The following is a 57,671-nucleotide window of genomic DNA, read 5'->3' on the forward strand; positions in this document are numbered from 1 at the left end:
CGCCGAATTTTTTCGACAGAACTGTTGCAATCGCTGCTGTCAGTGTAGTTTTACCGTGATCAACGTGGCCAATTGTACCGACGTTGACGTGCGGCTTGGTGCGCTCGAACTTACCTTTTGCCATTTTATTCTTCCTTCAAAAAGAACGATTTATCAACAATAGAAAACCTACCCCGGCATGGGGCAGGCCTTTGATTCTTTATTACTTAGCTTTGGATGTGACGATAGCGTCAATCACGTTCTTAGGCGCTTCAGAGTAGTGCTTGAATTCCATGGAATACGTTGCACGACCTTGTGTAGCAGAACGCAGGGATGTGGAATAACCAAACATCTCAGACAAAGGCACTTCAGCTTTGATGATCTTGCCACCGCCGCCAGCGATTTCGTCCATACCTTGAACCATACCGCGACGTGAAGACAGATCACCCATGACTGTACCAGCATAGTCTTCAGGTGTTTCTACTTCAACAGCCATCATTGGTTCCAGAATAACTGGGCTTGCTTTACGGCAGCCATCTTTGAACGCCATCGAACCCGCCATACGGAAGGCGTTTTCGTTGGAGTCAACGTCATGGTAGGAACCGAAGAACAATGTGACTTTAACGTCAACCACTGGGTAGCCAGCCAATACACCGGAAGTCAGTGTTTCGCGAACACCTTTTTCAACTGCAGGGATGTATTCGCGTGGAACTGTACCGCCTTTGATCGCGTCAACGAATTCAAAGCCTTTACCTGGTTCTTGCGGTTCGATCTTCAGAACAACGTGACCATACTGACCACGACCACCGGATTGCTTAACGAATTTACCTTCGATTTCTTCGCAAGTTTTGCGGATAGTTTCGCGGTAAGCAACTTGTGGTTTACCCACTGTCGCTTCAACGTTGAATTCACGCTTCATACGGTCAACGATAATATCCAGATGCAACTCGCCCATACCGGCGATAATTGTTTGACCAGATTCTTCGTCAGTACGTACGCGGAAAGATGGATCTTCAGCGGCCAGACGGTTCAATGCCAGACCCATTTTTTCCTGGTCAGCTTTGGTTTTTGGCTCAACTGCCTGAGAAATAACTGGCTCTGGGAATATCATGCGTTCCAGAACAACGATTGCTTTTTCGTCACACAGCGTATCACCAGTCGTTGTGTCTTTCAGACCAACCACAGCAGCGATATCACCCGCCATCATTTCTTTGATTTCTTCACGTTGATTCGCATGCATTTGAACCAGACGGCCGATACGCTCTTTTTTCTCTTTAACAGAGTTGTAAACGCTGTCGCCAGAATTCAAAGTACCGGAATAGCAACGGATAAAGCACAGTTGACCAACAAATGGATCAGTTGCGATTTTGAATGCCAGCGCAGAGAATTTCTCTGTATCTTCGGCTTTACGGACAACTGGTTCGTCATCTTCGTTCAGACCTGGAACTGGTGGGATGTCCAATGGGGATGGCAGGTATTCAACAACCGCATCCAGCATCGCCTGAACACCCTTGTTCTTAAATGCAGTACCGCACATCATAGGAACGATTTCAGAAGCGATAGTACGTTGACGCAAAGCAGCTTTGATTTCTTCTTCAGTCAAATCACCTTCTTCAAGGTATTTGTTCATCAGCTCTTCACTGGCTTCAGCAGCTGCTTCAACCATGTTTTCACGCCATTTTTGTGCGTCAGCCAACAGGTTTTCAGGGATATCACGGTATTCAAATTTCATACCTTGAGATGCTGCATCCCAAATGATCGCTTTCATCTTGACCAAATCGATAACGCCTTCGAACAGGTCTTCAGCACCGATAGGTACTTGCAGAGGCACTGGATTGGCTTTCAAACGTGCACGCATTTGATCGTACACTTTGAAGAAGTTCGCGCCAGTACGGTCCATCTTGTTGACGAATGCCAAACGTGGGACTTTGTACTTGTTAGCCTGACGCCATACGGTTTCAGACTGAGGCTGAACACCACCTACTGCACAGTAAACCATGCAGGCGCCATCCAGAACACGCATGGAACGCTCAACTTCAATCGTGAAGTCAACGTGGCCTGGTGTATCGATGATGTTGATGTGATGCTCAGGGAAGTTGTTCGCCATGCCCTTCCAGAAGCATGTCGTCGCAGCGGAAGTAATGGTAATACCACGTTCCTGCTCTTGCTCCATCCAGTCCATGGTGGCGGCGCCATCATGCACTTCACCAATTTTGTGGTTTACACCGGTGTAGAACAGTACGCGTTCAGTTGTCGTCGTTTTACCGGCATCAATGTGAGCAGAGATACCGATATTGCGGTAGCGCTCAATGGGGGTCTTACGGGCCATAGCTAATCCTAAATCTTTTAATGGACAAAACCGAGCGCAATTTTTCGTAAAAATCGCGCCCGGCCTGATTCAAAATACTTGCCAGAGCCGTTGCACTAAAGACATACAACAGCTCCTTACTCTTACTCTTAGAAGCGGAAGTGAGAGAAGGCCTTGTTGGCTTCAGCCATACGATGGACTTCATCACGTTTCTTCATTGCGCCGCCGCGGCCTTCTGCGGCTTCAAGCAATTCACCACCCAAACGTTGTGGCATGGATTTTTCGCTACGCTTGTTAGCGGCTTCACGCAACCAACGCATAGACAAAGCCAGACGACGAACTGGGCGCACTTCTACAGGCACCTGGTAGTTCGCGCCACCAACACGGCGGGATTTAACCTCAACCAGTGGCTTGGCGTTGCTGATTGCCAGCGCAAACACTTCCAAAGGATCTTTACCAGATTTTTGCTGGATGTGATCGAATGCGCCGTAGATGATGCCTTCAGCAACAGATTTCTTGCCGGACAACATCAATACGTTTACAAATTTTGCTACTTCTACATTACCGAATTTTGGATCCGGCAGTACGTCCCGTTTCGGGACCTCACGACGACGTGGCATTTCAATTCCTTTCAATCTTCAGTTGAGCACAAAGCAACATTTTGCTTCACGCTCGCGACAGGCCATCATAACCGGTCACTTACTCGGCTTATTTCCAAACCGACACTGATCCGTCATAGTTTACGGAGATTAAATTACGAGATAATTACTTCTTAACTGCCTTAGCACGCTTAGCACCATATTTGGAGCGAGCTTGCTTACGGTCTTTAACGCCTTGAGTATCCAAAGCACCGCGAACCATATGGTAACGAACACCTGGCAAATCCTTTACACGACCACCGCGCAGCAATACCACGCTATGTTCTTGCAAGTTATGGCCTTCACCGCCAATGTACGAAATCACTTCGAAACCATTAGTCAGGCGAACTTTGGCAACTTTACGCAAAGCCGAGTTAGGCTTTTTTGGAGTTGTCGTATAAACGCGGGTGCAAACGCCACGTTTTTGCGGGCTGTTTTCCAGCGCCGGCGATTTGCTTTTAACACGCGCAGAAACACGTGGTTGGCGAATCAGTTGATTGATGGTTGGCATCGTTTTTAATCCAACAAAATACAACGTTAAACACAAACCCGGAAACGGTTGCCCGGGAACTTAAAATCATTTTTCGACCTGAATCCTCAGACCAACCCGACTCAGCCACCTGCTTTTGCCTGCTTTTTAAGCATTGCCTGCCTGATAAAACCGGGCAAAACAAGAATGGCAAATGCAAACCCAAAATCGAGAACTCGCAATTTTATGTCGCTTCGCACAAGCGTGTCAACGCTTTTTATTTCTACAATTCAAGCGCTTAGCTGATTCTGGGTATGGGCAAGCGGCCTTTCAGGGTAGAAAATTTCGGCAAGAAATCAAGGTTTACCGGGCACTGAGGTGGCCTTAATAGCTTGGCGGAGGTGAATGAAAAGCAAAATATGCTTAAATCCAACGTTCGACGGGCGAATATGAAGTCAATATGACGTCAATACAAAGTAAATCATTTACTATTTACGCCCTTAAACTGCTGCTTCACGCAAGATCAGGGTTTCATTATTCACACCCCAGGCTTGCTTCATGTTGCCGCCAACCCTGTTGCAAGTACAAAAACACAATGCCCTCCCTGTTTCGCCCAGCCTCGCTGTATTTACTGCTCAGTTACCTGCTGATTTCGAGCTTGCCGTTCTTCCCGTTGCTGCAAGGGCAGCCTGTGGAGCAGCCTTATCATTTGCTGGGGATGGAGCTGGTGTCCTGGCTGGGTTTCTGGGCCTTGCTGAAAAAACCGCGCTGGTTTCACTACTTGTTGCTTCCTGCCTTTTTTGCTGTACCTGTGGAAGTCTACCTGCGCTTGTATTTTGGACAAGGCATCTCTACCCATCATCTTGGCATCATGGTGGAAACCAGCCCTAAAGAAGCGATGGAGTTCCTGGGCAATAAAGTCTGGCTGCTGTTATTACTGGTGATTGCAGTAACGGCTTGGTGGTGGAGCCTGCTACGCGTTGCCAAAAACCATCGTCACTGGGACTGGACACACCGCTCACGCTGGGCAGTATTACTGTTGTTTGTCATCGGCATTACCACCTGGACTTATGGTGAGCAGATAGGTGTTGCCAAAGCGCCACCATCTGCCAGTGCCGGCAAGCCTAGCGGCAACACGGCATCAGCGTCAGGCGCAGTTTCAAGTGCAAGCTCTGCCTCGACGGAAGATGAAGAAAAAGACGAAGATGAAGAGGAGGAAGCGAGTGCTTCTGCGTTGGCTTCAGAATCAGCCTCTGCGCCTGCCGCTGATGCAGGCACACTGGCTCGCTGGCACGTCAGTCTCAAAAAGAACCTGCCACCGCTACCGCACTGGGCCAAAATTCCTTATAACGAAGAAATTTATATACGCAGCTGGCCATTTGGCCTGGCCTTGCGCGGCAATGATTTTTGGGTAGAACGGGATTACCTGGCCAAGTTGTCGGAAAAAAGCCGCGCCTTCCGTTTCCAGGCACATCTGGATGGCAACCCGGCAACACCGCAAACCATCATCATGGTAATAGGTGAGTCTTCGCGTTTTGACCGCTGGAGCCTGAATGGCTATGAGCGCGACACCAATCCCCTGCTGAAGAAAGAAAGTAATCTGGTCAGCTTTAGTGACGTTGTCACTGCCGTCTCTGCGACCCGCTTGTCGGTGCCCATCATCGTGTCGCGCAAACCGGCAGCGCAAAGTCTAAAGGCAGGGTTTTCAGAAAAATCATTTTTAACCGCCTTCAAGGAAGCTGGCTTCAAGACGTACTGGCTATCAAATCAAATGAGCTTTGGCCAGTTTGATACACCAACCTCGGTGTTCGCCAAGGAAGCCGATGTCACCCAGTTTTTAAACCTCGGTGGCTTTACCAATAGCTCCAATCTTGACCAGGTCTTGCTGGAACCGATGGCAAACGCCATGCGCGATGCGGCGCCCAAGAAACTGATCGTCTTGCATACGCTGGGCAATCACTGGAACTATAGCCACCGCCATCCCCAATCTTTTGATAACTGGAAACCATCGCTGTACGGCATCACCAACCCTGCTTATACCGACTTAAAAAACAAGCAAGCCTTGAATAATAGCTATGACAACTCCATCTTGTATACTGACTGGATGCTGTCGGAAGTCATACAGAAGTTAAAAACCAGTTCGCAGGTAACGTCGTTGCTGTATGTCTCTGACCACGGGCAAACCCTATATGACGGCAGTTGCAACCTGGCTTTTCATGGTCACAATACTGATTATGAATTCCATGTCCCAGCATTCATGTGGTATTCAGACGCTTATCAGGAACATTTCCCTGACAAGATAGTGCAATTGCGTTTGCACCAGAAAGCCAGGCTGTCGACAGAAAACATTTTTCACAGCCTGCTGGATATGGCGAATATTCGCTATCCGGACGAAAAACTGGAGTGGAGCATACTCAGCAAGCAGTTGAAGACGCATACCCGCTATGTCGATAGTTACGGCTGGACAAATTATGACAATGCCACTTTGAAAGGTGATTGCCGCGAAGTCATGGATAAAAAGACCCCTTTGGTACAAGAAAAATAGACTATTGGTATAAATAGCTGATACGCACTGATTGCCAGGGAGCATTCATTGCAGCAAATGTACTTTCTCACTTACACTTGCAAAATATATGCCTCATGAGATAGCGCCCACCCTGCAATTCAGTCACCAGCAACAGCCCACCGCTATCGTCGCAGGTGCCTGGCTGGTTCATGCATTATCGACTCGGGCCACCATGCATGCGATATCCACGCAATTAAACCAGGCAGCGAGACAAACCGGGCTGCACTGGGATTTAACACAAGTCAGCACGCTTGATCATATAGGTGCGCAATTGCTGTGGCGTGCCTGGGGCAAGCAAAGACCAAAGCATGTCAGTATCCTGCCCGCCCACGAAGGCCTGTTTAAGCGATTGGAAGAAGTCAGCAAAATTCCGGTACCACCTCCGGCCAAACCAAGGCTGACACGCACCATGCAACTGGGTGCAAAAATGCTGGGCTTGATCCAGCATCTATATAGTTTTACTGCCCTGCTCGGCCAGCTCATGCTGGATTTATTCCGTCTTGTGCGCCATCCCATCAAAGCACCGTGGAAAGAATTGTCGTCCAATGTGTATCACACCGGTGCACAGGCACTAGGCATTACTGCCCTGGTCGGTATATTGATAGGCGTGGTGCTTTCTTATCTGTCGGCCCAGCAATTGCGCACCTTTGGTGGCGATCTGTATATCGTCAATATCCTAGGCATGAGTATCATCCGCGAACTGGGCCCCATGCTGGCCGCGATTCTGGTGGCAGGGCGATCTGGTTCTGCCATTACCGCGCAGTTGGGGGTCATGCGGGTGACGGAAGAACTGGATGCCATGCGTGTCATGGGCATACCGCACGGTTTTCGCCTGATCATGCCCAAAGTCCTGGCGCTGGCGATTGCCATGCCCTTACTGGTGATCTGGACGGATATCATGGCATTGATAGGTGGCATGATATCAGCGCAAGCTCTGCTGGGCATGTCACCTGAATTTTTCATCTACAAATTACCGGAAGTCGTACCACTGATCAATTTCTGGATAGGCCTGTCTAAAGGTGTGACCTTTGGCATATTGATTGCCCTGATTGCCTGTCATTATGGCTTGCGCATAGAACCGAATACTGAAAGCCTGGGGCGCGGCACCACCAGTTCTGTGGTTGTCGCAATTACGGTAGTCATCATTGCCGATGCCATCTACGCCATTATCTTCAGCAAGGCGGGTTATTGATGGCAAGCGAAAATATGATCGAAATCCGCGATTTGCGCACACAGTTTGGCCGTGCAGTCGTGCATGACCAACTGCAACTGGATGTCAAACGGGGTGAAATACTGTCCATCGTTGGCGGCTCAGGCTCTGGCAAGACTGTGTTGATGCGGCAGATGCTGGGGCTGGAAACACCCACGCGCGGCAGCATCAAGGTATTTGGTGAAGACTTGCATGACCCGCAGGCAAGTCATCTGGACTATCTGCGCAAGCGTTCTGGCATGTTGTTCCAGCATGGCGCGCTGTATTCTGCCCTGAGCGTATTCGATAATGTGGCCCAGCCCATGCGTGAGCTGGGTACCCTGCCAGAAGACCTGATCACTGACCTGGTTTATCTGAAGCTGCACATGGTCGATATTGCCTTTGAACATGCACACAAGATGCCCGCAGATCTGTCCGGCGGCATGATCAAGCGCATCGCCCTGGCACGCGCACTGGCACTGGACCCGGAGTTATTATTTCTGGATGAACCGACAGCGGGACTGGACCCCGACCGTTCAGACAGCTTCGTCGACCTGATATTATCGCTGCACCAGCAATTGCGCCTGACCGTGATTATGGTGACGCATGATCTGGACAGTCTGTTTGCGCTTTCGAGCCGCATTGCCGTGCTGGCAGAAAAACATGTCGTTACCATAGGTACACCCAGAGAAGTGCTGGCTTACCAACATCCATTTATCCACAGTTTCTTCCTTGGTGGACGCGGCCTGCGCGCCATTGAAGCACTGCCATCCCAAACGCCTCAGGAAATATAAGCTATGGAAAACAGATCTCATGCGCTCATGGCAGGTTTCTTCACCATCGCCCTGCTGACACTGACTACCGTGCTGGCCATCTGGCTGGGCCGGGACAAAATCAAGCGTGTCCCTTATGACGTGGTGACCTCAAATGCTGTATCCGGTCTGAACCTGCAAGCTGCGGTACGTTATAAAGGTATCAAGGTGGGCAATGTTACAGACATCGACTTTGATGACAAAAATCCGGGGCAAATTATCTTGCGGCTGGAGATCGTACCGGATGCGCCCGTCACCAGTTCAACCTATGCCACGCTCGGTTATCAGGGTGTTACCGGCATCGCCTTTATACAACTTGATGATAGCGGCACATCGAAACAATTGCTGGTCGCCAGCACCAATCCGGATGCTGTGCCGCGCATCCCCATGCGCCCTGGCATGATGCAAAACCTGGAACAACGTGGCCAGGTCATCCTCGGGCAGGCTGAAGAATTGACCCGTCGCCTCAATACCATGCTCGATCCGGCAAACCAAAAATCACTGATGACAGCGATACAAAATTTTGGCCAGGCATCTGCTGCCTGGAAAGCGCTGCCAGCAAAATTTGAACCCACCCTGGCGCGCCTGCCTGAAATGGCAGACCAGGCAAAAATGACAATGGTGGAAATACGCACCCTGTCAGGCAATGTCAGCAAACTCAGTAATAATCTGAATCAGCTCACCAGCAGCATACAGGCCGAGGATGGCCCGCTCGCGCGCTTCAACCTGGTGATGGACAATGTCAGCAACAGCCTGATCCTGGACACCCTGCCTAAGGTACAAGGTGCCGCCAGTGAAGCCAAAACCAGTTTGCGCTCTTTTGGCCGTCTCTCAGATTCACTCAAGGAAAGGCCGCAAAGCCTTTTGTTTGGTAACCCCTTGCCCGCACCTGGGCCAGGTGAGCCTGGCTTTGTCGCTCCCAAGTAAAGGAATTCGCATGATCTATCCTGTTTTTTTTCGCAGCCTTGGCAATATGAAAAATACTGGCGTAGCCGCATTTTTATTGATGCTGTTGTCAGCCTGCAGCAGCACGCCTGTTACGCAACAGTTGCAGCAATACGATTTTGGACCACTGACGACAACTGCATCTGCGCTGCCAACTCAGGGCAGGTTGCAGATCAGCATAGCGGATATCGCCGTTCCCCCTGCGCTGGACAGCAATGCCATGTTATACAGATTACAGTATGACAATGTGCAGCAACTCAAGGCTTACTCCATGCATCGGTGGAGTATGCCACCAGCACAATTACTGGCACAAAGACTCAAGGCTGGCCTGGTCGCACAAGGGGTGGATGTGCTGGCCAATACGGATGGTGCAAATTTGCCGCTGCTGCGTCTGGAAGTTGATGAGTTTTCGCAAATATTCAGCGCAGTCAGCCAGAGCAATGCACAAATCAGCCTGCGTGCCTCTGTCATCAAAGGGCATAAGCTGATTGCTCAAAAAAGCTTCCAGCAAAAAGTAGCTGCGACGACAGGCGATGCACCTGGTGGAGCAAGCGCCATGCGTGAAGCAGCGGATGCTACTATTACTGAAATACAAAGCTGGGTCATGAGCTTGCCATTGAAATAAGCTGATTGAACGAGTCGATAATCGATAGTCGATATTTGAAACTACCGCATGCAGCCAGATCACAGCACAGCGATTCCAGAAGCGCCGCCTGATGAACCCCTGAGTGAACAACCAGGTCGTGAGTCAAGGGGTGCATCAAGTGAAGCACTCAGCCCCGTGCAACCCGGCACTCAGCCAGGTATTTTGCGCAGCTCCCCCTTTGCCCGGGTAAGCCTGGTCGCCTATCTGTTTTTGATTGTCTATGCGAGCTGGTATCCGTTTACCGGCTGGCAAACCAATAGCTGGGCTGCGCTGCCAGAACTCATACAGCAATGGCCTCGTTACTGGGGTGGCTTTGATGCCATCATCAATATCGTGGGTTATATCCCTTTTGGCATGCTCATCGTATTTGCACTTTACCCTCTGGTCAGGCGCTGGTGGGCGGCTCTGCTGGCAAGCCTGTGCGGCGCACTGGTCTCGGCCACTGCAGAGACAGTGCAAATTTTTTTGCCCAGCCGGGTTACCTCATTACTGGATTTTTTGACGAATACCTCAGGCGCCATGCTTGGCGCGATACTGGGTGCTCTGCTGACGCCACTAATACTGGAAAAAGGCCGACTGCAATTATTGCGCAAGCAATGGACACAAAAGGAATCCAGCCGTGAAATCCTGGCGCTGGGCCTGTGGTCCATGGCACAGATTTATCCCCAGGCCTATCTGTTTGGCCTCGGCCAGGTCTTGCCCGTGATTTCGCAAACCCTGAGCGAAATGATGGACATGGATATCGATATCGGCGCTTTCCTGCTGCAAGGTTTCGAATTCAGCGCCGAAGAATACCTGTTGTCAGAGACCATTATCACCGCCTGCAGTTGTACCGGTGCCCTGCTGATCTGCCTGAGTCTGCTGAACCGTCACGCACCCAAAACCATCTTGTCAGTCTTGTTGCTCGGTGCAGCATTGACCATCAAGGCACTGGCTAGCGCCCTGTTGTTCAAGCCGGAATATGCATTTGCCTGGCTGACACCAGGTGCGCGTGGTGGTTTGCTGATCAGCATCATCATGCTGTACGGTTTTTCTTTTGCACCATCCCATGTACAAAAGCGCCTTGCCTTGCTGATGCTGACGATATCGCTGATCGTCATCAACCTGGTTTCGGACAATCCCTACTTTGCGGCGACGATGCAAACCTGGGTACAGGGCAAGTTTTTGAACTTCAATGGGGCGGCGCAATTCCTGTCTTTGTTCTGGCCGTTTCTGGCTATCTGGGCGCTATTACGCAAGCCACGCCCGGTGGTAAAAGTCACCTGACTTCACAATTGCAGTATCATAGCGGACAACAAGCGCCATCACCCGGTGGCGGTATCAACCGCAGGCTGGATATCTTATGTCTGAAGAACTTTATTTTCAAAAGCACGTCTTTTTTTGCCTGAATCAACGCGAAGATGGTCGCCCCTGCTGTGCAGACCGTGGAGCGCAAGCCGCCCAGGAACATGCCAAACGCCGCGTCAAACAACTGAACATGAGTGGCCAGGGCAAAATCCGCATCAATAAAGCTGGTTGCCTTGACCGTTGCGAAGAAGGCCCGGTAATGGTGGTTTATCCTCAAGGCACCTGGTACACCTTCGTTGATCAATCCGACATTGATGAAATCATTGATGTCGACCTGATAGGCGGCGGTGTCGTCGAACGCCTGAGGGTCTGATCATCATGAATGCGCAGACCGAACATTTTTCACTCCAGGGCGCGGCTGGCAATTTGCAATGCGCGCTGGACTTGCCTGATCCTGAAACACACGCGGCACCTGTAGGACTGGCACTGGTGGCACACCCGCATCCGCTATATGGCGGCACCATGGACAACAAAGTCGCGCAAACCCTGGCGCGTGCCTTTACTGCGCTGGGTTATGTCGCAGTACGCATGAACTTTCGCGGGGTTGACCAGTCCCAAGGTATTTATGATGCCGGGATAGGTGAAACTGACGATATGGAATTATTGCTCAACAGCATGCGTGCACGTTTCCCGGATTTACCACTGGCTTTGGCCGGGTTTTCATTCGGCACCTTTGTACAGGCCCGCCTACAACAACGTTTGCAAGAAAACGGCAAACCGGCTGAACGCCTGGCACTGGTTGGTGCGGCAGCTGGCAAATGGGATATGCCGGCGATACCTGCCAATACCATCCTGATCCACGGCGAACTGGATGAAACTATTCCCCTCTCCGCCGTGCTGGACTGGCTACGCCCACAAGATATACCGGTCACCGTGATACCTGGCGCAGACCATTTCTTCCATCGCCGCCTGCACCATATCAAGCAACTTATCATCAGCATGTGGGATAAAGCCTGATGATGTCCTTGAAATGTCCATGAAATATCCATTACCAGCCCCACTCTTGACACCATACGGCTCCTGGGTCTGGTGAGCACTTGATCATTCGTTTTTTGTCACCCTTTGTTTTACTAGCTTATCAATGAAAAAATTCCTCGCCTCAATTGCCGTCTCGCTGCTGACCATCACAGCCGCAGTCGCACAAACCCTGCCTTCACCTACCATTGCTTCCAAAGCCTGGCTCTTGCTGGATGCCACCAGCAACCAGGTCATTGCCGCACAAGAACCAACCATGAGCGTAGAGCCAGCCTCGCTGACCAAGATCATGACTGCTTATCTGGTGTTCTCTGCCCTCAAGGACAAGAAGCTGGACCTGAACCAGAGCATCAATGTCTCTACCCGTGCCTGGAAGGTCGATGGCAGCAGTTCCAAGATGTTCATCGAACCCAACAAACCAGTCACCATCAATGAATTACTGTATGGCCTGATCGTGCAATCCGGCAATGATGCGGCCGTTGCCCTGGCAGAAGCCGTCGCCGGTAGCGAAGAAGCCTTTGTCGTGCAAATGAACCGCGAAGCTGATCGCATGGGACTCAAAGCCACGCGCTTTGCCAATCCGCATGGTTTGCCCAGCAAGGACAATTACTCAACCGCACAGGACTTGTCCAACCTGGCGGCACGCCTGATCATTGATCATCCCGAGTTCTACAAGACTTATTACTCCACCAAGAGCTATACCTACAACAAGATCACCCAGCCTAACCGCAACCGCCTGCTGTTGCTCGACCCTACGGTTGATGGCATGAAAACCGGCCATACCTCGGCTGGTGGCTATAGCCTGATTTCTTCTGCCAACCGTCCGAATGGCACAGGCCAGCGCCGCCTGATCTCAGTGGTCATCGGTGCCGACAGCGACTCGGTACGTGCGCAAGAAAGCCTGAAATTGCTGAACTGGGGTTACCTGAACTTTGAAACCCTGAAGCTGTATGACAAGGGCCAGGCGATTGCCACGCCAGAAGTATGGAAAGGCACGCAGCCCCAGGTCAAGATAGGTTTTGACCGTGAGCTGTATATCACTTTGCCAAAAGGCTCTGCCGCTAAACTGAAACCGGCACTGGAACGCAAAGACCCGCTGGTCGCACCGATTGCATTAAACAGCAAAGTCGGCGTCATGAAAGTCATGCTTGATGGCAAGGCAGTTGCCGAAGTACCGGTGATTGCTCTGGAACAAGTCAACCAGGCCAGCATTTTTGGCCGTGCCTGGGATTCGATACGCCTGATGTTCAAGTAAATATTGAGGCGCTTAGCCAGGGTTGATGCCCGCACATCAACCCTGGCTATGGCTGTATGCCGTATTTGCATAAGCCGCTGCTGTTTTCCATGTAAGAATGAGTTTTCTCACTTTTTTTCTGCACAGACATGATGAATGAACCCCTGGTCTATCTGAATGGCGAAATGACGCCGCTGTCCGAAGCCAAAATCCCAGTACTGGACCGCGGCTTTATCTTTGGTGACGGCATCTATGAAGTCATCCCTGTATATGGTCGTAAGATGTTCCGTGCAGACCAGCATCTGGCCCGCCTGTTCCGCAGCCTGGCAGCCATAGGCATCACCAATCCGCACAGCAAGGAGGAATGGCAGGCCCTGATCGCCAGGGTCATGGCCGCGCATGAAGCAGATGACCAGATGGTCTATCTGCAAGTCACCCGTGGTGTTGCCAAGCGTGCCCATGCGTTCCCCAAGGATGAAGTCACGCCGACCGTCTTCATCATGACCAACCCCATTGTCTTGCCGACTGCGGCGGCACGGGAAAACGGCGTCGCCTGCGTCTCCATGGAAGACAAGCGCTGGCTGCGTTGCGAAATAAAATCCATCTCGCTGCTGGGCAATGTACTGGCAGCCCAGCATGCAGCCGAAAACGGCGTGGCCGAGAGCATACAATTCCGCGATGGCTACCTGACCGAAGCATCGGCCTCAAATGTCTGGATAGTCAAAGACGGTGTCCTCATGGGTCCGCCGAAAGATAACCTGATACTTGAAGGCATACGCTACGGCCTCATCGAAGAACTGTGCGCTACCAACAATATCAAGCTGGAAGCCCGCCGCATCACACGCGAAGAAGTGTTTGCAGCAGAAGAAGTCATGCTCTCATCTGCGACCAAGGAAGTGCTGGCGGTAGTGAAGCTGGATGATGCGGTGATAGGCGATGGCAAACCCGGCCCGGTTTATCATCAGTTATATGCGGCTTATCAGGTGGACAAGGAGGCTTAAATATCATGCCGAGAATTTAATTAATTTCGTAGGTTGGGCTACGCTTCATCAGCCCAACACTCGGCTTTTAATAACGTATACGTTTGCCGAGGTTGAGTGTTGGGCTGGTAAACCGTAGCCCAACCTACGCTACGAATGAAATTTCATTCCGCCTTTGCCTGCCCCAACAAACTAAACCCATGCGTCCAATGCTGACGCTGGAATGCATAGCTGATCCATAACATCGCCAGCGGCTCAATCAAACGTGCTGCCGTAATGTCACCCATGTCTATCGCGCCACGCCAGCCAAAATCACGCAGGATGGCTGCCACCTCCTGCTTGGCCCCTGCATCATTCCCGGCAATAAACATATCCGGCTGACCATCTGAAAATTGTGGCTGCACCATATGCGTAAACACGATGGTATTAAAAGCCTTGACCACCCGCGCTTGTGGCAATAGTCTTTGCACCAGCTCACCCGCAGAATCACTGAAGCCTACTGCCAGCTTTGGGGAGCCTGTCGCAAAATCCAGTAATGGATTGACCGCATCAATGACGGTTTTTCCAGCAAAGTTGTCAGGGCCAGCCAGCGCCAGGCTTTCAGATAAGCCATCCCATGGCAAAGCCAGGAAAACCAGGTCGGCGGCCCTGGCAGCATCTGCATAACTACTGGCCTTTGCTGTTGGCACTGCTGCCAGCGCTCCCCTGTTTTTATCGCTGTCGGGATTACGGGTACCAAAGATCACTTGATAACCCAGGCTGGCAAAGCCTTTGGCGATGGCAACGCCGACGATACCATTACCCAGTACTGCCACTGTTTTTGAAATTGTCTGCATTTTCTTACTCCCATGTATGTGTTGATGGGACTGATTGTGATCTCATTGATTAATGTTGATAAGCCAGCTATTCTTATTTTCACTCACAACTTCAAGTTACGAATATGAAGCTCGATGCATCTCAACGTGTGCCAGCGATGCTGTCTTTCATACAGGCAGCAGACCGTGGCAGCTTTGCGGCAGCCGCCAGGGCATTGCATATTTCAGCAGCGGCAGTCAGCAAGAACGTGGCAGGGCTGGAGCAAACCCTGGGCGTGCGTTTGATGAACCGCAGCACCCGTTCGCTGCAATTGACAGGTGAAGGCCAGACTTTTCTGGAAAACGCGCGTGCAGCGATTGATGCACTTGATCATGCAGTGGACAGCGTCAGTCGCCAGTATGCAGAGGTGGTAGGCCAGGTCAGGATATCGACCGGCAATGCCTTTGGCCAGCATTACCTCATGCCCTTGCTACCCAAATTGCAGCAACGCCATCCCGGCTTACGGCTGGCAATCGATTTTGATGACCACTGCATAGACCTGGTACGTGATGGCTATGACCTGGCTTTGCGTGGGGGCATGATAGAAGATTCCAGCATCATTTCACGTACAGTCTGCCCTCTGTACACCGTTCTGGCGGCTGCGCCCTCTTACCTGGAGCAATATGGCGTGCCTCAGCAGATCAGTGACCTCGACCAGCACAAGCAAGTAGCCGTGCGTTTTTTGAATGGCAAAATGACGACCTGGAACCTGAAGCTAAGGCAAGGTGAGATCAACCGTCCTTACCCGCGTGAACCTGCTCTGATGGTGTCAGCACCTGAATCTGCAGTGCAAGCGGCTGTCATGGGTCTGGGCATTGCCCAGGTAGCAGTCCATCACGCATGGCGTTATTTACGCGATAACAAGCTCAAGATTGTGCTGGGTACTTTTCATGAAGAGGGCAACAGGCAGATGGTATTGCAGTATCCACACCGCGCACTGATTGCACCGCGCGTCAAGGCAACGGTGGATTTTTTACTGGAAGAGCTGGCGCAGACCGAGTCTCTGCATGTTCCCCTGGCATCTCTGACCAGCTTTTATGCCTGAACCCACGCGAGGTTGAAAGCAGCAAGCAATGGTATTGGAATTCAGTCGCAAGACCCCATATACTGACATTAAGTTATTTTGAGATTTGGAAACATTATGGAAATGAGACCCATCCCCCCCGAAGAAAGTCTGATTGAATATCCTAGTGAATTTCCCATCAAGGTCATGGGACCTATGCATGACGAGTTCACCCAGACCATGGTGGAAGTTGTGACTTCGTTTGACCCGACCTTTCATGCGGGCAAGGTAGAAATGCGCCCGTCCAGCAAAGGTGCCTACATCTCGGTGACGGTGACAGTATTGGCAACCAGCCGTGAGCAGCTGGACAATCTGTACCGTGCGCTGTCGTCGCACCCTATGGTTAAATTCGTATTGTGAGTCGTAAATAGTCATACCTTGAAGCTTTACCTGATAGCCATGGCCGTTCAGGTAAAGCATTCAGTCAAATTGTGAGCTCAAAGCCGAGTTCAATGGCCCCGCCATATTCATCAGTTTTTTTTCTTCAGCAATTTCCGCCAGCAACCATTCTCTGAAAGCCTTGACCTGCGGCTTGGCCAGTGCATCTGGCGGATACACCAGGTAGTAAGCAACCTCACAAGGAATGTCAATATTGAACAGGCGCTGTAACAGCCCTGCCTTGATATCTGGCTGCACGATGATATGCCGCCCCAGAGCTATACCCTGCCCATCTACCGCCGCACGCGCCAGCATTGATGAATCCTGGAAAACCAGCCCCCCCGTAGGCTCGTCATTATCCAGACCAGCGGCTTTGAACCACGGTTGCCATGGCTCGCCATCGCAGCGCAATAACTGCATGCTGGCCAGCTCTGCCGGTGTCTGCGGTAATTGTCCACCATGAAAATATGGGCTGGCGACCGGGTAATAATAATCGCCCATCAATAATTCACTGATCATGCCGGGATAATTGCCAAGCCCAAAGCGTATTCCTATATCGATTGATTCCATATTGTAGTCAGACAAATGGCTACTCGATTGCAGGCTGACTTCCAGATCAGGGTATTGCTCAATGAACCGCCCCAGTCGTGGTGATAACCAGCGCGCCGCAAACGATGGCAAAGCGGTGATACCCAGGCGCTTTTGCTTATTGCGTTTTTTTAGCAAATCAGCGGCATCACCCAGCTCCATCAAGGCTTTTCTGATGGTGGCAGCAAACTGCTCGCCATCTGCCGTAATGCTGATTCGTTTGCCATGGCGGATGAATAAGGGCACACCCAATTCCTCTTCCAGCGCCCTTACCTGATGGCTGATCGCCCCATGGGTCAGGTGGATTTCTTGCGCCGCTCTGGAAAAATTCTGGTGGCGCGCCGCTGCTTCAAAGGCGCGCAGGGCAGCTAAATTGGGAAGTCGACGAAAATCCATATCATGTGAGAATAATTAGCAAGACATTCAAAAATTACTCGTTTTATTTTCTGGTGATGCAAGACTACAATGCTTTCATCGCAGTGCAACAAAGTGAAATTTCTCTCTCTGTTTAGTAATGCATTGCCACTTTAGCAGTAAATTATCAGGAGTAAGGAAATGACAAATAATTTCGCAAACCCATCATACATGATCGCCGCCGGTGGCACATTGTCTGGCTCAGCTGAACACGCCCGCAAGATTGAAGTGGCATGCGGCCGCGTCTGGTTGACAGTTGCTGGTCAGGTAGATGATTACTGGCTCAGCACTGGCGAATCCATGGTCATACCAGCCAATCAATTCGTCGTAATCGAAGCTGAAAATCAAGCCAGCCTGATCGAATTGTCCGCTGTATCAAACGTGATCACCGTGAAAACCATGGCAGACACCAGCTATCTGCAAAAACTGACACGTAAATTGAGCCAGGCATTTGCTTGAATACTAAAAGCGGCACCGGGGTGAATATGGCACAGACTGCACTGATCTTGATTGACGTACAACAAGGCTTTGATCATCCCAAGTGGGGGCAGCGCAATAATCCGGCGGCCGAGCAATATATGGCCGCCCTGCTGCAACACTGGCGTGAGCAAGAGCAGCCTGTAGTCCATGTACGCCATCAGTCACAAGAACCGGATTCGCCTTTGCGTGCCGGGCAAGAGGGTTTTGAATTCAAAGCCCTGGCACGTCCATTGCCAGGTGAAACTCTCTTCACCAAGAAAGTGAACAGCGGTTTCATCGGCACTGAGCTTGAAGCCTGGCTGCAAGCGAAGGGAATCAAGCAACTCGTCATTGCTGGTTTGACTACAGACCACTGCGTATCAACCACCACCCGCATGGCGGGCAACCTCGGCTTTAGCGTGCAGCTGGTGGCCGATGCCTGCGCCACCTTTGACCGGCCCGGTGTGAATGGTGAATTGATCGCGGCAGAAGAAATCCACCGCATCCACCTGGCCAGCCTGCACAATGAATTTTGCGTCGTCAAGAATACTTCTGACGTGATTGCAGCACATACCAAGTAAGGCCTCTAGAAATCCAACTGGCAAGTCAGGGGATTAAACTCCTATAATGTCCATTCCAACAAATTCAGGAATGGACATGGGCGAGCCAGTAGAAGTGCATATCGTTCACGCATTTACCCAACAGAACGAAGGCGGCAATCCGGCAGGAGTTGTCTTGAATGCCGACACTTACACCTCCCAGCAAAAACTGCAGATCGCCCGCGCCGTAGGTTTATCTGAAACTGCCTTCGTCTCCAGCTCAGACTGCGCCACCTACAAACTGGAATTTTTCACCCCGAACCGCCAGATTGCCCACTGCGGCCACGCCACAGTCGCCACATTTTCACTTTTGCGCGAATTAGGCAAAGTCGGCGACGGCATGTGCAGCAAGCAAACCATAGACGGTAACCGCGACATCCTCATCAAGGGTGAACTCGCCTTCATGCAACAAAGCACGCCGCGTTATCAAAGCATTTCTGCCGATGACAGCAACGGCGCCGGCTATGCCGGCCTATATGCCCGCATCTTGCAAAGCATGGGCCTGACAGAGCATGACCTGCTGCGTGACCGCCTGCCCACCATCGTCAATACCGGCAATGCCTTCCTCGCCATCCCCATCATAGGCCGCGAATGCCTGGCAAATATCCAGCCCGACCATGAAGAAATCGGCAACATCAGCGAAGAACTCGACCTCGTCGGCTTCTACCCCTTCACCCTCGATGTGCAAAATACTGGCCATGCCGCCAGCACCCGCATGTTCGCCCCACGCTACGGCATAGGCGAAGAAGCCGCCACCGGTACCGCCGCAGGACCCCTGGCCTGCTTGCTCTATACCCAATACAACATCCCCGGCCCCACCTTGCACATAGAACAAGGTGTACTCATGGAACCCGCCTCCCCCAGCCTGATCAAGGTTGAGCTGGACATACAGCAAGGGCAAATACCCAGCCTCATGGTAGGTGGCAGAGCCAGGGTAGAGAAGACCATGGCGGTCAGGTTTTGATAGGGCAGGCCACAATGTGTTGTAGGTTGGGCTACGCCTTACCAGCCCAACACTCAGCCTATCAATGACGTATTCGTTTATTAAAGGTCCAGTGTTGGGCTGGTAAAACGTAGCCCAACCTACGTCATGTCCCCACCCACGATTCTTTCCACCGCCATAAACTCATCACTTAATCATCTAACATATCATTTACACAAGCAAAGACCCCGCCCCGACAAAATGTTACACTAGCAGCCTATGCAAGCTGCCCTCTCCCCCAACGTCACACCCCGCATCATCCATCGCGGTATTGAGCCCTATCAGCTCACTTTCGACGCCATGCGCGCTTTCACTGATGCCCGCGACGAGCATACCCAAAATGAATTCTGGATCGTGGAGCACCCACCCGTGTATACCCTGGGCCTGGGCGCTGACCTGTCACATGTGCTGGCCGCCCATGACATCCCGGTAGTGCAGACTGACCGTGGCGGTGAAGTGACCTACCACGGCCCTGGCCAAGTCGTGATCTACCTGTTAATAGACTTGCGCCGCAGCCATCCCAAAGCCCGTTTATTCGCCCGCGAATTCGTCAACAAGATAGAACAGGCAGTCATCAACACCCTGGCAGCGTATAATCTTGCTGGTGAACGCAAAGAAGGCGCGCCCGGCATCTATGTCAGCAACGGCCAGTGGCAAGGCGCCAAAGTCGCCGCCCTGGGCTTGAAAGTGCGCGGCAACGGCTGCACCTATCATGGCCTATCACTGAATGTAGATATGGATTTGACACCGTTTTCCTGGATTAACCCCTGTGGCTATGCTGGTCTTGCCACCGTGGACATGAAAACCCTGGGCGTGACCATGCCGCTAGCCCAAGTCCAGAACGCGCTCGCACAAAATTTGCAAGATCTTTTGACTGTCCCCTGATTTTTCGACATCGCTTCATACCATGACAACCGAAAACACACCCGTCGCCACCGCCGCTTACGATCCCACCGAGAAACAAAAAGGGGCAAGCAAGACTGCGCGCATCCCCATCAAGATCATCCCGATGGAAAGATTGCCCAAGCCAGACTGGATACGCGTCAAGGCCGGTTCACCGACCACCCGCTTTTATGAAATCAAGGACATCCTGCGCGCCAACAAGCTGGTGACAGTCTGCGAAGAAGCATCCTGCCCCAACATAGGCGAATGCTTTGGCAAAGGCACGGCCACCTTCATGATCATGGGCGACAAATGCACCCGCCGCTGCCCATTCTGCGACGTCGGTCATGGCCGCCCAGACCCACTCGATGTTGATGAGCCAGCCAATCTGGCAAAAACCATTGCTGCGCTGAAGCTCAGCTATGTCGTCATCACCTCCGTGGATCGCGACGATTTGCGCGATGGCGGAGCAGCCCACTTTGCCGAATGCATTACCCGCGTCCGTGAATTATCCCCAATGACACGCATAGAAATCCTGACACCGGATTTCCGTGGCCGCATGGACCGCGCGCTCGAAATTTTGAACATGGCACCACCAGATGTCATGAACCACAACCTCGAAACCGCGCCACGTTTGTACAAGGAAGCGCGCCCGGGTTCTGACTATGAATATTCCCTGAACCTGCTGAAACGCTTCAAGGAACAACACCCGAACACCCCAACCAAATCCGGCATCATGGTGGGCCTCGGTGAAACCGATGAAGAAGTCCTGCAAGTCATGCGCGACATGCGCGCCCACAACGTCGACATGCTGACCATAGGCCAATACCTGGCCCCAAGTGGTCACCACTTGCCAGTGCGCCGCTATGTCCACCCAGACGTCTTCAAGATGTATGAAGAAGAAGCCTACAAAATGGGCTTCGCCCATGCCGCCGTTGGCGCCATGGTGAGGTCAAGTTACCATGCAGATCAGCAGGCGCATGGGGTGGGGACGGATGTTAGAAATCAGTAATTGGCGAGACAAATCAGATACTGACGAGATAAGTCAATAATGTAACAGTCCAAATTTTTACAATAACATTATAGATATCAATAACTTACCACCTATTTCAGCCTTTCCAAAGGATGAAAGAATTTGGCGAATTGACTGGTTCGGGGAAGTAATCTTCCCGAACCGCTTACTTCGCCGAACACAGCCTTCTGTCCTTGTTCACCTTTCAAGAGTTCAAGACGACCGTTTTCCCGACGATCTGACAATCCAGCTTTCCCCTCAATCAACCTCACCTGCCAGGTTTCAAAAGAAAGTCTGGATTTCCGTTGGCACCCTGCCACGTTTAAGGATCGGTGATCTTTGGCTGAATGGCCGACTGATAGTGCAACCCGACTATGAGCTGGAAGAATTCCAAGACATTGAAATTAACAGGGAATCAGCGCACCTGATCAAGGCTGGATTAAATCTCAATGATCAGGGTTTTTTACTGCCGCTGTCTGAGCATCCGTGGCACATGAATTGCACTCAGTCCTATTGCGTGATGGCCAATCTTTCAGGCAATCGGCGAATGATCATTCCCTGCATGGAATTGATCCGATTTTATTTCGGCTCATCCAGCAATCTGATCACAGCATTGTTCCTGCCACCGCTGAATCGAACATCCCTCTATATCAAAGCCTCACTGAACAAAATTAACGGGCGCTTATCATTGCAACTTGCGGAACACATATCTGGGGCATCCGCAGCAGATATCGGACGCTTGCACTTGGACACCACAGCTTGGCAAGCGGCACTCCTGATAGGAGCCTCCATGCTTACCAGTTCGGTCACGCGACAATCGATCTATCCCCAAGGCTTATTTCCTTTTGAAGGAACAACGACATTGATCGCAGCTGGCAAATGGCTTTCATTTGCAGACAAGGCGCGTGCGACATTCATTGTCTACAGCTTGCGCTCCTGTTCTCACGCATTTCCATTCAAATCACTACGCTACGAGAAGTACAAGACGAGTACCAGCAACGGTGAGATTGGCAGACCAGGCTCTGGCAGCACCAAAGAGCGTTCCCTCAAATCTGCGAAGGAAGCACAAACTCAAAGTCTCGAAGAACGCGACGGATCAAATAGCTTGGCAAGTAAGACAAAATCTATCCGCATGGAGCCACGCTTTCCGGACCTCACGAAGAAATCCATCTGGAAGGATAAATCGCTTGTCAATAATGACAGCACCGGCAATAAGTATGCTGGCGCAGCGCCTCCTGTTCAAGCGGCTGCAGTTGGTCAACCAGGGTCAGAACAAAGAATTCGATCAGTGGATTTTTCTGTGCTCATCAATAGAGATCCATCGCAACGCTGGCCAGTCCCCAACTTTTTAAAACCAGTGATTATGCAGCTCTCTGAGTTGAATCAGCTAAACATCGAACTGTTGACGGAAAGCGAAGAAGACGGCTGGACAGTACCTATCCTCATGCTGTGTGATGAAGATGGTGTTATCGACTCAAAATTATTTATTGAAAATGGCACAAACACGTCACGTCCTCTCCGGGTCGCTGTCTTCGCCATCAAAAATCAGAATGAGCACATTAGCTTAGCAATTGTTGAGTCTACTCCATTGTACATAAAGCTCTACGCAACGAATGGCAAAAACGTTGAAGAAATATTTGAAACTTTATCCTGCGTGGCAAATGACTATCTTGCCCGTCCTGAGTTAGAGGAAACCAATATTGCTGATCTTGTTAATTGGATTTTCCGCCCCGACGTCGATTGACACTCATAACTATTTTCCATCGTAGCGAATTTCGTAATAGTGACTGTCGTTGCCATTACAACCGTCACGGGATCATATGTACTTCAAGTAACTATTGATACTCTTTCCTCTCGATCATAAACACGATTGGACAGTGGCAAATAGTTTCGATTTCATTCAGTGTAATTTTTTTATAGTGTGGATATCACCATAAAAAAATAATCGCACACTTCTCTAGAGAACTGACGACAATATCGTCTCCGTGAATAGCTACTTATGCTTCTCCTATCACATGCGAGCAACTACGCATCTCGCCCTGGGATCGTGCAACTCCCGGTAACATGATTACCATAAAAGCATATTCGATCTTGCACAAAACGATCAGATACGCTCTAACCAGATTCTGACTTTGTCCAGACTCCCGAATTTCCTTTTTAGCTTAAGGGCCAAGTCACCACCCGAAATGATAACAACGGGATGACCATCTTGTACAAGTTCCTGATATGCCTGGGAGTCGAGATAAGAAGTTGTAACTAAAATACCAAACTGGCGGTGCCTGAGCCGTGAAATAAGTCGAGATAATGCTTTCACTCCGACGGCTACGTTCGTTCCGTAGCACTTTGCCTCCATCGCAAATTCAACGTCTATAGCGCCCGCGCCGTGTCCAATACGATACAATCCAATTGCATCTCGTCCTCCATCGCGCCAAGGTCTGGTGATTTCGTATTCACGGATGTTAACCAGAAATAGCTTGGCAAGTTCCATCGCACACCGCTCAAACAAATATGGATCATCCTTATAAAAGGTGTAGACAAGTTTAACGTAAGCGCGTAGCTCATCAGTGTCGGGAAGTTGCTGCGATTTCGAACGAATATTTTTTGTAGGTTGAGAGCGTAACGGTGAGAATTTCCGCCCGCTCACCCAGTCAAGCCATGGCTTAGGTGCATGCGCAGATCCAACAGCATTACCCGCTTGCATATCTTGAATCCATGCACGAGATATAACTGGGACATCTAACACAGTGAAAGTGGCTTTATAGTTTTGAAATCGAATATCATCCTCAGTTGTCCGCCAAACCGCCACCAAGTCATCATCACTTCCTAAATTTTCAGCTCCCGGAACGGCCAGCCCCAAAAAACGAAGATCTCTATAAATGCCTGTATTTCCGAATAATAAGATGGGAGGGAAATGCTCACTTTTACTATGATTGTGCGCTTCGTCAAAAAGATTGCGGAGCATTAAATTACCCTGCCTGGGAGTCTGGTGCAAATCACCAGGGCTTCGTTTATCGCCGTAATAAATAAAAATTCCGCTTTCACGATCCAGAGAATCTGGCCAGTTAATATCTGAAAAATTTGTCTTCAAAGCAAGCAGTTTAAGTGTCCTGACTTCTGGTCTCTTCCCCAAGTGGCGGAATCCAGCGCCGTTATCGACACTTAACAATCGCGGAAGTGGGTCATCTGATGCATTACCGTTACGGGATCCGCCATACACTTCATCAACGTTCAAATCACAAAGGTCAGGTTCATTGACAATCATTTTGGTCCACTCTTTCTACCGCAGATACGTAAAATAGCAATGTGTCTCTTCGACATCAGAGCATACGCCACTGTCATAAAATCATACTTTTCCCCGAGACCTCCAAATGGCAAAGCGCGCTGATTTCCACACTCATTGCCTTGGTAAGCTCACTCAATTGAAGCATTCATAAATTGCTGGCTTCATTGATCTGTTTCGGGTAGTGTAAAGAATTATGCCAAGTTGGCACCTCGTTTCATTCAATTCGCTATCATCTATTTTTTTAAATCGTCAAGACAGCATGTCAGCACGCGTTAACCTATATAACCCAAATTATCTAACTGGTGCAAAAGGCTGTTTATTATTAAATGGCGTCGACGGATCATACCAACCGTCATGGCGCTATCAAATTTTGTAAACATATCGAATGATGTCATATGCGGCACCAAAATCATGGGTACTTGCATGTCACGTAGAATTTTAATGATTGGTAAGTAAAAATTTCTATCGTATTGGGAATTTACGAAGCCGACATCGTCCACAGGAATTTGATAGTCGGATGTTTTGATGTGAGAAAATGCTTGGACGTTATCGCCATGTCGACTTGTCATCGAGAGCCAGCAAAGTATCGGCGCTTCAGGAGTATTGAAGCGCAGGGCACTTATAGCATCCACCACTTGATTTGGCTTACTTCTATAACTTTGACCTATTGCCAAATGATGCATGGTTGAAAATTTAGTTTTGTCCTGTATTAGTGATCCGAAGTGAAAGTCTGTGCCAGCAGCAATTACCCCAGTCTTGAATCCTGATTCCAGATAATGTTTCAAGATTTTTTTATCTGGTTCTTTCAGTCTATTCACGTCGGCAATAAACACTTCATCGAAAACATTGAATCTATTTAAGGGAAGACCATACGCTTTGCATAAATACGGTTCATCTGGATTCCAGATGTCTACCTGATCAAATGAACTTGCCTTGAGGACTGTACATCTAGGCGGATTCTTATTTTGCAATGTTGAATAGTATGCTCGTGCTTCTATAGAAAACACTGTCTTCGGTTTAAACCGTAAGTTCAAGATATATCTGATTAAACAGCATATTTCGTCTTCACCTGCGACTTCGCCAGCACTGTTAGTAACATGTGCGACATCATTACAAAAAATTTGTTGTGAAATTTTTTCTAAGAGGTTTTTTGCGAGTCGATATTCGTCTATATTCTTCATTCTTGCGGCAATATTTAAAGCCGTATCATGAGATATCTGACAATCGTATTCAGATGCAAGGATTTTTTTTAAGACTTGAGCTTCAGATTGAATTTTGGGTAGCATGATGACTAATTCCTTTTGAGAGAGCACGTTTAGACATTGAACACAAGTGGCGCTACTGCTCGCTCCCTTGATATGTCTGTCCGTACTAAAGAAATTGTCGATGAATTTGAAGTGAAATTGCCTTTTCACCATACGAACTTTAAAAGCTCGCGCAGCTGGAATGTCGCAACGTAACAAGCCAATTTTACTGTGGTAATTAGTGATATGCAACGAGTATTTTTATTTTTAGCAATGACTTACTACGACTGGCAACGTGCCCAGCTTTCCGATTCCAGGAAAATATAATCACTACCAAATACTTTAGAGTACTGAAGAATTTTGGGGTCGTGGGATTGTGCAGACCTTTGATACGTCTTCGTGTGACGATGGATGCAATTTGGTTTTGTATGGCAACAATAAGCCCTTCTTCTACGGTATTTGATAAGTCTTCCAAAAGGAGTATATGTATTGGCATTCCACCCAAATACCTTTGCCCAATTTATTTAATTGCATAAGTTTGGATATACAAAATGAATTTCTCACTGGCAGTGCGTGATTTTCTTGAAATGGGCGATAGGTCAACGATGATGCAAATATTAATTTAGTCGAACGGAAAATATATGAACGGCGCTTTGAACCAAATCAAACTACTTACAAGTACCACGGCATTGAAAGAAGTTAATATTCCCGATTACTTGAAATCAATGGATTGCACCAAGGCCATACGTTTGCGGCTGACAAGCAATGTGGCATCCCAAGGAGGCTATACTGCATTGGCTTTGTCCATTGGCATATACAGTGCAAAAAGATGGGAGTCCAAAATTACAGACGATAATCTTGGTGTCTCAGATTTATTGGCTCTCGTAAATCATTTCAGCGATCAAGTGCTACCCGCATTACTTTGTAAAAATTCAGGTGGTTACATGCTGGATTGCACAGCCATTCCTGCATCCGACTATAGTTTAAATGACTTGGTCTGGGCATTACGACGCTATTTCGCCAAGACTATTGAACTTAATTGTGATCTTAGAGAAATGAAACTCGAAGGATTGTCCAACTCTTCTATTATCGAATATGGAATTACCCTTTCGAAAGAAATGTTCATCCTCGCACACCAAATTTCACTCTCATTGTACGAAGAAAAAGCAGTTTCAAAAAAACAGAAAAATAGCCTACTTTTGCTGACCAATAACCTGAAAGGAACATTAGGCCAGATTATTGGAGCGCAGAAAGTATCGCTAGCAATGATGGAAAGTGCTATGCGTGGAGCAAATACATTCATGGAAAACGAGTTCGCAATCAAGACTGCGGGCTAATGTTCCTTGATCTGATTTGCTAGCAGCATATTCGCATAAATAAAACTACTCAGTCACATGAAAAAGCCACTTGCGGCTCGCTTCAAAACTTTACAAGGAAAATAAATTCCAGTCCTGAATGAGGCAGTGCAGTTACATGCTTTATCTGCACCATAAGTAATGAGGGATTGAACTGTATTTGTTTGATAAAAGCAGCGTTAAGATGCAACTCCTACAAAACATTCAAAAATAACTCGGCACGATCCTATTTTTAGCTTTGTATCACCTATGCCTTGTAGATGCCTTCTAGATGGAGGCTAATTGGGCACCTGGATACATCGGAGCATAATCATCTTGGGCTGGTTTTGATCCGCGTACAAGTGAGTGCAATCTCTTACTTGGACGTTTGATGAAGCTGGGCATAGCCTTACTAGGCTTTAAACCGGGTGGCCTAGTCTGGGTACAGGATAAATCTGTGGCGCTGCACAGCTAATTCGAGAAAAGCGAGAAACTCGGCGATGCTTAATAATGAAGATGGTCAAACATGCAGGATGCAATGACCGTATTCACGTGTCAGTCGATCAACCAGAGCACGCTCATGGGGGAGCATGGCACTTTCATCAACAAAGCGCCAAGTTCGCTCGTAGAGACCAAACGCCTCCTCACCGGTGATTGCATCGTGGGGATCACGATTCCATGCAATCAGTCGGAGCTGAGCAAAATCCCCGATGATAAACGCATCAATTGCCGTGCTCATGCATCAACTTTCCCTAAATGATATGCAATCCCGCCGTTTGCGCTAGGAATCGCGAGCGTACGCTTCCCTCTGGAGACATTGGAGTAAGAACGGACCACTGATGCGCGCCATTTACATTTTGGCCTCAAATCCCAGATATTAATGATTCACTTTATATCCGGCGCACAACGTATCCACCATTTTGCAAACTCTAGCAAGTTCAAATGTGATGACGACACATTTTTCAACTCACCTCCAAGATTTGGAGTCCCATTAGGTTCCCTGGTAATGAGTGCCATGTGTATATCGGCTGGCACGCCACGGAAGTAAGGCAGGTAGTCATCAACAAATGCAACAGGTTTTAAGTCGCTGAGTGCCTTGGCTTTTGGGCTGGTGTCTGTATCACTGTGTTCAGTCGCGACCACGTCGTCAATTGGAAATCCATGGCCACGGATATTCTGTAGCCTGGAAATCTTGTACGCCTGCTTCAGTGCGCTTACACACACCAGGTCATAACCGGTGTCCTTGAGCAAATGGCAAGCGTCCAGTGCACCTGGCAATGCTGGAATGGTGGACCAGAATTCTTCATCAAAGCACTGACGAAACCGTTCTAGTTCGTCCCCGCTCAATCTCTGAACATCCCATCGATCTATGGGCCAGTAGGCAAATGGATCTTTGATCGATGGCAGTACTCCAAACGCTTTTTGCCATGCCAATGCATAGGAAGCATGATAGTCGAGAAGCACACCATCTGCATCTAAAGCGATAATCCCTTTGGCCTTGGTTTGGCTATTCATTGTGTAGTTGCATCGTTCGTGCAGATTGTTGGGCAGCTACCGCTGGTCTGCTTAATCTGCTTAATGCGGCTCCATGATTTTATCACCGAACAGGAGCACGGCTTCTTGCAGTGACGACAGCAGATGATGCGTATGCTCCTGTCCCAGTTGTGAGACAGAGAATTGAATAAGTAGCTCACCCAGGCCAATGGCAACGGCCTGGGCTGGGATGCCTGGATTGTTTGAAGCGAATTTGGTGACTGTCTCTAAACATTGTGCGCGCAGCATAATTGCGCCGTGCTGTAATTCTTGAACCGAATGCATAATTTCTTTAAGTCGTATCCTGGTCTTGAAAAAACCATGGGATATAGTGATAAGTATTGTTTTTGTCAGAGAGCATGATTGGCACACGCCACATCAGTTAACCGCTGACGATGGCGTTCAGTTTTGCGCACCATTCTTTGGCTGCTCTCTCGCTCATGTAAAATTTGATGACAGGACTGCTTTCATCTGCGACTTCCAAGATCAGTGCAAAGTCACCGGCACGCTGTACACGCTCAAACGACGGCATGTGTATATTCGTCGTGCCAACCTGTCGACCTGGACCTGATAATTCCATGCTTTCCTTGATCTTCCATTCACAGCGCCAGGCTAACAAATACGACAGTTCATATATCTTGAAATCCTCGGTGCTACTATTGCAAAAAGCCAGTTTCCGGTTTTGTTTGTCAAAAATCAGGAATACTGGGCTGGGATAACCCAATAGATTTCCAGCATTGAAATTCAGATTGGACTGCCGGTTGATGCTCTCCACGAGGTCTTTGGCTTTTTTGTGCATACCTGCCAGCAGTCGGATAGACAAAAAGCAAATGACAACTGCCGCCATGAAGAAAGTGAAAACACCGCTTGTCCTGTTACCGCGCGACAGCAGCATGCCAAATAGCGCACCAATGGCTCCTATCCCGGATAAACCTGCCGGCAGGAACTACAAGTGTTCCAAGCGCAGCCGTGACTGCCGTTTTGAAGGTTCCAACCATTCCAATTCCTGTCTAGTTCAAATCCATCACAGGGACGTAAGCAGAAAACATCATGCTTGACTCATCCATAGCCGTCAGATTTAACCATTAAATATTTAATATTTGTGGTTTAACCACATTTTGTGATGTTACCAGAAAAACCAAGAAATACCACTATTCATGTGGTTATAAGACATGGAATGTGGAAATGGTTACTGCAAGACAGGAAAATCAATTCGCCAAGCGGATCGGCACTGCTTTGGCCAAGCAGCGGCTGAACAAAGGTTTAACTCAGGAGCAGGTGGCAGAGCTTATTGGCGTGGAGCAAGAAACGATTTCCAGATTTGAGCGAGGAGCAACGATACCGCCATTGCTACGGTTAATTGACTTGGCAGAACTGTTCAAGGTGCCGCTGGATAATTTAGTACGAGCAGGTTCTGCACGCCCACTGGACCAGGCAATTGATATCGCCTCTTCGCTCAGTGCTCTAAATGAAGAGGACCGGGAATGGGTCCGTGATTGGACTGTAGAGATGTGTAAAAAGCTGTCCCAAAAGACTTAAATTTATAAACTGATATCTAACACGATCAGTTTTTTTTGATTTCTCATTCATTACAGCTAAGGTGAGTTAAACAGCATTAGAAGGCCACTATTTGGATTTCCGAAGTCCTTCCAATTGAGTGACAAAGCTTCTTGAGAGCTCCTCTGTCCAAAGGGTATCTGTGTCTGCCCCCATGAAACGACACATTGTCTTTTTGCGTGAGAGCTTTCTTATCCTTGCAAAATTTACCCCATCTATATACTCCCCCAAGCAATCTCAATTGGACATCCAGCGGGATGTCTCGCTTTGCGGCAGCTATCCAACTAGCTTCGAAACAAAGTGTTTCTGCAATGTCGGCGACAGATATTTGCAGCGTCTGCCCCCCTTCTATTGAGATAGCCTGTTTCGGACATACATGAAACAGAAATTTTTCCGCACATGCTAATACAATCTTAGCCAACTTAGATAAATGCTCTACACAGCAATCGGCAACGTCACGATGCAGCAACTCTTCCGGTACTGCATCAATATTTCCCGCAAAGCGGAAAGACCATCGGTTCCCAGTTTTTATTCCTACAGTTGAAATCTGGCCCTCTTTCTGGGAGTAATTACGGAGTTTCAAAAAAAATCTGGCGTAGCGATCGTGTGAAAGCGACTCTTGCTGGCAGGCCCACCACTGTTTAAATCCGCACACATGTGCCATTTCTTTCTGCAACAAAAACGAAATACTTCTTGCAGCAAAAACAAAGGCGTTGAGACAGTATTTAAACTCATCTCCATGTCCTTTCTGCTGTCGCATAAGCCTTAAAAATAATCAGCCTCAAACAACCGATCCTCGACTCTTAGCAAGCTTGTCAGTCTTATTTGGGACATCTGTTAAATCAATTCAGCAAAGTTTCTTTGTATTGTTTTATAAGGTGACCGGCCATTCTATTAAACTTCCAGATGTCATCTGAATAAACCTCCAGCATTCCCGAATCATTATTTGTGAGGCCTGCATTGGCTTCTTCTGCCGCTCGAAGTAATAGGTCAACGAGATTTGTAGGGGCATGGAAAATGATCCATGGATGAGGCATTGCGTGGCTACCACCCATAACGCCGCCATTGCAACTGCTTATCGTGGCACAACCAATTGCTGTTAAAGCCTCTACTAAGCCTGCGACACCAAAATCTAGTCTGATCAGCGAATCAAAATCATCAAATAGTTCATCAGAAATTTCTGCCAATGCTTCCTCTTGCTCCTCTTCGGGAATGGATTCAATTCTTGTAAGTAGTTCAGCTTCATTTGCAATTGTTTCAATTGCTTCATCTATACGCACGTCACAAATTTGACCATAGTCATGGTTCTCATCAAGGCCGTCCGTGCTGGTCAGCCGTTCTTCATCTGGCATTTCCATTAGAGATGAATTGACCGATTGTTCGATAACTACATCTGCGGTATAAAGCATAAAACGCTCCCAGATTTTAAGTTTAAGGACTTTGCTACATAAATTTCTACTCTATGGTGGACAGATTAACAAAAGAGCAACGCCGACGCAATATGTCGGCAATAAAGGGAAAGAATACTGCCCCCGAAATTGTGGTCAGAAAACTCCTACACCGACTTGGCTTCCGATTCAGACTGCATGACCGAACACTACCTGGCACTCCTGACATCGTACTACCCAAATATCGTACTGTAATCATGGTACATGGCTGTTTCTGGCATCTACACGGGTGCGCACTGACCAAAATACCTGAAACACGTAGGGACTTCTGGCTCAATAAACTTGAAAAAAATCGGGCCCGAGACACAAATCAAGAAGCACAGCTCCTCTCCAATGGTTGGACGGTAATCACTATTTGGGAATGTAACCTGAAGTCAGAACACGCTCTACTTGCGCAGATTCAACCACTTATTGATAAAAAAAACAGCCCGACATGACCTCGTTCTGACTAATCCCCCCTCCTAATCACAGATAATTTTTGATGAAAATCAACCCTGTGTATTAACAAGGCCCGCTCTTTCTGCTGCGAGCACAGCGTCAAGGGCAGGTTTCGCCTGTTTTGCCGATGGTTTTTTTTCCCAATCCCCGGCTGCATAGCTGGCCAAGGTTCGACAAATCCCAGCAACCCTCCAGTGTATAGTTCCCGTTTTTTGGCCGCGCTCCGCAACCTCCATCCAGATGGCACTTGGAATTTGCATACACCGAGCAATACGCTCATAGTCGGCAGCCGAATGAGTCGCTGTCGCTGGGACCGTTAAGTTACCGTCTATATTCGCATAAGAGAGTTCTGGCGGTAACGGATCTTCAAGAGTCGGTAACTGATCTTGAATGTCTTTCCAACAATCTGCCTTTTTAAACCATTCACTAGGGTTCTTTTGGCCAGCCGACCTGCGCATGATTTCATTTAGATTTACTGACCAGTCAGCAATTAAATTCTCTAGCTCAGGACTGATATTCTGTTTTGACCACAACCTGTCGTAGTCAACACGTCCACCGGTCCGGCGCAAAAGTCCTGAAACAACGTAGGCAGTTATTTGTGCTCCGTAGGCAGGAAACTTCAAGCCCCTGATCTTTTTTTCAGCAGCGCGGTACAAAATAGCGATGGCTATCAGACGCTTGAACCATACCTGATCAGGTGCTGGTGATGGCTCATCTTTCAATCTCTGCATAAAACTCTGAAAATTCTTCTGTCCTCCCAGGCAGACCTTGTCCGGAAGACCTAGCAATGCGCTTAAATACCTGGCCACATCAAGCTTGCTTAGTCTCCGATGTTTTGGCGTTTGCTGACGAAAATTATTCTGATCACTTTTCCGATAGGCAGCGCTCTGCTCAGCCGCGAGATACGAGCCGCGAGCACGCTCATAAAACCATCGCCCTTTTCCGTCATCCAGCCAAGTTGTATTGGCCAGGGTCTCGATTTGCTGGTGAAAGGGATCGTTCGCTGAGAAATCAGCCAGTTGCACAGTATTTTGTCGGTTAGCTGCGCGGGATATCGATGCAACCATTTCGCTTAAATCGGCCCCTCCGACCTTGATGATTTTCACTGGAACCGAAACATGATCGAGGCTCAAAGAATCCTTGCGACGCGCCCGATGCAGAGACGCCGTAGTCTGACCTCCGTTGACAATCTGCAGACCTTGTAAGGAATGAATGTCCAAGCCACCGGCAATATTCTTAGCAACAACGAGGTCATCGACTGTTGCCACGATTCCGTTATTAAAAGCAAGAAACATTGAGGGTTGCTCAGCAATCGTTTTGCGAAGTTCAGCATTGACACTTTTACGGCCTTGCAGCCCAAGGAAGGCACGCACGTTCAATTCCAGTAAACGGGCACCATACCGATCGTAGACCTGTGAGAGTACCTTACCAGGCAGGACGGCCAGATAGGCGTCATATTCATCATTTTGCGCAGGGACATGAAGACATGGAAGGCTATTGCCAATCAATGAGACCAAATCAACGGCAATATCTGCCCGGGTTTCACCTTTACCGAGGATACGGAACAGGCGAACAATGTCATAGACCTCAAATTCAAGGGGCTTACCGCGCCACTCGTCTGGTGGAGTGAAATTGCCGACAATACCGTCCGCCAGTAGTAAGATACGAATAGCGGAAAGCTTATTCGACTCTGTCTCAATCAGACGTGCCAGATCACTGGCATCGGTATTAGCCGGTTCAAGTTGCGATGCAAGTCCATCAACACAAGCACTTGCAAAACGCAATGCACGATTCAGAGCTTTCGCGACGTCTGCCGAGGGAATCTTGTTGGCAGGCAGGTCACCCGAATAGATTGTTGTGAACAGATCCAGTCGTGACCGATCTTCGTCATACGCATAGCCGTCGATTCGATATACTGCATTTTTAACTCGCCCTTCCTGATACAAGGAAAAAGCTCCTTCCAAGTGGCCGGCTTCTTCAAGCCTTTCAAGGATCAATCTAGTGAATACCTCCTGAGAAAAGGGCAGTTCATCAGTGAGTCCCTCTTCAATTTCAGCGATGATTTCTTTGGAAAAATCGACAATTTCCTCATTACTCATGAATGGTCTCTTTAACAAATGCATCAATGGTGGCGCCTGTATCTACAGAGAAGGGGGCAAGTGATCGCACATCAAGTGTATAACTTGCCTCAGTGATTGCGATAGGAAGATTCATCCGCACCAGTCGCGGGAAGTTCTGAGAGACGGTATAAGTCACTATCGTTCGGAGTTCAACCTTTGGTGTGCGCAATGCTGCATTGTCATCTGGCATCAGACCACGGCGAAGCAGTGCATTTTTAAATGTGCGCCGCGCCCCCTCATCAGGCAGTCTTTCCGCAATTGTAGTAATGATGTTTTGCAGGGAACGTCCGTCGGGCGCTTCTATCAGTCTGACATTAAGTAGATCTAGACGCCTTAGCCCTGATGTGTCCAGTTGATCAAGCTTAGAAATTGTGATGGACGAGGCAGGACCTAGAGACGTCTTTGCTTCCAATGCATGTCCGTCACGATGAAAATCATGTAGGCCATCATTTGGGGCCTGCCAAGTCGACAGATGCTTCGAACTGATCGAAAGCAACTGTTCAAGTATAAGTAGCTCCCCAATAAGCCCTATAGTGTCTGATCTTGAAAGACCAGAACGGCAATCGCGTAAAAATTGTCGCCAAGCATCCAGTCGAGCTAAAAATTGATCCAGCGCCTGAATATCATCCTCATGAGAGGCTGCTACTACATCAGCACAAATAGTTGAGAATAGATCTCGCCTGCTCTCATCTTCCAGTGACAGGACTAAAAGCGTGCCCGTACCATCAGTAACAAGTTGAAGACGCATGCCTCCCAACTCGAATAAAGCATGAGGAGCAACCGTCGTCTGAAGTATAAGGCATGGAGCATTATCTATCGCCCGCACCGCCACCAGTATATTAAGAGAGACCTCTGCAGAAAGCAGCTTTGTCCGATACAGAAGTGCTACCGGCGCGGCGCGTAAGAGATCAGTCCACGCATCATTGAGTTTTGCTAACCAGTTGGTCATGATTCCTCTCGTTGCGCTACGCTGTTGATCAGGTAAATACGCTTGTCAGCAGAGTTACTGTCTGGAAAACTGACGACGACGCTAATGACTGGTCGATCAGTATTTTCAACTTCAGCTAATTCCGGATCAATAGGGTAAATAATTAACAGGCCATTTTGCGGGCGCGCACCTCGAACCTTGCGAATAAATTCTCCAGAGGGCACCAATCCTTCGTTTTTACTCCTAGAGCGTCGCTCCTTGTTAGTACTAATTAGCGCATCAGTAAACTCAGCATCGCTAAGATCTATGGCCTGGTCAAGCGGGCTTAATGTTGTACCGATAATGAATCGGTCATCTGGCAACGGCTTACCACTTCTGGAGAGCCTTGGTTTCCGCTCGACACAATTCCGAAGCTCCCCCGCGATATTTACCTGCATCTTTGTACCAGTTGCGAGGAATACGGTCCAATCAGTCAACTCAGGAGTTGGCATTCCCAGTAATTCGTTGATGTATGCGGCTAGCTTGTTTCCGTTAATCTGCAGGCTTTCTGGGGGGAAGTTCAAGTTGACCAAGTATTCAGCAACATTACGCCCTGCCACTTTCTTCCAGACTGTTCCTTGAGCGTTCCCCCCTTTTGATCCAGGCCGTGGTGGATTATCCACCCTGACCGCATCACTATCCAAACTACGAATGAAATCATCTGTTATGTCTGCATTTCGTTCAATCGTATGCCGGTCACGGAACATTACAGTTTGCACTTTCCCTTCACCTGCGTAACTACTTTGATGTAATTCGGCGTGGCGCAGCTTGTTGCTAGCAGTAATTCCGAGGATGTTATGAACATTTACTTTAATGCCAAACTGCTTGGGCGTAGCGTTTGTCGATGCCATTTCGAAGAACAGCTCTCGAAGCTCCATCTGAGAAGTCGCCACATAACGGAACCAGTCTTCCATGTCCGGAGTCGTATACAGGCGGCACAGATCCGCAAAGCCGCGACGATAGCCGAACCAGCGCCCCATCTGCAAAAGACTGTCATACTGACGAGATATTCGGAGAAAATAACTTACAGAGAGTCCTTCAAGCGTCAGGCCTCGCGACAGCTTGTCTCCCCCAACGGCAATAACGGAAAATCCTGTTTTTTTATAGGCATCATAATCAATATCAGCCTTTGTTTTTCCATTTGCCGTAATAACCCGAATCTTGTCTGAGCTATTAGCAATTTTTGCGCGAACCTGATCCCAGGTCACAGGAATGGTATTGCGGCCATACTTCGTCGGCTCTATTGCTTGAGTCGTTGCGAGATAGTCGTTATCCCAGACGTCTTTCAATCGTTGCAATGTGCTTTGATCCCCATTGGAGATCAAAGCTTGTGTTTGGATCAGATACTGCTCGACCTGTCGATGAACTTCCGTATGAACATCAACAAAACGGGAAACATGGACCAACATAGAGTTGTGTTCGGTTTCTTGCCCCCGCGCTGAACGAGCAGCACATGTTAGGAGAAATGCGTCGATGGCCTGTTCCAGGCTAGGGGGAATAACGTCTTCACCTTTAAAGCGAGGCTTGAGTGTTTTGTCGTGTTTTTCAGCAATCCAGTTTTCACCAGTCTGGTCAAGCGGCCGGACAAGAGGAAGACCTGGGTTATCGTAGTCGTCGTTTGTACCGAATACTGCAGCAGGTCCAAAATAATCATCTGGTGGAGTCAATGAAACGATAAACGTAGATGGAAATAGGTCGGGACCGTAATCCGCAGCAGAACGCTCGTCATGAATAAAGATATTAGCAAATGGTGTAGCCGTGTATCCCACATACGCCCTTCGCTCAAACTTCAAGAGAAGTTTCCGTATTTCGCCATTGACACTTTTTGGGTCGTAATCTTCATTAAAAGTTCCGTCCTCAAGGAGAGGCTGGTCGCCGGTATCGACAGATGCTTGATCTGCCTCATCATCAATCACTAGGAGAGGCGAAGATCTTGCTTGGCTAGGGAGCCGTGCAACCCAATTATTCAGATTTTTGAGAACACTCGCGTTTTTCTTGACTATAAAAAGACAAGGCTTATTGTCGGGAGAAAAACTGGTCTGATCCGCAACGCGCTGATTGAAGTCCCCGTTCAAATCCGCCATCGTCATACTATCGACTAATAGCTGCTTGAAAGTGCCGACACCAATGTTTTGCATCGGTTGGTTTGCGCGTCGACTTTTGGGATTTGTGTTGTACCCGATAAAATCCAGATCAAAGCGCTTTTGCGTCTGAAGGCGCAGGATTTTATGCATCCCGGCCAGAACAATAATTATCCGGTAACCAGCATCAGCTGCACGGTTAGCAAGTCCTGCATAACTGGCGGTTTTTCCTGACTGAACATCACCAACAACAAGACCGCGCCAGTCCCAACTGCCTGGTCGCTGTGGATCATCTAGTAACTCCACAATTCTGGCAGTACTGTTCTGAAGTTCTTTACAAGATTCTTCTGGCCAGCCATCCTCTTCTAGCTTACTGAGATATCTTTGCATAAAGGGACCAGGTTGGCGACGCTCACCAACGTACCACGGCGCAGGCCTCGAGTCAGGGTCTTTTAATATCAATGCCGGACCTTGTTCTGTAATGAACATTGTCCAAAGCAAACGTATTGCCTCATCGACAGTATCAGCATCGACCGTCAGTCCCATAGCCATGCTAAACACGGTAACATCGAGTTCTACAACCTTTTTGATCGCCTCCAGATCTATTTGCTTGCCCGCTTCCTTCTGCATCTGCAGGATTTTTCGTGCTCTTAACGCAACTGCCTCAGCCACATCAGCCATTATCCTCTCCCAGCTTACGTAAAATTTCCAACTTTAGTTTTGTTAAATCTCCGGGGAGATTAAGAAGTAGCGTATCGATACGTTGAGAAAGAGAAATAGTTTCTGGTAATGCTTTACTCAGTTCAATCAACTGATCGCTTAATTTAGCAATTTCATCTGGCTCAAAGACTGTAGTTGCAACGCCTTCAGATTCAGATACTTCTAACCATATTCGCTCAATTGGAACATTTCGCTCGATCAACGACAGAATGGCATCAAATCCCCGCCCACCGTCATTTTTTGCTTGCCGATAGGCGACGATCGCAGGATGCTCTCGATTAATTCTGTATTGAGATCCCTTCAGGCCTTGATTCGCAAGCCATATAGGTGGAGCAGTATGCTGCGAGCCTTTAACACGAGGTCCTCTGCCACGAAAGGCAAAAACCTCTCGCGCCTCTTCTCTACAACGTCTAGCAATTAGCGTTAGACGCGCGCGGAGAGCTCCCGGAGGTCGTGCCTGTGATTTACGAACATCTATACGCCAGTCACGATCGAGTTCGGCAGGAAGATCCACCTGAATACGTGCGAGACGGCTCGCCTCATCGCGGGTCCACATGCGTACGCCACCCAGCCCAAGCCAGCTGCCAGCGACAAGAAGGCGCTTGCCTCGGTAGACATAAAACCCTTGTCTGGTAGCCCACCCACCAGGCCCACCCGCTGACTCGTATTCGGCATCGTTTTCAAAACGATCTCTATGCGGAAGAATATAAGGTTTAACACTAAGCGCAGTTCCCCCATGTCTTATGCGCTCCAACGGCAATTCTGTAGTGGCCGTATGTGCAGTTTGAAAGGGATCCCAGCCCTTAATGGCGCGACCATTCAGTAGAATAGATACTGAACGTGCATCCCCATTGATAAAACGGTGAAAAACCATGCCAAGATGCGCTCGAATTCCTTCCAGACGGATATAGAAGGCCTCTTTATTTAAACCGGTTAATCCGCTTAATTCATCAATGCGATCCCAAATTACAACCGTGGCGCTAGGGCGCGACAAAAGGGCGGTTACGTAATGATGGTCAGGCAGGTTATCTGGTACCGTGGCAATCCATCCCTTGTTAGCTACGGTTTCGATGTCCAAGACAACAGCACTCACACTCTCTGCAACTTTCGTCACAATGGTCATGCGACGGCTCTGCGAAAGCGAGGCTGTTTTTAGCCCCATACCAAAACGTCCGAGATCCCCCTCGCTTCTTATGCAATCTGGTCCATCCCCCCCTAACCTCATAGCATCAATTAATTGCGCCTCATTCATTCCATGACCATTATCCAGCAATGCAGCAACAGGGTCGCCGTCATTCCAATGGAGGTCGATTTCGACATCAGTGGAACCAGCTGTGATGCTGTTATCTATAAGATCTGCCAACGCCGTTTCTGGGGAATAGCCGAGCCCTCTTAATGAAGTGATCAAGGCAAAAGGTTTTGGGGGAATTTCTATCGTACGTCCAGTCAGCATGCTTACCCAGATATTGTTTTATTTCAGCAAAATTGAAACTGTTGTGTTTTTTTCACATAATAAACGATTATTTCTACTTACAAGCTAGCTAATGCATACTTTTCTGCACCTCTGATGGTTGCACGAGACTTCGGTCAACCCATCTAATCAGATTGGATAAGCCTGATCAGTGGTATGATTAGTCAGCTTATAAGTTAGGGGAAATACAACGTTTATTTATATGGCGTGGCGGAATTACGACATTCCCTGTCTCCCCTTTTTAAATTTGATCTAGCCGAAGTGCCCTTGACCTGGTAACCTGGCGTAATTTGTTTATCCTGGTGGGAAAATGGCAACATTTGTCGATTTATTTTGTGGTGGAGGTTTTGGAGCTCGAGGAGCAGTCCGTGGCGGCGGCGAGCCGTTACTTGGTCTGGATGCTTGGGAACTTGCCACAAAAACTTATAAAGCTAACTTCCCCGGAGCCGATATCCTTACAAAGCGTATTGAGGATGTCGATATCGCTGCTCTAGGCATGCGGTACGCTCCAGAAGTACTCTTAACGTCCCCAGAGTGTACTTCGCACTCCATAGCTCGCGGCTCAAAACCTGGTACGGAACTTAGCCGCGAAACCGCTCTAGGCATTGTCCCATGGATTGAGGCTATGCAACCACGCTGGGTGATTGTGGAAAATGTAAATCGAATGAAAAAATGGTCTCGCCATAACGAACTGGTACAGACGATTGAAGAATTTGGATATACAGTCAGCGATCTATATTTGAACTCCTCTGAATTTGGCTCGCCTCAGGCACGTAAGCGCATGTTTCTTGTTTGTGATCTAGAAGGAACCACCGTCACAAAAGAAGAGTTACTCGAAACAATCGAGTTTGAGCACATGACGGCCAGGGATGTGATCAACTGGGATGCTGACTACAAGTCTGAACCCTTGTACAAACCAACTCGCGCTGCAGCCACGCTTGAGCGTGCCGAAAGGGCAATAGCGGAGCTAGGGGAAAATGTTCCCTTCATCATCGTCTATTATGGCTCCGACTATGCTGGGGGGTGGCAAAATCTTGATGCTCCGTTGCGAACAATCACAACAATTGATCGCTTTGGATTAGTTACGTGGAAAGAACAGATCCCTTATCTTAGAATGCTTCAACCTGATGAACTGCTCCGAGGCATGGGCGGAGGGGATGATCATATTCTGCCATACGGCAATCGCCGCGAAAAGGTTAAGCTGTGCGGAAATGGTGTCTGCTCCGATGTGATGACGGCAATCTTCAGTTGGATCGAGCTAAACCGGTAGTGACCACTTTTGTTGTTGCGTATCCTGAGTAATAATCTACCTTAGATCAATTCTGAAAACATCCTGGACTGATCTTTAATTCGTCTCTTAATGATAGCTATCGAGCCGATCCCTCCAATTAGAAAATCTCCGCACAATACTTCGATACCAATCAGGCGGCTCAGAAAAATCCTTCAACAAAACATTGTATCGAACCGCACCGCTACGCCAAGCCAGCTCCAATCGCGTACCTGGCGATAACATCAGCCACATGGCTAGCTGAAGCAAATGATGTCTTTCTTTAATTGAACGCATTTCCAAAGAAATGCGTCCAGTGGCTAAGCGAATATCAGAGCATCCAATCTGATCCAGCACAAAATCCCGCAAGGAAACATGCCGATATTTTGAAGTTAAAATCATGCTCAACTGATGCAATACAGAATATCGTCCCAGGTCCCACTTGTTATCACCTACATGACCTGGGTCAAGCACGTCGCATGCGTTCAGCAATAAAACAGTAGCATCGCGATCATAGAACAATGGTTCTACTGCAGGAGCAGCCCTCAGATCAAATCCGCACTCATGGCAATATGCAAGCCTACCAGCATCAAGTGCATCGACGTTCATGATATCGATCCGGTGAAAGGCTATAGCAGCAGCACACTGTGGACAACGGTCCAGCATCATTGTTTGGTGCTTAGTGCAAACTGTATAAAAAGCGATGCGCCATCGCTTCCTGAAATAAGGAATGCGATCCTCAGCTAGACAGGTGGGACAGCATTGCAATCCGTACCCCTCCCGCTTGCGATGGTACAACTTGAGAGCGAGTATCCATTGCAATCCGCCCGACACTTTGAATTTTCGGTAAAGTAATCCTTCATAGGAACGCAGTGTCGTATTCCATGTGATCTGTGCCGGGGTCGCCGTCCGCTGACTTAATTCGTCGATCAGCCATGTTGGAGCCAGGCGATCCATGTCCCGGTTCCAGATTTGGCGTTGATTGCCAAATATTAAATTACAGAAGGTCTGAACCTTCATGCCATGACCATGTGCAAGTCTTACTAGCCAGGAGGATAGTAGTTCGTCCGGTAACGGCCTATAGCGTATAGGCCATAGAGGTGAAGTGATACCCCTCATGTCGCCTTCAGGCGTCGGTATTGCTTACGTTTGGAGGGAGGTACCCATGGTAGTTCATTGATCCGCTCCACAGTAATGCATTCGGTCTTGGTACGGATTGCATCCACTGCCAACTCCTTCACCAGGTCACACATATCTCCTAAAGTACCTTCGCTACGCATATGGATAGCCAACATTGATGAAGGCGCTTTAAGAGTCGACGGCTTTTTCAGCGGCATACGCTGTTCCAGCGTTGCTAGTAGAGCGCCAAATTCATTATTAGCTCTCCATAGAGGCAACTCTTCTGGAGTAAAGCGACTCGACATTTGCGGATCAGTATTGAAAGCATTGTAGGCGTCTTCAATACCAGCGGCGACTATAGTAACGGAGGTTTCATTGCCCAAACTTTTCAAGGCATTTCTGAATTCCTGCTGCCGGTTTAAACTGCCTGCGATCAGATGATGAATCTCATCCACAATCAACATTTTCACTTCCATTTGCCGGAAAAGTTTCTTAATCTGAGAGTATTTTTCTGGCACTGACGCAGTTGGCTTATAAGGCGTCATGAGCACGTCCAAAATGCGCGTATAGAAGTCAGAAATATCAGGTTTGGGTGGTGCTTCCACTAAAACAACGGGACAAATAGTAATCTCGTTGGTTGGATCAAGGTCCGGCGGATGTAGTGATAAAAACCTCTCAAGAATCGAAGTTTTTCCATTGAATGAAGGCGCTACCAACAACATATTTGGCATACGCGTAATACGAGGGTAGTTTAATAAATCTTCCATTCTGGCGAGGATGCGCTTCGCGTCCTTGTATCCCAACCAAGTTCCCTCGCGAATAGCATAGATGCGCTTTTCGTCACTGCAATCGGCCATAGTCGATGCCGCTTCACTCAGGTGTGCATAGTCGTGAGGTGTAGACATTAATCATCATCCAATGGCATTACGGAATCGGGGTCGTAACCGCGCACGGCGTCAGGCAGCTCAGAAGACGTTGGGTTGCTGACGTTTGGGAGATTTTCAGCCATAACTTTGCGGGCCTCAGTATGCTGCGCACGTCTTTGCTGAGCACGCTTGGCGGACTTAGTTTTTTCTGCAGCATTCTCTTCAATTTCGCGCCGCTGATTAATCAAAGCAAACACTTCTTTTTCATTTTCACGTGGGATACCTAGTTCATCAGCTCGCCGATGTGCTTCACGCAACTCCCAAATACTGACTGGGGGCAGACTAGTGTCGCGATAGGGTATAGCACAATAACGTCGTGAAATTTCATCGAAAAAATAGAGCGTACTGATATCCCGAGGGTCACGATGAAACGGAAATTTGCGTCGATGCCCCCTGAATTCTGGATGTTCCACATTGATCCATGGTCGTAACACGTCATGGTAATAATGTATTTCATCAATCACGACACCGTAATTCTGGACTGTTCTTTCAATAAACGGCATAAAGTCGATGCGCATTTTTTCTTCATCCAATCGTCGTGCAGGCAACCCTCGACCTGGCTTTCCTTTCGTCCCCAGCAAACCTTCCTTCCACTTCATTAAAGGCGGGATACCGATTCCTGAATGACGTTTTCGGTGGTAGGCTGCGAAAAACAGAATCAACCAGCGTTCGAGTTCACTAAAGGTCATGCAAGCACTTCCCTCAGCGTCATATTCCCCTTTCTCTGCAGGCCCTGAAAAGGTGGCACCCTTTACAGTTTTTAGTCCCTAGGACACCGTTCCCATCAGTCTTTCAATGTGAGCTCCATAGCGTGGTTTTTTGACGGGGCGCAAATGGAGATCTATATCGTATTCCTTACATGCGACATTGAGCATGTTGCCACGAAATTCACGTGCGTTATCCATATGCAGAACTCCCATCGTTCCCCAACAAGGCCAATCCGTCGTGGTCACATTCAAACGCGTCATCCATTTTTCTTTTGGCAATATCGCATGCGCAATACACATTCCCGCTGACATGGCAGAAGGTGCATCAAGTGACAAATGCATACCAAGACACACGCGACTGAAAACGTCGATTGCCAGCGTGATCCAGACACGCTTAATCGATTTCCTGTAAATGTCGTCAACAATAACAACAGGCAGTTCTGTATGATCAATCTGTACCATTGCCAACGGCCAGTCTGCATCGGGAATACTACCTTTGATAGCATCGAACTTGTCATGGGCAACCGCGATGCCTTTACGCTTGGCTACGCGTTCTCGGCCCGAGGTCCTTTCCAGACGGTCCCGAATTGTATTCGCTGCAGGCAAGGCGAGATTGGCATTGGAACAACGCCTGCGGATTTCTACAATAGTTGCAGCGATAGAGGGATTCTGATCCGTATCATGAAAATTCTCAAAACAATCCTGAATGATAGCCTCAACCTCGGAAGATAATCTTGATGGCCTCTTACCACCTTTTCCACCTGGATTTAGTATCAAGGACGATACCAAACCCGTGTCCCTAAATGCAGCCAGCCATCGATAAATCGTTGCACGGCTTACACCGGCAGCAAGTGCTGCCTGGTCGGCGAGAGCATTAGATTTTCGGTAGTCATTATTCAGAAGAGGCTCTATGTGTCGCCGTCGTTCCTCAGCAATCTCCCATTCCATTTCTGAGACGCTTGTAAGATCCTGAACTACGGGCTGTGGAGTGTTGGTTTTTTCTATTTTCGTTGGGGGCCCCAGATCTCCAATCTTCAGGAGGACCTTTTCATTGAAACCGACTTCTTTTGCCAATACCAAATTGAGGTCTGCAAGAGCGACGATGACGTAGTCGCGACCATTGTTTGTTATTGTTGCGCCTTCGGTAATCCAAAGCAGAGTGCGTTCTTGTTTACTCATAACTCATCCCCAGGCAGACACAGCACAGTGCCATGATGGATAGGCTGATCCCAGTCAATCACCAGGTTCCGTATCACGATTGCATGCCATATTATTGGAAGCCAATGAAGCCGATCATCATCAGTTGAAGTAAGGCAGTCAAGAAGCTCATCGACGGGCAATATCCCGTTGTTTTCACGCACGATTTGAATTATCTGAGAACTATCGTGAATCGCAGGTTCAATATTGCGGTATTCGCGGAGGAATTTGAGATTTGCCAGCCTTTGCGTTCGAATTTCCACTTGCGTTGTTATTCGGAAATCCCAGCCACGTTCAAGCGCGAATTTTTTTGCCGCTTCGAATTTAGGAGCGTATTTTTCAGCATTTCGCTCTAGGTCATCGGTATGCTTAATCTCAGTAAGCAAAGGTTTGGGGATTTCCCCGGATTCAAAGTCTGGATGATATCTAACCAGAACATCGGGAACATATCCCTTGGCCATTTCTGGGATTTGAATAATGACTGGCTGCGGCTCAAAACTGGCGACGCGTTCGTCAAAGTCCAAAAGCAGCATGTACTCTTTTTCGAGGAGAGACTCGAAGGCGTCCATCTGACCGTTCTTACGGCTGGCAAAACTCCCGGTTACAACAAGATAGTTTTTTGGAATTTTCCGTACCGGCATAAATTTCCTGGACAATACAAGTGCGATTTAACATTCTATCTAATAATCTGGGCAAATCCCAAAGTAGGCGGACCCATCGTATCTTCTATAATATCCGAGTGTTCAATGCCATCCATACACGTCTTTCTTAAACATCTTCAAAGGACTAATTTCTTTCATTTCGCTGAAAAACCTAAATGCAGAAGGTTCTTTTTCCATCCAAAAATCGGGTTCTTCAGCAATCACTAGTCTATGCATAGACTGGAGGGCAGTAAAATATTTTTCGTCAAGTTGATTAATCATCTCGGTAAAGTGATACTCAGCAATATCATTGTATTTGTTGTAGGGCATTTCTTTAGCCAAATCTTTAATTGTTGGAATATTCCAAGTCCCATTTGTAATTTGGCAAAACAACCTGACACGCTCCCATATATGCGTGACTTGATTAACACGATCCTCATCGTCAACCATCATATGACCATCTCTACCGTAGTTTTTTTCAATGAACGACGAAAATTTATCATTGAATTCGATAGCTGAACTGATCGCGGAGTATAGATTTATTTGGTTCTTTTCCGCAATGTATTCTTCCAAAAATCTTGAAATATCACCCTTTGAAAGGAAAGCAGAACGAATAAATCTGTAAGAAATATCCTGTCCCGATTTGAATACAGAAAAATTTCTCCTTATATGCTTTTTCACTGAAACAAAATATATTTCAGAAACCTTTCTATCAACTAAAATTAAAAAAACTGGGAGGTTTCCGGTAAACCAATAATTTGTTGTTTGTTTGGATATGCCGGAAAATGAGAAGTTTCCATCTCTGTTCCAAGAAATTTCTTCTTTTCCTTTAAGCTGAATTGATATTGAATCGCCCCTAACGTGAGTGTCGGCTAGCTCCAATATCAGATCTATCCCATAGTCTCGTTCGCCGAGTTCCCTAACAATCCATTCATCGGGCAAAACCGCCTCAAAAATTCTTTTTGAGACAGTTTCGGCGACATGCGTCAAATGCCTTTTAGGATACAGATCGGTGTTCATTTTCGAGATATCTAATTCATTAACATGGATTACTATCGTTCAAAAATGCATAAAAGGCAACAGATTATCTATTGATTTATCTGATTTCCATAGGCAACGCGGCTATATTCGATATAGATAATTTGGTCTCACCACTTCCTAAATTTTATCTTATCAGTAAGTGACCAAAATATGAGTTTTTTAAGTATTTGTCTTGCCACTTCCTGATTGTTCACAACGGATGTGAAAAGTTAGAAGATAATGAAAAAATTTAACAGTTAAAGAGAAAAATCAGTAGTGTAACAGCCGCTTTTTTCACAGTAACAGTATAAGTATTAATAACTTACCTCCAATTCAACCTTTCCCAGGGATGAGAAAACTTGGCGAATTGATTGGTTCGGCGAAGTAAGCTTCCCGAACCGCTTACTTCCCCGAAAACAGCCTTCTTGTTAGTTTGCGCTAGATAATGACCCGGCGTTTGCATCAAATTCTGACCCACTCGTTTTAATGTCTTTTAAGGGTTAAGTTGAGGCTAGTTTGGTCTTTTTTTCCTTTACGTGTTCGTTTGCTAGCTGAATTGACCCGGTCAGTTTGATCCACCTTCCACTTCCTGGCGAAGGCGGCCACCCGGTCATACGACCCCTCAAATCCTAGTTCTTTCAGATCGAGATGAAGCTGCTTTAAGCGTCGTCGCTGCTTACGATTTTTACCCGCTGCGGTTTTAAGCCAGCTTGACAGCTGCAATGCATATTTATCGATGGCGCTTGTTGTTTGTCGCTCCGCATAAGCAGGGTCTGTGACTTCAGAGCGCAGATAGCGGCGGACAGTGTTGCGAGAGATGCCCAGTCGTCTGGCGATCTCTCGTAATGGGACCTGGTCACGAATGTGCCAGCGTCGAATATACCTAGTAATGCCACGTCAATCACTCCTGTCCCCTACTCCTCAAGATAAGTAGGATTGTGTGCTAAACGTGGATCACACCACGCCCAAAAAGTCGGCCGCAAGCTTGCTGACGATGCTTGCCCGCTTCGGTTTTGCGTAAAGTGGGTACACATCCGCTTGTAAGCAATTATTACCATTGTAAGTTTTGCTATTTTATTTGTTTGCATTTTGCTATTTGCATTAACATCAACTTTTTATTAAAAGGGGATTTTGATGAAATTTCTTACAATAATGGTGACGGCTGGCGTGGTCATTTTTGGCCTATGCGCCGGGGTAAGCTCTACAGTGTCTGCGGCCACAGTGGACCATAGCAATGCTGGTTATATTGATGGGGTCAGTTTAAACCCTGACAGGATGAGCTATACCGTGTCAGGTTGGGCCTGTGCTAAAAACTATACCGGTTCCATTGACGTTGATCTCTATTTTGGGGGTCCTTATGGAACGGGCTTCCCTTACGGTCGTTTCCAGGCCAGTCAATCCAGTGAACAAGGCGTGGCGGCGGCCTGCCAATCAACGGGAGCTGCCTACCGATTCAATATCTTGGTCAACAACAGCACGGCAAAGGCGCAGGCAGGTAAAACAATTTTTATTCATGGCATCAATCCCTGGAATGGCCAGGACGGCGTCATGAATACCGTGATCGGCAATTCAGGGAATGTGTCCTTGCCGACGCTCCCTGTGGTGCAGCATGATATTCGCGGATACATCGACGTTGTCAGCAAACAGACCGATGGTTCAGCGCTGGTGAGCGGGTGGGCATGTGTGTCAGCCTATGATGCATCGATACAGGTCGATCTCTATGCAGGTGGCCCCTTTGGCACGGGTACCAGCATGGGTCGCTTCAGCGCCTCTATTGCCAGTGAAGCTGGCATCGCGGCCGCATGCTCGGCCTCGGGCAGCAATTATCGATTTTCCATCCCGGTAAGCGCGTACGATGCAATCAAGTATGCAGGGAAAAGTGTTTGGATGCATGGCATCAATCCCTTTGATTCCTCAGGCGCATCCAATTTGGTGATTCCAAATTCTGGCTATCTGCGCTTCCCCGAGATCAACTTGATCCGCGACCCCTTGGCGGATGCCGGCGTGAGCCCGTATATCACTACACTTCCCGCTGCCGAAACAGCCCTATGCAAGTCGAACTGGGCCGCTGCAGGAAAGTTAACTAGCGGAGCGCCCTGGGGCTTTGTAGAAATTGCGGAACGCACTTATTTCTGTAACAACCCTGCTAATGCAGCCCCTAAAGTCCCTGGACAGCCCTTGGTCTATCGCTCTGCCGATGCATCCAAAGTAATTGCCATGAATCCCGGTGGAAACGCTATAGACCAGGAACGTAGCATTGATTTCACTATTGATACTTCTCAAGAATGGCGTCAGGGATGTAACCTGAGCCTCCTGGATAGCAGTGGAAATAAGCCGCAATATGGAGGCGGTGCCTGGAATTGGCCACACTTGCTGATGCTACAGGACATTCAAAATCCTGAAGTGCCTACAGCGCCCTTGGACATGACACGATTTGGCACAATGACACTCGGCGCTTCGATAAAACTTGCCAGTAGCGAAAAAGCTCCCTCGACCTATAACGATGCCCAAGGTAACTGCCCTTCAGACACGTGGGGAGCAGGCAGCTATTTTTCTAACCATGAGATTTTTTATCTCAACGTGGTATTGCGAAACAAATCGGATAATTCCCAAATTTATGTGTTGGTTCCCACTTTTTACTCAGAAGACGGAAGCAAGGCAATCCCGCGGACTGTGGGTTGGATAGGCAATGATCCTCTCGCCAAAGACGCCACCTATTTTGCCCCTGGCCTGCCGGTTTTGCAATTAGGACAATGGGTCGATTTTTCTGTCGACCTGCAAGATATCGCCGCTAATGCGATCACTGCCTATAATGGAAAATTCGGCACGTCCTACACAAAGTCGAATTTCACGCTGGCGAGCTTTTTTATGGGTTACGAAGTGTGGGGATCTTATAAGGCCAAGGTGCAGGTGAAAAACCTGTCCTTAAAGGTGCGTTAAATGCATTAGTTTCGATTTGATCTGACAGTAGGATCTTGCCAAAGGTGAGGTTACCCGGTTTGATAGAGGTGCGAATCTTTATTAAACCAGCGCGCAAGCGCCAAGGAGTAACCTCATGAGTGGTATTTCTCAGAACGTCATTAAACACAAGGTCGGCTTACTCGACCCTGCTACTGAACTTGGTAACGTATCAAGGGACTGCAAGGTGATGGGTTTTTCCCGAGATACGTTTTACCGTTATCAATCAGCCGTAGAGAAAGGCGGCGTCGAAGCGTTGCTCGACGCTAACCGCAAGAAACCCACTTAATAGCTTGGTTTAAACCTTATTTCTCATTATCTTGTGAATTTTGACAACGGATGTAAAAGTTTAAGGATAAAAGCATAAAAAAAAGGCGCATTATTTTTAGAATAATGCGCTTTTTTTTGTGAGCTGCGTCGGTTGGGCCGGGCCTCGCTAGGCGACACTTCATCAGCCCAACACTGGGCGGTGGAATGACATGAGACCATAAGGAAGAAGCGCTGTTGTATTCTTCAACTTCGAAACACGATAAACCTCTGAATATCAAGCTGCCGATGTCATCATCCCCCGAATCTGCGCTGGGCTCAAACCCAGCACACGGCGCATGCTGCGGGCGAGGTGGCTGGGGTGGGCGAAGCCTGTTTCCAGGGCGATCTCTGTCATGCTCTGCTTGCCTTCCATCATGAGCTGGCGTGCGCGTTGCAGACGTCGTTCCATGACATAGCGGTGTACCGGCATACCCATCGCTTGTCTGAACAGGGACTTGAAATGCGACAGGCTGAACCCAGCCACGGCGGCGAGTTCGGCCAGCGTGAGGTCACTATCCAGATGTGACTCTACGTAGTCAATGATATGACGCAAGCGCCAGCCTGGCAAACCGGGGCCGACCAGTTGGTCTGTCACTGGCCGGCGTGACTGCAAGGTAAACAGGCGGGCAGCCAAGGCGACTGCCAGACTATCTGCAAAAATGCGCCCACCCGGATACGCATCATGATCCTCGGCTTGCATCATCCAGCCTATGCATTCTATCTGAGGGTCGCGGATATGGATGGCTGGTGCCAATTGGACATGCTGGCTGCTCAAGTTCATGGATTCAGCAGTGTCGTTCAGGATGTGCGGCGACAGGCGCAACAACAAGGATGTGGCGGGCTGGGTCAGCGTCCAGCGTGTGCTGGAGCCGCCAGGTACGACACAGAACTGGCCGTGCAGGCGCACGCCCTGCCGTTCATTATTACCAGCGCGATAAGACACAGGCACAGGGTCACCCAGATGCAGGCAGAGTACATGGCGTGCATCGACAGGAGAATTGAACAGCCCACATGGCACAGGTGAAGTCAGCACATCAAGCAGCGGCAAGTCATGGCCGCCAACACCATTGAACAGTGCAGCAGATGGATGGGGATAGCATGCAGGTCTGGTCATCGCGCCCTCAAAGTATGCACACCTGAAGAAGTATTAATGTAGCGCAAATCATCCGTCTGTGCTCATGGCCGGCTGTTAGTGCGCGCCATTTCGACATGATGTTGCTAGCATCGTCTCCACTATTACGGTCCACGAATGAACACCACCTGGAGATAAAAATGAAGAGACGGCTTTTCTTGCAACTCAGCCCTGCTGCCATCGTTGGCAGCGTCAGCGCCACAATGCTGATGCCAGCCCAGGCACGATCCAAAGAACCAGATATACAAAAGCCAGCAACGGATGCCTCAGCATTTCATGCCATGCGTCGCTTTGCCAGCCTACCCTCCGGCGAAATCGCTTATGTCGAAAGCGGTCAGGGCGACACTGCCCTGTTCTTGCACGGTGCACCACTCAATGGTTTCCAGTGGCGTGGTGCGATAGACAGGCTGTCGCCCTATCGCCGCTGCATCGCGCCTGACTTCATGGGCCTGGGTTATACGCAAGTGCCCGCGCAGCAATCACTGACCGCCGACGCACAGTTGCAAATGCTGATCAGCCTGCTGGATCACCTGAAGATAGTAGCAGTCGATATCATTGCCAGCGACAGTGGCGGCGCAGTAGCGCAACTGTTTCTCGTGCGCTATCCAGAACGCGTGCGCAGCATGCTGCTGACAAATTGCGATGTCGAGCCAGACAGCCCACCAGCAGGCGTGCAACCCGTGATCAAGATGGCCCGCGCTGGCACCCTGGCTGACGAAACCGCCAAATGGCTGAGCGACAACACCCTTGCCCGCACGACTTTTGGTACTGCCGTATTCCACAACCCATCAATTCTTAGCGCCGACAATATCGCCTGTTACGTCACCCCGCTAGTCAGCTCGCCGCTGCGTCGCCAGCAATACCACGACTTCCACCTTGCGCTGGAACCCAACCCCTTGGCGGGCATAGAGGCAGCCCTCAGGAGCAGCTACACTCCCGTCAGGATAGTATGGGGTGGCAGCGACACTTTGTTTTCCATGGCCGATGCGCAATATCTTGACCGGTTATTTCCACAATCGCGCGGCATACGCGTGGTACCAGAAGGGAAGTTGTTTTTTCAGGAAGAGTACCCAGATGTGATTGCGGAAGAAGCCCGCCGTTTGTGGAAAGCGTGACGAACATATCAGGCTGCGTGACTGTGTTGACAGCTAGCCCTAAAACCAACTGTCAACACGGGAACACTTACTTTCCACTCAAGGCCGCGATACGATCTGCCGCATGCGTATTCTGCGCATCCAACCCCAGCGACAAACGGTAATGCTTCAAGGCCGCTACCTTGTCCGCCTGAAATTCATATACCTCCGCCAGACTGTCATGCAGGTTCGCACTGCTGGGATAAACCTCCACGCCAAGACCAAACACCATCACCGCATGCTCAGCCATGTTCTTGCTCAGCAAACGATAGCCCCAGGAATTGAAATCATCTTCCGAAGGATCAGGCAAACCATGGCTCGCCTTGATCTTGTTCAACTTCGCTGCCAATGCTGTATAGCCATCCTGCGCAATCTGTTCACGCAAAAGATGCGCAGCATAAGCACCGCCATGCGCTTTCCTCAAGCCTGGCAAATAAAAGCCGGCGATATCATCGATCATCCCCTGCGGCTCAGCACCCGCCAGATTGGTCAGCGTGACGATGGCAAGATCATGATCGGGATACACATAGAACGCCGAACGTGCGCCGCCCACGCCAGCCACCGCGGCATACTCACCCTGACGCATCACTGGCCAGCCCAGCGCCCATACAGTTGGCTTACCATTATTGAAAGTACCCGGCGTCCAGAGCTGCTTCAAACCAGCAGCAGAAATCAGCTTGCCCTGTTGCAGCGCAATGAGCCAGTTGGCCACATCGTCGGCACTGCTATTGATACCCGCTCCCGTGCGCAAGAAAGGAGGAAAAACCTCGGCAACGTGCTTCAAGCTTCCACCCGGCCCCTCATACCTGTATGACACCGCCTTGTGCGGTATCACGTCACGCGAATCACCAAAACCCACGCTGCGCATGCCCGCCACAGCAAATTGCCGCTTCTGAAAAAATTCGATAAACGGCATGCCACTCAAACTATCGATGATCTTGCCCAGCAAAATATAATTGGTCTGGTTGTAGCGGTAGCGCTCACCCGTCTTGAACTCCATAGGCCAGGCCTGTATCGCCGCCCAAGCCGCATCCACCTCTTGCGGCGTCGCCAGCGAAGGTATCTTGCTGCTGATAATGTCAGGGATACCCGAGGTATGCGTAAGAAGCTGCCGCACCGTCACCCCCTGCCAGGCAACAGGCAAACCATCCAGATAACGCGACACTGGCGCAGATAAATCCAGCTTGCCCTGCTCCACCAATTGCATGATGGCCACACCAGTAAACGACTTGGTCGCAGAATTGATGGAAAACACATTCTGGTCATTCACAGTCACCGCATTCGGAATCTCCGCCAGGCCATACGATTTCAACAAAATAATCTTGCCGCCTTTGACGACTGCCAATTGCATGCCGGGGATACGGCGCTCCAGCATTTCGCTTTTTATGTAGTAGTCGATTTGCTGTTTGATTTCTGTATCGGAGGACTGGGGTTTTGCGGTAACGCCGTTGGCATTCCCAGCATAACTAGCGGCTGTCATTTCTAACAATCCGCAAACGACGCAAAGCGTGGCAATTAGTTTTGTCATTTACATTTGCTTTCGAAAAATATCGCGCTACTGTCCTTGAGAAGGATCCGTTAATGCCAATTATCATTCGACTTGTGAAATAGGAAATAGTTCTAAGCTATCGACGGAGTCCGAAAAAAAGCAAACACATTTGCGCCAAAATGTAGTTGATGCCGAGACAGAAATATCAACTAAAAAAATAATGTCCACCTAAGATAGACTTACATTGGGAGTCATTACATGCACATTAAAATTGTTGAAATCAGTAATTTCCGCAAGCTGCTCGGTGTCCGGGTTGGGATTTCAGCGAAAAAAACTTTCTCTATATGACCTCACCCCAGCCGGGTCATAACCCAGCGCAAGCTAACAACGGCGGACTATAGACAAGCATAGCCCGCTTGCGCTTGCAGAATCGCGGCATCAGGCGTCGGCGCGATAGCATCGTTCAAACAAGCGCACCAGATGATTTGCCCCGATTGTTGTGCCGGTATTTTCCATACTGATGTCCATACCGTCGTCTTCTTTTTTCACTGAGAATTTTATGGTAGTACCCACGTCTGCACAATGGACTGCATTTGACAGCAGATTTGCCAGCGCGCGGCGTAGCAAGTCTGTGTCAACCCAGACCTTGCCATTAGCTTGCCAAAGTATTTATTAAAAAAATAACTTTGTCCCTATGTCTGTTTTCGAACATACAGATTGTCCGGCAAGAATTAGAATAAATTGTGGACAAAGCTATCAGTCAAGATTTCCTGCGAAACGTCATGTAGTTCGGCTTTGACACACGCATCGCCTTGTTCAACTTTACGTTTAATACGTTGACAATTTATGATAGAAAAATCTTACGCACACGAAACCCGCAGTCCCACCACCCGCATTTCTACAGGCGTCACGGGGCTTGACGACATCTTATGCGGTGGCTTGACCGCACAGCGTGTTTACCTGGTGGAGGGCTCACCAGGTACGGGTAAAACAACGCTGGGTCTACAGTTCTTGCTGGAGGGTGTGGCTCAGGGTCAACGTGGACTTTACATTACATTGTCAGAAACGGCAGACGAACTCAATGCTGTGGCAGAGAGCCATGGCTGGGATATTGGCAAGATCACCGTATTTGAGTTGGCGAACGATAATTCGCTGCATCCGGATGCGCAACAGTCTGTGTTCCACCCGTCTGAAGTAGAACTGGGTGAGACCACGAAAGCAGTGATGGACCGCGTCAATGAAATGAAGCCATTGCGGGTGGTGTTTGACAGCTTGTCAGAGATGCGCTTGCTGGCGCAAAATCCCTTGCGCTACCGCAGACAGATTCTCGCGTTGAAACAGTTTTTCGCGCAGCGCGATTGCACGGTGCTGCTGCTGGATGACAAATCCAATAGTCCCGATCAACAACTCCATAGTATCGCCCATGGGGTGATCAGCCTGGAGCAGATTGCCCAGGAATTTGGTAAAGAGCGGCGCCGAGTTAACGTGATCAAAATGCGCGGCATCAAGTTCCGCGGTGGCTACCATGACTATATTCTTGAAACCGGTGGACTCAAGATATTTCCGAGGCTGGTAGCGGCAGAACACAACAAACAATTTAAAGCGCACACCAGTTCTACCGGCTTACCCAGTTTTGACAAATTGCTGGGTGGCGGACTCGTGTCTGGTACCAATTCCCTGATCGTGGGGCCGTCTGGTATAGGCAAGACTACGGTGTCTGTGCGCTGCCTGCTGAGCGCACTGGAGCGCGGCGAAAAAGCATCTTTCTATTTGTTTGACGAAGGCCTGGGCACTTTCTTTGCCCGTTCTGCGTCACTAGGAATGGAAGTGCAATCTTACGTCGATAGCGGTCAACTCTCTATCCAGCATATTGATCCCGCTGAGCTGGCACCTGGTGAATTTGCACAGATGCTGCGTGATGCGGTTGAGCTGGACGGGGTAAAATTTATTGTCATCGATAGCTTGAATGCTTATCTGCAAGCCATGCCTGGCGAGCATTTTTTGACGCTGCAAATGCATGAGCTGTTGTCTTATCTTAACCAGCAAGGAGTGACGACCGTGCTGGTGCTGGGTCAGCACGGATTAATTGGTGAAGTACGCACCGATGTTGACCTGAGCTACCTGAGTGATACCACGGTGCTGCTACGGTTTTTTGAGTCGAATGGCAGATTACGCCGTGCCATTACTGTCATCAAGAGCAGGACCAGCAATCACTTGCTGACGATTCATGAATTACAGTTAAGTAGCGGCGGTATCATCATTGGTGAAGCACTGGAAGGTTTTGAAGGTGTACTTACCGGCTTACCCACGTACCGTGGCGTGACGCCAATGTTAGCGGCAGATGCTGATGGCAGACGATAACAGCGCGCTGGACCAGCGTATCCTGATTCTGGCTCCGCATGGCAGGGATGCAGAAGTCATTTATCAATTCCTGATGCGCAATGGTTTTGAATGTGGCGCGGTCACACATTTTGATGTCATGGTTGCGGAACTATCCAGGGGTGCAGGCGCATGTGTGATTGCAGAGGAGACGCTGCAAGACTCCAGCGTCAAAGAGCTTATTGCCTGGCTGGGAACACAGGAGCCATGGTCTGATTTTCCGTTTGTGGTGCTGATAGCAAAAGGCAGCAGCATTGCTGCCAGCGCTGCGAGAAGCACGTTTGATCAACTAGGCAATATCGTCTTGCTGGAACGCCCCCTTAATTCAGAAACCTTGCGCAGCGCTGCTGCCTCAGCATTAAGAGCGCGCTGGCGTCAATATGAGACCCGCAGGATTTTGCAGGACAGAATGCTGGCAACGGAAAAATTGCGTGACAGCCAGGCGCAACTCCTGCAATTGAATGAGACCCTGGAGTCGCGCATAGAAGAACGCACAAGAGCGCTGGCACAAGCCAATGACAGGCTGATGAGCGAGGTCATAGAACGCGAACGGGTGCAGCAGGCCATGGTGCAATTCCAGAAAATGGAAGCCATGGGCCGCCTGACTGGCGGTATTGCGCATGACTTTAATAATTTGCTCAATGTCATCCAGGGCAGCATGGATTTGATCTTGTTACTGTCAAAAGATGATGTTGCCAGGCGCAAGGCTGAGGTGGCACGCCGTGCATGCGAGCGGGGTGGCAAGCTTACCGGACAATTGCTGGCCTATTCGCGCAATCAAAGACTTGATCTGCGCTCAACCGATGTACTGGCGCTATTCGAAGGCGTACGGGAATTGATGAAGACGTCGATAGGCTCGCTGATAGAGCTGGAATTTAAAATAGAAGATGATCTGGAATTTGTCATGGCAGACAAAAACCAGATGGAAATGGCCTTGCTCAATCTGGCCATCAATGCCCGTGATGCCATGCCTGCCGGCGGTAAATTAAAGGTAAAGGCACGCAAGGCAATCCCACCGGAAGGCTTGCTCCCACCGGGCACTTATGGCCGAATCTCGGTAACAGATACCGGCCATGGTATCGCACCTAATATCCTGGCAAAAGTGTTTGAACCATTTTTCACGACCAAAGGTGTAGGCAAGGGAACTGGCCTGGGCTTGAGCCAGGTATATGGCATGGCACAACAATCTGGCGGCACTGCGCGGGTACTGAGCGAGATGGGCGTAGGCACGACGATAGAAATATGGCTGAGGTCAGCGGAAGATTTTTCTGAAACCGATAAACAGGGTTCAATTCCTGTCCTGAGAGTCGTGACTGCTGGAACGCGGATACTGGTGGTCGAAGATGACGACTCCGTACGGCAATCGATGGTGGAGTCACTGGAAGCGCTGGGTTATGAAGTCAGGCAGGCTGCTGATGGTGAAGCCGGCTTACGCGAGCTAAGGCGTGAGCAACCCAAGCTGATGATTACCGATTACCTGATGCCTGGCATGACTGGTGCCACCCTGGTTGCCATCGCACGCAAGGAATTTCCTGAACTACCCATGATCATCGCTACCGGTTATGCCGACATGGAAGCGATAGACCAGGTCATAGAAGGCAACACCATCTTGCGCAAACCTTTTCAGCTGGTAGAGCTTGCCACCAGCGTGGATCAGGCTCTGCGCCGCTGTGCTGATCAACCGCAAGCGTAAAGTTTGCATTCATCATCTGAGCTTATCCCCTGCACAGGGCACATCAATTTTTACCTGCAGCTAATTCCTGTATGATCTTTTTTACTGCTTTTGCATTTGGATAATCGGGCTTGATATCCAGGGCTCTTTGATAAGCGTAAATTGCTTTCTTATTCATTGCCAATGCGACGTAAAACTCACCCAGG

55 protein-coding genes and 1 pseudogene (1 of these 56 running past the window's edge) are annotated in these 57,671 nt (G+C 48.9%); 27 read left to right on the top strand and 29 right to left on the bottom strand.

What is annotated here, in order from left to right:
• The 4 genes from ACO0LG_RS25820 to rpsL all read right to left on the bottom strand — a co-directional run.
• On the bottom strand, positions 1–124 hold a 124-nt coding region (locus ACO0LG_RS25820; protein WP_017454492.1), incomplete at its 3' end, for a GTP-binding protein.
• A 78-nt stretch (positions 125–202) separates the two neighbouring features.
• Positions 203–2,308 (bottom strand): elongation factor G, encoded by a 2,106-nt coding sequence (gene fusA / locus ACO0LG_RS25825; RefSeq protein WP_422987885.1) that lies wholly within the window; start codon positions 2,306–2,308, stop codon positions 203–205.
• 128 nt (positions 2,309–2,436) lie between these two features.
• Positions 2,437–2,907 (bottom strand): 30S ribosomal protein S7, encoded by a 471-nt coding sequence (rpsG, locus tag ACO0LG_RS25830; RefSeq protein ID WP_186957171.1) that lies wholly within the window; start codon positions 2,905–2,907, stop codon positions 2,437–2,439.
• 145 nt (positions 2,908–3,052) lie between these two features.
• Positions 3,053–3,436: a 30S ribosomal protein S12 gene (gene rpsL, locus ACO0LG_RS25835; RefSeq protein ID WP_110258019.1), complete on the bottom strand. Its 384-nt coding sequence runs from the start codon at positions 3,434–3,436 to the stop codon at positions 3,053–3,055.
• Between the two features lie 553 nt (positions 3,437–3,989).
• Here rpsL and ACO0LG_RS25840 point away from each other — a divergent pair.
• The 10 genes from ACO0LG_RS25840 to ACO0LG_RS25885 all read left to right on the top strand — a co-directional run bounded on the left by ACO0LG_RS25840 (position 3,990) and on the right by ACO0LG_RS25885 (position 14,109).
• A complete protein-coding gene (locus ACO0LG_RS25840; protein ID WP_423030864.1) occupies positions 3,990–5,939 on the top strand; it encodes a phosphoethanolamine transferase in 1,950 nt (649 codons plus the stop codon).
• Between the two features lie 88 nt (positions 5,940–6,027).
• Positions 6,028–7,152, top strand: coding sequence for an MlaE family ABC transporter permease (locus tag ACO0LG_RS25845; RefSeq protein ID WP_423030866.1), 1,125 nt, complete (start codon positions 6,028–6,030; stop codon positions 7,150–7,152).
• On the top strand, positions 7,152–7,943 hold the full coding sequence (locus tag ACO0LG_RS25850) for an ABC transporter ATP-binding protein (protein ID WP_423030868.1): 792 nt from the start codon (positions 7,152–7,154) through the stop codon (positions 7,941–7,943). The genes ACO0LG_RS25845 and ACO0LG_RS25850 overlap by 1 nt, the downstream gene beginning before the upstream one ends.
• A gap of 3 nt (positions 7,944–7,946) precedes the next feature.
• Entirely contained in the window at positions 7,947–8,888 is a 942-nt protein-coding gene (locus ACO0LG_RS25855) for an MlaD family protein (RefSeq protein ID WP_423030870.1), read from the top strand.
• 10 nt (positions 8,889–8,898) lie between these two features.
• Positions 8,899–9,531: an ABC-type transport auxiliary lipoprotein family protein gene (locus tag ACO0LG_RS25860; protein WP_423030872.1), complete on the top strand. Its 633-nt coding sequence runs from the start codon at positions 8,899–8,901 to the stop codon at positions 9,529–9,531.
• Positions 9,532–9,579: 48 nt separating this feature from the next.
• Positions 9,580–10,818, top strand: a complete 1,239-nt coding sequence (locus tag ACO0LG_RS25865) for a VanZ family protein (RefSeq protein ID WP_423030874.1) — start codon at positions 9,580–9,582, stop codon at positions 10,816–10,818.
• A gap of 76 nt (positions 10,819–10,894) precedes the next feature.
• Positions 10,895–11,212, top strand: coding sequence for a (2Fe-2S) ferredoxin domain-containing protein (locus ACO0LG_RS25870; RefSeq protein WP_423030876.1), 318 nt, complete (start codon positions 10,895–10,897; stop codon positions 11,210–11,212).
• Between the two features lie 5 nt (positions 11,213–11,217).
• The gene (locus ACO0LG_RS25875; protein WP_423030878.1) at positions 11,218–11,856 is read left to right on the top strand and encodes an alpha/beta hydrolase; all 639 of its coding nucleotides are present in this window, start codon (positions 11,218–11,220) and stop codon (positions 11,854–11,856) included.
• A 124-nt stretch (positions 11,857–11,980) separates the two neighbouring features.
• A complete protein-coding gene (locus tag ACO0LG_RS25880) occupies positions 11,981–13,129 on the top strand; it encodes a D-alanyl-D-alanine carboxypeptidase family protein (RefSeq protein ID WP_423030880.1) in 1,149 nt (382 codons plus the stop codon).
• A gap of 131 nt (positions 13,130–13,260) precedes the next feature.
• On the top strand, positions 13,261–14,109 hold the full coding sequence (locus tag ACO0LG_RS25885) for a D-amino acid aminotransferase (protein WP_423031085.1): 849 nt from the start codon (positions 13,261–13,263) through the stop codon (positions 14,107–14,109).
• A 143-nt stretch (positions 14,110–14,252) separates the two neighbouring features.
• Here the strand turns inward: ACO0LG_RS25885 and ACO0LG_RS25890 are convergent, their stop codons facing one another.
• Positions 14,253–14,924, bottom strand: a complete 672-nt coding sequence (locus tag ACO0LG_RS25890) for an NADPH-dependent F420 reductase (protein WP_423030882.1) — start codon at positions 14,922–14,924, stop codon at positions 14,253–14,255.
• A gap of 104 nt (positions 14,925–15,028) precedes the next feature.
• Here ACO0LG_RS25890 and ACO0LG_RS25895 point away from each other — a divergent pair, with 104 nt between their 5' ends.
• Together ACO0LG_RS25895 and ACO0LG_RS25900 are read left to right on the top strand one after the other, a co-directional pair.
• Positions 15,029–15,988, top strand: a complete 960-nt coding sequence (locus ACO0LG_RS25895; protein WP_423030884.1) for a LysR substrate-binding domain-containing protein — start codon at positions 15,029–15,031, stop codon at positions 15,986–15,988.
• Positions 15,989–16,084: 96 nt separating this feature from the next.
• Entirely contained in the window at positions 16,085–16,366 is a 282-nt protein-coding gene (locus ACO0LG_RS25900; protein WP_422977197.1) for a DUF493 family protein, read from the top strand.
• Between the two features lie 60 nt (positions 16,367–16,426).
• Here the strand turns inward: ACO0LG_RS25900 and gcvA are convergent, their stop codons facing one another.
• Positions 16,427–17,368, bottom strand: coding sequence for a transcriptional regulator GcvA (gene gcvA, locus ACO0LG_RS25905; protein ID WP_423030886.1), 942 nt, complete (start codon positions 17,366–17,368; stop codon positions 16,427–16,429).
• A gap of 159 nt (positions 17,369–17,527) precedes the next feature.
• Between gcvA and ACO0LG_RS25910 the strand changes: the two genes are divergently transcribed.
• The 6 genes from ACO0LG_RS25910 to ACO0LG_RS25935 all read left to right on the top strand — a co-directional run bounded on the left by ACO0LG_RS25910 (position 17,528) and on the right by ACO0LG_RS25935 (position 23,064).
• Complete coding sequence (locus ACO0LG_RS25910; protein ID WP_423030888.1) at positions 17,528–17,845, top strand: DUF2917 domain-containing protein; 318 nt, start codon at positions 17,528–17,530, stop codon at positions 17,843–17,845.
• Positions 17,842–18,426, top strand: a complete 585-nt coding sequence (locus tag ACO0LG_RS25915; protein WP_423030890.1) for a cysteine hydrolase family protein — start codon at positions 17,842–17,844, stop codon at positions 18,424–18,426. The genes ACO0LG_RS25910 and ACO0LG_RS25915 overlap by 4 nt, the downstream gene beginning before the upstream one ends.
• A gap of 76 nt (positions 18,427–18,502) precedes the next feature.
• Complete coding sequence (locus tag ACO0LG_RS25920; protein WP_423030892.1) at positions 18,503–19,408, top strand: PhzF family phenazine biosynthesis protein; 906 nt, start codon at positions 18,503–18,505, stop codon at positions 19,406–19,408.
• Positions 19,409–19,645: 237 nt separating this feature from the next.
• A complete protein-coding gene (lipB, locus tag ACO0LG_RS25925) occupies positions 19,646–20,311 on the top strand; it encodes a lipoyl(octanoyl) transferase LipB (RefSeq protein ID WP_423030894.1) in 666 nt (221 codons plus the stop codon).
• A gap of 22 nt (positions 20,312–20,333) precedes the next feature.
• A complete protein-coding gene (gene lipA, locus ACO0LG_RS25930; protein ID WP_423030896.1) occupies positions 20,334–21,320 on the top strand; it encodes a lipoyl synthase in 987 nt (328 codons plus the stop codon).
• A gap of 361 nt (positions 21,321–21,681) precedes the next feature.
• Positions 21,682–23,064, top strand: a complete 1,383-nt coding sequence (locus ACO0LG_RS25935; protein WP_423030898.1) for a hypothetical protein — start codon at positions 21,682–21,684, stop codon at positions 23,062–23,064.
• A 360-nt stretch (positions 23,065–23,424) separates the two neighbouring features.
• Here ACO0LG_RS25935 and ACO0LG_RS25940 read toward each other — a convergent pair whose 3' ends face one another.
• Both ACO0LG_RS25940 and ACO0LG_RS25945 read right to left on the bottom strand, forming a co-directional pair.
• Positions 23,425–24,582, bottom strand: coding sequence for a restriction endonuclease (locus ACO0LG_RS25940; protein ID WP_423030900.1), 1,158 nt, complete (start codon positions 24,580–24,582; stop codon positions 23,425–23,427).
• A gap of 293 nt (positions 24,583–24,875) precedes the next feature.
• Positions 24,876–25,889 (bottom strand): hypothetical protein, encoded by a 1,014-nt coding sequence (locus tag ACO0LG_RS25945; RefSeq protein WP_423030902.1) that lies wholly within the window; start codon positions 25,887–25,889, stop codon positions 24,876–24,878.
• A gap of 599 nt (positions 25,890–26,488) precedes the next feature.
• Here ACO0LG_RS25945 and ACO0LG_RS25950 point away from each other — a divergent pair.
• The gene (locus ACO0LG_RS25950; protein ID WP_423030904.1) at positions 26,489–27,184 is read left to right on the top strand and encodes a hypothetical protein; all 696 of its coding nucleotides are present in this window, start codon (positions 26,489–26,491) and stop codon (positions 27,182–27,184) included.
• 517 nt (positions 27,185–27,701) lie between these two features.
• Here the strand turns inward: ACO0LG_RS25950 and ACO0LG_RS25955 are convergent.
• The 4 genes from ACO0LG_RS25955 to ACO0LG_RS25970 all read right to left on the bottom strand — a co-directional run bounded on the left by ACO0LG_RS25955 (position 27,702) and on the right by ACO0LG_RS25970 (position 29,609).
• Positions 27,702–27,920 (bottom strand): hypothetical protein, encoded by a 219-nt coding sequence (locus ACO0LG_RS25955; protein WP_423030906.1) that lies wholly within the window; start codon positions 27,918–27,920, stop codon positions 27,702–27,704.
• 146 nt (positions 27,921–28,066) lie between these two features.
• On the bottom strand, positions 28,067–28,696 hold the full coding sequence (locus tag ACO0LG_RS25960; RefSeq protein WP_423030908.1) for an HAD family hydrolase: 630 nt from the start codon (positions 28,694–28,696) through the stop codon (positions 28,067–28,069).
• A gap of 60 nt (positions 28,697–28,756) precedes the next feature.
• The gene (locus ACO0LG_RS25965; protein ID WP_423030910.1) at positions 28,757–28,999 is read right to left on the bottom strand and encodes a hypothetical protein; all 243 of its coding nucleotides are present in this window, start codon (positions 28,997–28,999) and stop codon (positions 28,757–28,759) included.
• A gap of 97 nt (positions 29,000–29,096) precedes the next feature.
• Complete coding sequence (locus ACO0LG_RS25970; protein WP_423030911.1) at positions 29,097–29,609, bottom strand: hypothetical protein; 513 nt, start codon at positions 29,607–29,609, stop codon at positions 29,097–29,099.
• A 290-nt stretch (positions 29,610–29,899) separates the two neighbouring features.
• Between ACO0LG_RS25970 and ACO0LG_RS25975 the strand changes: the two genes are divergently transcribed.
• On the top strand, positions 29,900–30,253 hold the full coding sequence (locus tag ACO0LG_RS25975; RefSeq protein WP_423030913.1) for a helix-turn-helix domain-containing protein: 354 nt from the start codon (positions 29,900–29,902) through the stop codon (positions 30,251–30,253).
• Between the two features lie 76 nt (positions 30,254–30,329).
• Here the strand turns inward: ACO0LG_RS25975 and ACO0LG_RS25980 are convergent, their stop codons facing one another.
• Positions 30,330–31,031, bottom strand: a complete 702-nt coding sequence (locus ACO0LG_RS25980) for a hypothetical protein (protein WP_423030915.1) — start codon at positions 31,029–31,031, stop codon at positions 30,330–30,332.
• 82 nt (positions 31,032–31,113) lie between these two features.
• Entirely contained in the window at positions 31,114–31,680 is a 567-nt protein-coding gene (locus ACO0LG_RS25985) for a hypothetical protein (protein WP_423030917.1), read from the bottom strand.
• 53 nt (positions 31,681–31,733) lie between these two features.
• On the opposite strand from ACO0LG_RS25985, the gene ACO0LG_RS25990 reads away from it, so the two are divergent.
• A complete protein-coding gene (locus ACO0LG_RS25990) occupies positions 31,734–32,156 on the top strand; it encodes a very short patch repair endonuclease (protein ID WP_423008235.1) in 423 nt (140 codons plus the stop codon).
• Between the two features lie 51 nt (positions 32,157–32,207).
• Here ACO0LG_RS25990 and ACO0LG_RS25995 read toward each other — a convergent pair whose 3' ends face one another.
• The 4 genes from ACO0LG_RS25995 to ACO0LG_RS26010 are packed head-to-tail and all read right to left on the bottom strand — an operon-like array spanning position 32,208 to position 39,498.
• Complete coding sequence (locus ACO0LG_RS25995; protein ID WP_423030919.1) at positions 32,208–34,256, bottom strand: AIPR family protein; 2,049 nt, start codon at positions 34,254–34,256, stop codon at positions 32,208–32,210.
• A complete protein-coding gene (locus ACO0LG_RS26000) occupies positions 34,249–35,226 on the bottom strand; it encodes a PD-(D/E)XK motif protein (RefSeq protein WP_423030921.1) in 978 nt (325 codons plus the stop codon). The genes ACO0LG_RS25995 and ACO0LG_RS26000 overlap by 8 nt, the downstream gene beginning before the upstream one ends.
• Entirely contained in the window at positions 35,223–38,006 is a 2,784-nt protein-coding gene (locus ACO0LG_RS26005) for a Z1 domain-containing protein (protein WP_423030923.1), read from the bottom strand. The genes ACO0LG_RS26000 and ACO0LG_RS26005 overlap by 4 nt, the downstream gene beginning before the upstream one ends.
• Positions 37,999–39,498: an ATP-binding protein gene (locus ACO0LG_RS26010; protein ID WP_423030925.1), complete on the bottom strand. Its 1,500-nt coding sequence runs from the start codon at positions 39,496–39,498 to the stop codon at positions 37,999–38,001. The genes ACO0LG_RS26005 and ACO0LG_RS26010 overlap by 8 nt, the downstream gene beginning before the upstream one ends.
• Positions 39,499–39,826: 328 nt before the next feature.
• Between ACO0LG_RS26010 and ACO0LG_RS26015 the strand changes: the two genes are divergently transcribed.
• A complete protein-coding gene (locus ACO0LG_RS26015) occupies positions 39,827–40,786 on the top strand; it encodes a DNA cytosine methyltransferase (RefSeq protein ID WP_423008245.1) in 960 nt (319 codons plus the stop codon).
• An 87-nt stretch (positions 40,787–40,873) separates the two neighbouring features.
• Here the strand turns inward: ACO0LG_RS26015 and ACO0LG_RS26020 are convergent, their stop codons facing one another.
• The 7 genes from ACO0LG_RS26020 to ACO0LG_RS26050 form a co-directional block, all read right to left on the bottom strand.
• Entirely contained in the window at positions 40,874–41,902 is a 1,029-nt protein-coding gene (locus ACO0LG_RS26020; protein ID WP_423030927.1) for a TniQ family protein, read from the bottom strand.
• Positions 41,899–42,807, bottom strand: coding sequence for a TniB family NTP-binding protein (locus tag ACO0LG_RS26025; protein WP_423030929.1), 909 nt, complete (start codon positions 42,805–42,807; stop codon positions 41,899–41,901). Before ACO0LG_RS26025 ends, ACO0LG_RS26020 begins: the two co-directional genes overlap by 4 nt.
• Complete coding sequence (locus tag ACO0LG_RS26030) at positions 42,807–43,517, bottom strand: Mu transposase C-terminal domain-containing protein (RefSeq protein WP_423030931.1); 711 nt, start codon at positions 43,515–43,517, stop codon at positions 42,807–42,809. The genes ACO0LG_RS26025 and ACO0LG_RS26030 overlap by 1 nt, the downstream gene beginning before the upstream one ends.
• A gap of 78 nt (positions 43,518–43,595) precedes the next feature.
• Positions 43,596–44,714: a helix-turn-helix domain-containing protein gene (locus ACO0LG_RS26035; protein WP_423030933.1), complete on the bottom strand. Its 1,119-nt coding sequence runs from the start codon at positions 44,712–44,714 to the stop codon at positions 43,596–43,598.
• Positions 44,711–45,373, bottom strand: a complete 663-nt coding sequence (locus ACO0LG_RS26040) for a TnsA endonuclease N-terminal domain-containing protein (RefSeq protein WP_423030935.1) — start codon at positions 45,371–45,373, stop codon at positions 44,711–44,713. Before ACO0LG_RS26040 ends, ACO0LG_RS26035 begins: the two co-directional genes overlap by 4 nt.
• Before the next feature lie 102 nt (positions 45,374–45,475).
• On the bottom strand, positions 45,476–46,393 hold the full coding sequence (locus ACO0LG_RS26045; protein WP_423030937.1) for a DUF4365 domain-containing protein: 918 nt from the start codon (positions 46,391–46,393) through the stop codon (positions 45,476–45,478).
• A 483-nt stretch (positions 46,394–46,876) separates the two neighbouring features.
• Positions 46,877–47,284 (bottom strand): helix-turn-helix domain-containing protein, encoded by a 408-nt coding sequence (locus ACO0LG_RS26050; RefSeq protein WP_423031087.1) that lies wholly within the window; start codon positions 47,282–47,284, stop codon positions 46,877–46,879.
• 243 nt (positions 47,285–47,527) lie between these two features.
• On the opposite strand from ACO0LG_RS26050, the gene ACO0LG_RS26055 reads away from it, so the two are divergent.
• Together ACO0LG_RS26055 and ACO0LG_RS26060 are read left to right on the top strand one after the other, a co-directional pair.
• Positions 47,528–49,333 (top strand): hypothetical protein, encoded by a 1,806-nt coding sequence (locus ACO0LG_RS26055; protein ID WP_423030939.1) that lies wholly within the window; start codon positions 47,528–47,530, stop codon positions 49,331–49,333.
• A 115-nt stretch (positions 49,334–49,448) separates the two neighbouring features.
• A pseudogene (locus ACO0LG_RS26060) lies at positions 49,449–49,634 on the top strand (helix-turn-helix domain-containing protein); the annotation flags it as partial.
• Between the two features lie 261 nt (positions 49,635–49,895).
• On the opposite strand, the gene ACO0LG_RS26065 reads toward ACO0LG_RS26060, so the two are convergent.
• Positions 49,896–50,774, bottom strand: coding sequence for a helix-turn-helix domain-containing protein (locus ACO0LG_RS26065; RefSeq protein WP_423030941.1), 879 nt, complete (start codon positions 50,772–50,774; stop codon positions 49,896–49,898).
• A 158-nt stretch (positions 50,775–50,932) separates the two neighbouring features.
• Here ACO0LG_RS26065 and ACO0LG_RS26070 point away from each other — a divergent pair, with 158 nt between their 5' ends.
• Positions 50,933–51,907, top strand: a complete 975-nt coding sequence (locus tag ACO0LG_RS26070; RefSeq protein WP_423030943.1) for an alpha/beta fold hydrolase — start codon at positions 50,933–50,935, stop codon at positions 51,905–51,907.
• Positions 51,908–51,974: 67 nt separating this feature from the next.
• On the opposite strand, the gene ACO0LG_RS26075 is transcribed toward ACO0LG_RS26070, so the two are convergent.
• Positions 51,975–53,405 (bottom strand): serine hydrolase, encoded by a 1,431-nt coding sequence (locus ACO0LG_RS26075; RefSeq protein WP_423030945.1) that lies wholly within the window; start codon positions 53,403–53,405, stop codon positions 51,975–51,977.
• Between the two features lie 447 nt (positions 53,406–53,852).
• Complete coding sequence (locus ACO0LG_RS26080) at positions 53,853–54,041, bottom strand: ATP-binding protein (protein WP_423030947.1); 189 nt, start codon at positions 54,039–54,041, stop codon at positions 53,853–53,855.
• 219 nt (positions 54,042–54,260) lie between these two features.
• Between ACO0LG_RS26080 and ACO0LG_RS26085 the strand changes: the two genes are divergently transcribed.
• Positions 54,261–55,775 (top strand): ATPase domain-containing protein, encoded by a 1,515-nt coding sequence (locus ACO0LG_RS26085; RefSeq protein ID WP_423030949.1) that lies wholly within the window; start codon positions 54,261–54,263, stop codon positions 55,773–55,775.
• Positions 55,756–57,486, top strand: coding sequence for a response regulator (locus tag ACO0LG_RS26090; RefSeq protein WP_423030951.1), 1,731 nt, complete (start codon positions 55,756–55,758; stop codon positions 57,484–57,486). The genes ACO0LG_RS26085 and ACO0LG_RS26090 overlap by 20 nt, the downstream gene beginning before the upstream one ends.
• A gap of 43 nt (positions 57,487–57,529) precedes the next feature.
• Here the strand turns inward: ACO0LG_RS26090 and ACO0LG_RS26095 are convergent, their stop codons facing one another.
• Positions 57,530–57,671, bottom strand: the 3' end of a protein-coding gene (locus tag ACO0LG_RS26095) for a serine hydrolase (protein WP_423030953.1). Its footprint extends 2,039 nt past the window's final position; 142 of the gene's 2,181 nt are visible here — the last part of the coding sequence; its start codon lies off the right edge, out of view; its stop codon occupies positions 57,530–57,532.

Origin of the sequence: Undibacterium sp. Ji42W (assembly GCF_049340405.1) — a bacterium.
Classification (GTDB): domain Bacteria; phylum Pseudomonadota; class Gammaproteobacteria; order Burkholderiales; family Burkholderiaceae_D; genus Undibacterium.

What these genes read in the sequence shown, in the direction of transcription:
- ACO0LG_RS26085 (WP_423030949.1), top strand. Translation starts at nt 54,261, where the DNA reads ATGATAGAAAAATCTTACGCACACGAAACCCGCAGTCCCACCACCCGC.
- ACO0LG_RS25860 (WP_423030872.1), top strand. Translation starts at nt 8,899, where the DNA reads ATGATCTATCCTGTTTTTTTTCGCAGCCTTGGCAATATGAAAAATACT.
- ACO0LG_RS26070 (WP_423030943.1), top strand. Translation starts at nt 50,933, where the DNA reads ATGAAGAGACGGCTTTTCTTGCAACTCAGCCCTGCTGCCATCGTTGGC.
- ACO0LG_RS25975 (WP_423030913.1), top strand. Translation starts at nt 29,900, where the DNA reads ATGGTTACTGCAAGACAGGAAAATCAATTCGCCAAGCGGATCGGCACT.
- ACO0LG_RS26090 (WP_423030951.1), top strand. Translation starts at nt 55,756, where the DNA reads ATGCTGATGGCAGACGATAACAGCGCGCTGGACCAGCGTATCCTGATT.
- gcvA (WP_423030886.1), bottom strand. Translation starts at nt 17,368, where the DNA reads ATGGATTTTCGTCGACTTCCCAATTTAGCTGCCCTGCGCGCCTTTGAA.
- ACO0LG_RS25875 (WP_423030878.1), top strand. Translation starts at nt 11,218, where the DNA reads ATGAATGCGCAGACCGAACATTTTTCACTCCAGGGCGCGGCTGGCAAT.
- ACO0LG_RS25980 (WP_423030915.1), bottom strand. Translation starts at nt 31,031, where the DNA reads ATGCGACAGCAGAAAGGACATGGAGATGAGTTTAAATACTGTCTCAAC.
- ACO0LG_RS26000 (WP_423030921.1), bottom strand. Translation starts at nt 35,226, where the DNA reads ATGACCAACTGGTTAGCAAAACTCAATGATGCGTGGACTGATCTCTTA.
- ACO0LG_RS25895 (WP_423030884.1), top strand. Translation starts at nt 15,029, where the DNA reads ATGAAGCTCGATGCATCTCAACGTGTGCCAGCGATGCTGTCTTTCATA.
- rpsL (WP_110258019.1), bottom strand. Translation starts at nt 3,436, where the DNA reads ATGCCAACCATCAATCAACTGATTCGCCAACCACGTGTTTCTGCGCGT.
- ACO0LG_RS25885 (WP_423031085.1), top strand. Translation starts at nt 13,261, where the DNA reads ATGAATGAACCCCTGGTCTATCTGAATGGCGAAATGACGCCGCTGTCC.
- ACO0LG_RS26030 (WP_423030931.1), bottom strand. Translation starts at nt 43,517, where the DNA reads ATGACCTTTAGTGAACTCGAACGCTGGTTGATTCTGTTTTTCGCAGCC.
- ACO0LG_RS26065 (WP_423030941.1), bottom strand. Translation starts at nt 50,774, where the DNA reads ATGACCAGACCTGCATGCTATCCCCATCCATCTGCTGCACTGTTCAAT.
- ACO0LG_RS26005 (WP_423030923.1), bottom strand. Translation starts at nt 38,006, where the DNA reads ATGGCTGATGTGGCTGAGGCAGTTGCGTTAAGAGCACGAAAAATCCTG.
- ACO0LG_RS26055 (WP_423030939.1), top strand. Translation starts at nt 47,528, where the DNA reads ATGAAATTTCTTACAATAATGGTGACGGCTGGCGTGGTCATTTTTGGC.
- ACO0LG_RS25850 (WP_423030868.1), top strand. Translation starts at nt 7,152, where the DNA reads ATGGCAAGCGAAAATATGATCGAAATCCGCGATTTGCGCACACAGTTT.
- ACO0LG_RS25870 (WP_423030876.1), top strand. Translation starts at nt 10,895, where the DNA reads ATGTCTGAAGAACTTTATTTTCAAAAGCACGTCTTTTTTTGCCTGAAT.
- ACO0LG_RS25890 (WP_423030882.1), bottom strand. Translation starts at nt 14,924, where the DNA reads ATGCAGACAATTTCAAAAACAGTGGCAGTACTGGGTAATGGTATCGTC.
- ACO0LG_RS25985 (WP_423030917.1), bottom strand. Translation starts at nt 31,680, where the DNA reads ATGCTTTATACCGCAGATGTAGTTATCGAACAATCGGTCAATTCATCT.
- ACO0LG_RS26040 (WP_423030935.1), bottom strand. Translation starts at nt 45,373, where the DNA reads ATGCCGGTACGGAAAATTCCAAAAAACTATCTTGTTGTAACCGGGAGT.
- ACO0LG_RS25855 (WP_423030870.1), top strand. Translation starts at nt 7,947, where the DNA reads ATGGAAAACAGATCTCATGCGCTCATGGCAGGTTTCTTCACCATCGCC.
- ACO0LG_RS25995 (WP_423030919.1), bottom strand. Translation starts at nt 34,256, where the DNA reads ATGAGTAATGAGGAAATTGTCGATTTTTCCAAAGAAATCATCGCTGAA.
- ACO0LG_RS25845 (WP_423030866.1), top strand. Translation starts at nt 6,028, where the DNA reads ATGCCTCATGAGATAGCGCCCACCCTGCAATTCAGTCACCAGCAACAG.
- ACO0LG_RS25965 (WP_423030910.1), bottom strand. Translation starts at nt 28,999, where the DNA reads ATGCATTCGGTTCAAGAATTACAGCACGGCGCAATTATGCTGCGCGCA.
- ACO0LG_RS25840 (WP_423030864.1), top strand. Translation starts at nt 3,990, where the DNA reads ATGCCCTCCCTGTTTCGCCCAGCCTCGCTGTATTTACTGCTCAGTTAC.
- ACO0LG_RS26010 (WP_423030925.1), bottom strand. Translation starts at nt 39,498, where the DNA reads ATGCTGACTGGACGTACGATAGAAATTCCCCCAAAACCTTTTGCCTTG.
- ACO0LG_RS25970 (WP_423030911.1), bottom strand. Translation starts at nt 29,609, where the DNA reads ATGCTGCTGTCGCGCGGTAACAGGACAAGCGGTGTTTTCACTTTCTTC.
- ACO0LG_RS26045 (WP_423030937.1), bottom strand. Translation starts at nt 46,393, where the DNA reads ATGAACACCGATCTGTATCCTAAAAGGCATTTGACGCATGTCGCCGAA.
- lipB (WP_423030894.1), top strand. Translation starts at nt 19,646, where the DNA reads ATGCAAGCTGCCCTCTCCCCCAACGTCACACCCCGCATCATCCATCGC.
- fusA (WP_422987885.1), bottom strand. Translation starts at nt 2,308, where the DNA reads ATGGCCCGTAAGACCCCCATTGAGCGCTACCGCAATATCGGTATCTCT.
- lipA (WP_423030896.1), top strand. Translation starts at nt 20,334, where the DNA reads ATGACAACCGAAAACACACCCGTCGCCACCGCCGCTTACGATCCCACC.
- ACO0LG_RS25990 (WP_423008235.1), top strand. Translation starts at nt 31,734, where the DNA reads ATGGTGGACAGATTAACAAAAGAGCAACGCCGACGCAATATGTCGGCA.
- ACO0LG_RS25920 (WP_423030892.1), top strand. Translation starts at nt 18,503, where the DNA reads ATGGGCGAGCCAGTAGAAGTGCATATCGTTCACGCATTTACCCAACAG.
- ACO0LG_RS26020 (WP_423030927.1), bottom strand. Translation starts at nt 41,902, where the DNA reads ATGAGGGGTATCACTTCACCTCTATGGCCTATACGCTATAGGCCGTTA.
- ACO0LG_RS25940 (WP_423030900.1), bottom strand. Translation starts at nt 24,582, where the DNA reads ATGATTGTCAATGAACCTGACCTTTGTGATTTGAACGTTGATGAAGTG.
- ACO0LG_RS26025 (WP_423030929.1), bottom strand. Translation starts at nt 42,807, where the DNA reads ATGTCTACACCTCACGACTATGCACACCTGAGTGAAGCGGCATCGACT.
- ACO0LG_RS25955 (WP_423030906.1), bottom strand. Translation starts at nt 27,920, where the DNA reads ATGAGCACGGCAATTGATGCGTTTATCATCGGGGATTTTGCTCAGCTC.
- ACO0LG_RS26035 (WP_423030933.1), bottom strand. Translation starts at nt 44,714, where the DNA reads ATGAGTAAACAAGAACGCACTCTGCTTTGGATTACCGAAGGCGCAACA.
- ACO0LG_RS25900 (WP_422977197.1), top strand. Translation starts at nt 16,085, where the DNA reads ATGGAAATGAGACCCATCCCCCCCGAAGAAAGTCTGATTGAATATCCT.
- ACO0LG_RS25880 (WP_423030880.1), top strand. Translation starts at nt 11,981, where the DNA reads ATGAAAAAATTCCTCGCCTCAATTGCCGTCTCGCTGCTGACCATCACA.
- ACO0LG_RS25960 (WP_423030908.1), bottom strand. Translation starts at nt 28,696, where the DNA reads ATGAATAGCCAAACCAAGGCCAAAGGGATTATCGCTTTAGATGCAGAT.
- rpsG (WP_186957171.1), bottom strand. Translation starts at nt 2,907, where the DNA reads ATGCCACGTCGTCGTGAGGTCCCGAAACGGGACGTACTGCCGGATCCA.
- ACO0LG_RS25910 (WP_423030888.1), top strand. Translation starts at nt 17,528, where the DNA reads ATGACAAATAATTTCGCAAACCCATCATACATGATCGCCGCCGGTGGC.
- ACO0LG_RS25945 (WP_423030902.1), bottom strand. Translation starts at nt 25,889, where the DNA reads ATGCTACCCAAAATTCAATCTGAAGCTCAAGTCTTAAAAAAAATCCTT.
- ACO0LG_RS25865 (WP_423030874.1), top strand. Translation starts at nt 9,580, where the DNA reads ATGCAGCCAGATCACAGCACAGCGATTCCAGAAGCGCCGCCTGATGAA.
- ACO0LG_RS26075 (WP_423030945.1), bottom strand. Translation starts at nt 53,405, where the DNA reads ATGACAGCCGCTAGTTATGCTGGGAATGCCAACGGCGTTACCGCAAAA.
- ACO0LG_RS26015 (WP_423008245.1), top strand. Translation starts at nt 39,827, where the DNA reads ATGGCAACATTTGTCGATTTATTTTGTGGTGGAGGTTTTGGAGCTCGA.
- ACO0LG_RS25950 (WP_423030904.1), top strand. Translation starts at nt 26,489, where the DNA reads ATGAACGGCGCTTTGAACCAAATCAAACTACTTACAAGTACCACGGCA.